Source organism: Bacillus sp. ISL-77, from assembly GCF_018613105.1.
The window spans coordinates 1-57,269 of the sequence record NZ_JAGGQY010000094.1 but is presented as its reverse complement, the minus strand read 5'-3'; the positions used below and the strand labels follow the sequence as shown (position 1 = coordinate 57,269).

General features: G+C 38.0%; 68 protein-coding genes and 1 riboswitch. Of the genes, 15 read left to right on the top strand and 53 right to left on the bottom strand.

From position 1 onward, the window contains the following. Nucleotides 1-75 precede the first annotated feature (75 nt). Genes J7E77_RS29085 through J7E77_RS29075 form a run of 3 tightly spaced genes read left to right on the top strand, consistent with a single transcriptional unit; the run spans nt 76 to nt 1,154 of the window. On the top strand, nt 76-306 hold the full coding sequence (locus tag J7E77_RS29085; RefSeq protein WP_214718973.1) for a spore coat associated protein CotJA: 231 nt from the start codon (nt 76-78) through the stop codon (nt 304-306). Then, the gene (locus J7E77_RS29080) at nt 303-563 is read left to right on the top strand and encodes a spore coat protein CotJB (RefSeq protein ID WP_214718971.1); all 261 of its coding nucleotides are present in this window, start codon (nt 303-305) and stop codon (nt 561-563) included. The genes J7E77_RS29085 and J7E77_RS29080 overlap by 4 nt, the downstream gene beginning before the upstream one ends. Before the next feature lie 21 nt (nt 564-584). After that, the gene (locus J7E77_RS29075; protein WP_214718968.1) at nt 585-1,154 is read left to right on the top strand and encodes a manganese catalase family protein; all 570 of its coding nucleotides are present in this window, start codon (nt 585-587) and stop codon (nt 1,152-1,154) included. 27 nt (nt 1,155-1,181) lie between these two features. Here the strand turns inward: J7E77_RS29075 and J7E77_RS29070 are convergent, their stop codons facing one another. From J7E77_RS29070 to J7E77_RS29050, 5 genes are all read right to left on the bottom strand, one after another. Next, nucleotides 1,182-1,637, bottom strand: coding sequence for a YpbF family protein (locus tag J7E77_RS29070; protein ID WP_214718966.1), 456 nt, complete (start codon nt 1,635-1,637; stop codon nt 1,182-1,184). Nucleotides 1,638-1,729: 92 nt separating this feature from the next. Then, nucleotides 1,730-2,443 carry a LysM peptidoglycan-binding domain-containing protein gene (locus J7E77_RS29065; protein ID WP_214718964.1) on the bottom strand — a complete coding sequence of 238 codons (714 nt, stop codon included), beginning with the start codon at nt 2,441-2,443 and terminating at the stop codon, nt 1,730-1,732. Next, nucleotides 2,440-3,045 carry a CPBP family intramembrane glutamic endopeptidase gene (locus J7E77_RS29060; RefSeq protein WP_214718963.1) on the bottom strand — a complete coding sequence of 202 codons (606 nt, stop codon included), beginning with the start codon at nt 3,043-3,045 and terminating at the stop codon, nt 2,440-2,442. Before J7E77_RS29060 ends, J7E77_RS29065 begins: the two co-directional genes overlap by 4 nt. Continuing rightward, nucleotides 3,042-4,556: a RecQ family ATP-dependent DNA helicase gene (locus tag J7E77_RS29055; protein ID WP_214718962.1), complete on the bottom strand. Its 1,515-nt coding sequence runs from the start codon at nt 4,554-4,556 to the stop codon at nt 3,042-3,044. The genes J7E77_RS29060 and J7E77_RS29055 overlap by 4 nt, the downstream gene beginning before the upstream one ends. Then, entirely contained in the window at nt 4,556-5,593 is a 1,038-nt protein-coding gene (locus J7E77_RS29050; protein ID WP_214718960.1) for a YpbB family protein, read from the bottom strand. The genes J7E77_RS29055 and J7E77_RS29050 overlap by 1 nt, the downstream gene beginning before the upstream one ends. A gap of 261 nt (nt 5,594-5,854) precedes the next feature. On the opposite strand from J7E77_RS29050, the gene J7E77_RS29045 reads away from it, so the two are divergent. Further along, a complete protein-coding gene (locus J7E77_RS29045) occupies nt 5,855-6,103 on the top strand; it encodes a ferredoxin (protein ID WP_024030326.1) in 249 nt (82 codons plus the stop codon). A gap of 113 nt (nt 6,104-6,216) precedes the next feature. On the opposite strand, the gene J7E77_RS29040 is transcribed toward J7E77_RS29045, so the two are convergent. The 18 genes from J7E77_RS29040 to J7E77_RS28955 form a co-directional block, all read right to left on the bottom strand. Next, entirely contained in the window at nt 6,217-6,801 is a 585-nt protein-coding gene (locus J7E77_RS29040) for an ECF transporter S component (RefSeq protein WP_214718958.1), read from the bottom strand. Nucleotides 6,802-6,967: 166 nt separating this feature from the next. Next, a riboswitch (FMN riboswitch) is annotated at nt 6,968-7,099 on the bottom strand. A 144-nt stretch (nt 7,100-7,243) separates the two neighbouring features. Beyond that, nucleotides 7,244-7,999, bottom strand: a complete 756-nt coding sequence (locus J7E77_RS29035) for a peptidoglycan DD-metalloendopeptidase family protein (RefSeq protein WP_251026710.1) — start codon at nt 7,997-7,999, stop codon at nt 7,244-7,246. A 167-nt stretch (nt 8,000-8,166) separates the two neighbouring features. Further along, nucleotides 8,167-9,342: a hypothetical protein gene (locus J7E77_RS29030; protein ID WP_214718956.1), complete on the bottom strand. Its 1,176-nt coding sequence runs from the start codon at nt 9,340-9,342 to the stop codon at nt 8,167-8,169. After that, nucleotides 9,317-9,868: an RNA polymerase sigma factor SigX gene (gene sigX, locus J7E77_RS29025; protein ID WP_214718954.1), complete on the bottom strand. Its 552-nt coding sequence runs from the start codon at nt 9,866-9,868 to the stop codon at nt 9,317-9,319. Before sigX ends, J7E77_RS29030 begins: the two co-directional genes overlap by 26 nt. Nucleotides 9,869-10,090: 222 nt before the next feature. Further along, nucleotides 10,091-11,869: an ATP-binding protein gene (locus J7E77_RS29020; protein ID WP_214718952.1), complete on the bottom strand. Its 1,779-nt coding sequence runs from the start codon at nt 11,867-11,869 to the stop codon at nt 10,091-10,093. Further along, a complete protein-coding gene (locus J7E77_RS29015) occupies nt 11,866-12,582 on the bottom strand; it encodes a response regulator transcription factor (protein WP_214718951.1) in 717 nt (238 codons plus the stop codon). Before J7E77_RS29015 ends, J7E77_RS29020 begins: the two co-directional genes overlap by 4 nt. Before the next feature lie 187 nt (nt 12,583-12,769). Beyond that, nucleotides 12,770-13,954 carry a c-type cytochrome biogenesis protein CcsB gene (gene ccsB / locus J7E77_RS29010; protein ID WP_214718949.1) on the bottom strand — a complete coding sequence of 395 codons (1,185 nt, stop codon included), beginning with the start codon at nt 13,952-13,954 and terminating at the stop codon, nt 12,770-12,772. Further along, nucleotides 13,955-15,589 (bottom strand): cytochrome c biogenesis protein ResB, encoded by a 1,635-nt coding sequence (resB, locus tag J7E77_RS29005; RefSeq protein ID WP_214718948.1) that lies wholly within the window; start codon nt 15,587-15,589, stop codon nt 13,955-13,957. Between the two features lie 19 nt (nt 15,590-15,608). Next, complete coding sequence (resA, locus tag J7E77_RS29000; protein ID WP_214718946.1) at nt 15,609-16,133, bottom strand: thiol-disulfide oxidoreductase ResA; 525 nt, start codon at nt 16,131-16,133, stop codon at nt 15,609-15,611. A 98-nt stretch (nt 16,134-16,231) separates the two neighbouring features. Next, the gene (gene rluB, locus J7E77_RS28995) at nt 16,232-16,969 is read right to left on the bottom strand and encodes a 23S rRNA pseudouridine(2605) synthase RluB (RefSeq protein ID WP_088088839.1); all 738 of its coding nucleotides are present in this window, start codon (nt 16,967-16,969) and stop codon (nt 16,232-16,234) included. Nucleotides 16,970-17,190: 221 nt separating this feature from the next. Next, a complete protein-coding gene (locus J7E77_RS28990; protein WP_088088841.1) occupies nt 17,191-17,727 on the bottom strand; it encodes a spore maturation protein in 537 nt (178 codons plus the stop codon). A gap of 6 nt (nt 17,728-17,733) precedes the next feature. After that, nucleotides 17,734-18,321, bottom strand: coding sequence for a nucleoside recognition domain-containing protein (locus J7E77_RS28985; protein ID WP_214718944.1), 588 nt, complete (start codon nt 18,319-18,321; stop codon nt 17,734-17,736). Next, nucleotides 18,314-19,459 carry a D-alanyl-D-alanine carboxypeptidase family protein gene (locus J7E77_RS28980; RefSeq protein ID WP_214718942.1) on the bottom strand — a complete coding sequence of 382 codons (1,146 nt, stop codon included), beginning with the start codon at nt 19,457-19,459 and terminating at the stop codon, nt 18,314-18,316. Before J7E77_RS28980 ends, J7E77_RS28985 begins: the two co-directional genes overlap by 8 nt. A gap of 173 nt (nt 19,460-19,632) precedes the next feature. Further along, the gene (locus J7E77_RS28975; RefSeq protein ID WP_214718941.1) at nt 19,633-20,523 is read right to left on the bottom strand and encodes a superoxide dismutase; all 891 of its coding nucleotides are present in this window, start codon (nt 20,521-20,523) and stop codon (nt 19,633-19,635) included. Nucleotides 20,524-20,650: 127 nt separating this feature from the next. Beyond that, complete coding sequence (locus J7E77_RS28970; protein ID WP_214718940.1) at nt 20,651-21,139, bottom strand: YpuI family protein; 489 nt, start codon at nt 21,137-21,139, stop codon at nt 20,651-20,653. A gap of 37 nt (nt 21,140-21,176) precedes the next feature. Continuing rightward, nucleotides 21,177-21,596 carry a hypothetical protein gene (locus J7E77_RS28965; protein WP_214718938.1) on the bottom strand — a complete coding sequence of 140 codons (420 nt, stop codon included), beginning with the start codon at nt 21,594-21,596 and terminating at the stop codon, nt 21,177-21,179. Between the two features lie 119 nt (nt 21,597-21,715). After that, a complete protein-coding gene (gene scpB, locus J7E77_RS28960) occupies nt 21,716-22,303 on the bottom strand; it encodes an SMC-Scp complex subunit ScpB (RefSeq protein WP_214718937.1) in 588 nt (195 codons plus the stop codon). Beyond that, complete coding sequence (locus tag J7E77_RS28955; RefSeq protein WP_214718936.1) at nt 22,290-23,060, bottom strand: segregation/condensation protein A; 771 nt, start codon at nt 23,058-23,060, stop codon at nt 22,290-22,292. Before J7E77_RS28955 ends, scpB begins: the two co-directional genes overlap by 14 nt. Nucleotides 23,061-23,262: 202 nt before the next feature. On the opposite strand from J7E77_RS28955, the gene J7E77_RS28950 reads away from it, so the two are divergent. Both J7E77_RS28950 and J7E77_RS28945 read left to right on the top strand, forming a co-directional pair. After that, nucleotides 23,263-23,358 (top strand): YjcZ family sporulation protein, encoded by a 96-nt coding sequence (locus J7E77_RS28950; protein WP_251026711.1) that lies wholly within the window; start codon nt 23,263-23,265, stop codon nt 23,356-23,358. 188 nt (nt 23,359-23,546) lie between these two features. After that, nucleotides 23,547-24,068, top strand: coding sequence for a DUF309 domain-containing protein (locus J7E77_RS28945; RefSeq protein WP_214718932.1), 522 nt, complete (start codon nt 23,547-23,549; stop codon nt 24,066-24,068). Nucleotides 24,069-24,099: 31 nt separating this feature from the next. Here the strand turns inward: J7E77_RS28945 and J7E77_RS28940 are convergent, their stop codons facing one another. After that, nucleotides 24,100-24,450 carry a GNAT family N-acetyltransferase gene (locus J7E77_RS28940; RefSeq protein ID WP_214718931.1) on the bottom strand — a complete coding sequence of 117 codons (351 nt, stop codon included), beginning with the start codon at nt 24,448-24,450 and terminating at the stop codon, nt 24,100-24,102. Nucleotides 24,451-24,959: 509 nt separating this feature from the next. Between J7E77_RS28940 and J7E77_RS28935 the strand changes: the two genes are divergently transcribed. Next, on the top strand, nt 24,960-25,823 hold the full coding sequence (locus J7E77_RS28935; RefSeq protein ID WP_214718930.1) for a DUF1002 domain-containing protein: 864 nt from the start codon (nt 24,960-24,962) through the stop codon (nt 25,821-25,823). 50 nt (nt 25,824-25,873) lie between these two features. Here the strand turns inward: J7E77_RS28935 and lysA are convergent, their stop codons facing one another. The 18 genes from lysA to J7E77_RS28845 all read right to left on the bottom strand — a co-directional run bounded on the left by lysA (nt 25,874) and on the right by J7E77_RS28845 (nt 41,608). Next, nucleotides 25,874-27,178: a diaminopimelate decarboxylase gene (gene lysA / locus J7E77_RS28930; RefSeq protein ID WP_214718929.1), complete on the bottom strand. Its 1,305-nt coding sequence runs from the start codon at nt 27,176-27,178 to the stop codon at nt 25,874-25,876. 157 nt (nt 27,179-27,335) lie between these two features. After that, nucleotides 27,336-28,826 carry a spore germination protein gene (locus tag J7E77_RS28925; protein WP_214718921.1) on the bottom strand — a complete coding sequence of 497 codons (1,491 nt, stop codon included), beginning with the start codon at nt 28,824-28,826 and terminating at the stop codon, nt 27,336-27,338. After that, nucleotides 28,813-29,382, bottom strand: coding sequence for a stage V sporulation protein SpoVABEA (gene spoVAEA, locus J7E77_RS28920; RefSeq protein ID WP_308160837.1), 570 nt, complete (start codon nt 29,380-29,382; stop codon nt 28,813-28,815). The genes J7E77_RS28925 and spoVAEA overlap by 14 nt, the downstream gene beginning before the upstream one ends. A gap of 77 nt (nt 29,383-29,459) precedes the next feature. Next, on the bottom strand, nt 29,460-29,882 hold the full coding sequence (locus tag J7E77_RS28915) for a stage V sporulation protein AB (RefSeq protein ID WP_214718918.1): 423 nt from the start codon (nt 29,880-29,882) through the stop codon (nt 29,460-29,462). Next, nucleotides 29,872-30,492 carry a stage V sporulation protein AA gene (locus tag J7E77_RS28910; protein WP_214718916.1) on the bottom strand — a complete coding sequence of 207 codons (621 nt, stop codon included), beginning with the start codon at nt 30,490-30,492 and terminating at the stop codon, nt 29,872-29,874. Before J7E77_RS28910 ends, J7E77_RS28915 begins: the two co-directional genes overlap by 11 nt. A gap of 114 nt (nt 30,493-30,606) precedes the next feature. Further along, entirely contained in the window at nt 30,607-31,365 is a 759-nt protein-coding gene (gene sigF, locus J7E77_RS28905; protein WP_088088857.1) for an RNA polymerase sporulation sigma factor SigF, read from the bottom strand. Between the two features lie 12 nt (nt 31,366-31,377). After that, complete coding sequence (gene spoIIAB / locus J7E77_RS28900) at nt 31,378-31,818, bottom strand: anti-sigma F factor (RefSeq protein ID WP_088088858.1); 441 nt, start codon at nt 31,816-31,818, stop codon at nt 31,378-31,380. Then, nucleotides 31,819-32,169 carry an anti-sigma F factor antagonist gene (spoIIAA, locus tag J7E77_RS28895; protein ID WP_168244969.1) on the bottom strand — a complete coding sequence of 117 codons (351 nt, stop codon included), beginning with the start codon at nt 32,167-32,169 and terminating at the stop codon, nt 31,819-31,821. Between the two features lie 142 nt (nt 32,170-32,311). Then, nucleotides 32,312-33,502, bottom strand: a complete 1,191-nt coding sequence (locus J7E77_RS28890; protein WP_214718914.1) for a D-alanyl-D-alanine carboxypeptidase family protein — start codon at nt 33,500-33,502, stop codon at nt 32,312-32,314. 143 nt (nt 33,503-33,645) lie between these two features. Then, entirely contained in the window at nt 33,646-34,950 is a 1,305-nt protein-coding gene (locus tag J7E77_RS28885) for a pyrimidine-nucleoside phosphorylase (RefSeq protein WP_214718907.1), read from the bottom strand. Nucleotides 34,951-35,026: 76 nt separating this feature from the next. Further along, nucleotides 35,027-35,845: a purine-nucleoside phosphorylase gene (locus J7E77_RS28880; RefSeq protein ID WP_214718905.1), complete on the bottom strand. Its 819-nt coding sequence runs from the start codon at nt 35,843-35,845 to the stop codon at nt 35,027-35,029. A 2-nt stretch (nt 35,846-35,847) separates the two neighbouring features. Next, on the bottom strand, nt 35,848-37,044 hold the full coding sequence (gene deoB / locus J7E77_RS28875) for a phosphopentomutase (protein WP_214718903.1): 1,197 nt from the start codon (nt 37,042-37,044) through the stop codon (nt 35,848-35,850). A gap of 222 nt (nt 37,045-37,266) precedes the next feature. Beyond that, the gene (xerD, locus tag J7E77_RS28870) at nt 37,267-38,154 is read right to left on the bottom strand and encodes a site-specific tyrosine recombinase XerD (RefSeq protein ID WP_214718901.1); all 888 of its coding nucleotides are present in this window, start codon (nt 38,152-38,154) and stop codon (nt 37,267-37,269) included. 5 nt (nt 38,155-38,159) lie between these two features. Then, nucleotides 38,160-38,387, bottom strand: a complete 228-nt coding sequence (locus J7E77_RS28865) for a YqzK family protein (protein ID WP_088088865.1) — start codon at nt 38,385-38,387, stop codon at nt 38,160-38,162. Between the two features lie 135 nt (nt 38,388-38,522). Then, a complete protein-coding gene (fur, locus tag J7E77_RS28860) occupies nt 38,523-38,999 on the bottom strand; it encodes a ferric iron uptake transcriptional regulator (RefSeq protein ID WP_214718899.1) in 477 nt (158 codons plus the stop codon). 118 nt (nt 39,000-39,117) lie between these two features. Next, nucleotides 39,118-39,765, bottom strand: coding sequence for a stage II sporulation protein M (spoIIM, locus tag J7E77_RS28855; protein ID WP_214718897.1), 648 nt, complete (start codon nt 39,763-39,765; stop codon nt 39,118-39,120). 128 nt (nt 39,766-39,893) lie between these two features. Then, entirely contained in the window at nt 39,894-41,057 is a 1,164-nt protein-coding gene (locus J7E77_RS28850; protein WP_214718895.1) for an endonuclease Q family protein, read from the bottom strand. Beyond that, a complete protein-coding gene (locus J7E77_RS28845) occupies nt 41,054-41,608 on the bottom strand; it encodes an NUDIX hydrolase (RefSeq protein WP_214718893.1) in 555 nt (184 codons plus the stop codon). The genes J7E77_RS28850 and J7E77_RS28845 overlap by 4 nt, the downstream gene beginning before the upstream one ends. 71 nt (nt 41,609-41,679) lie before the next feature. On the opposite strand from J7E77_RS28845, the gene mciZ reads away from it, so the two are divergent. Together mciZ and J7E77_RS28835 are read left to right on the top strand one after the other, a co-directional pair. Beyond that, entirely contained in the window at nt 41,680-41,811 is a 132-nt protein-coding gene (gene mciZ, locus J7E77_RS28840) for a Z-ring formation inhibitor MciZ (protein ID WP_088088870.1), read from the top strand. A gap of 64 nt (nt 41,812-41,875) precedes the next feature. Continuing rightward, nucleotides 41,876-42,787, top strand: coding sequence for an aldo/keto reductase (locus tag J7E77_RS28835; RefSeq protein WP_214718891.1), 912 nt, complete (start codon nt 41,876-41,878; stop codon nt 42,785-42,787). 38 nt (nt 42,788-42,825) lie between these two features. On the opposite strand, the gene J7E77_RS28830 is transcribed toward J7E77_RS28835, so the two are convergent. The 3 genes from J7E77_RS28830 to J7E77_RS28820 all read right to left on the bottom strand — a co-directional run bounded on the left by J7E77_RS28830 (nt 42,826) and on the right by J7E77_RS28820 (nt 44,578). Then, the gene (locus J7E77_RS28830) at nt 42,826-43,080 is read right to left on the bottom strand and encodes a YqkE family protein (RefSeq protein ID WP_168244981.1); all 255 of its coding nucleotides are present in this window, start codon (nt 43,078-43,080) and stop codon (nt 42,826-42,828) included. A 115-nt stretch (nt 43,081-43,195) separates the two neighbouring features. Beyond that, the gene (locus J7E77_RS28825; protein ID WP_214718890.1) at nt 43,196-43,864 is read right to left on the bottom strand and encodes a 3-oxoacid CoA-transferase subunit B; all 669 of its coding nucleotides are present in this window, start codon (nt 43,862-43,864) and stop codon (nt 43,196-43,198) included. A gap of 24 nt (nt 43,865-43,888) precedes the next feature. Beyond that, a complete protein-coding gene (locus J7E77_RS28820) occupies nt 43,889-44,578 on the bottom strand; it encodes a CoA transferase subunit A (protein WP_214718889.1) in 690 nt (229 codons plus the stop codon). A 244-nt stretch (nt 44,579-44,822) separates the two neighbouring features. Between J7E77_RS28820 and J7E77_RS28815 the strand changes: the two genes are divergently transcribed. After that, on the top strand, nt 44,823-44,963 hold the full coding sequence (locus tag J7E77_RS28815) for a hypothetical protein (RefSeq protein ID WP_168244984.1): 141 nt from the start codon (nt 44,823-44,825) through the stop codon (nt 44,961-44,963). Nucleotides 44,964-45,097: 134 nt separating this feature from the next. Next, entirely contained in the window at nt 45,098-46,018 is a 921-nt protein-coding gene (locus J7E77_RS28810) for an alpha/beta hydrolase (protein ID WP_214718993.1), read from the top strand. 14 nt (nt 46,019-46,032) lie between these two features. Here the strand turns inward: J7E77_RS28810 and J7E77_RS28805 are convergent, their stop codons facing one another. The 3 genes from J7E77_RS28805 to J7E77_RS28795 form a co-directional block, all read right to left on the bottom strand. Next, entirely contained in the window at nt 46,033-46,371 is a 339-nt protein-coding gene (locus tag J7E77_RS28805) for an iron-sulfur cluster biosynthesis family protein (protein WP_214718888.1), read from the bottom strand. 77 nt (nt 46,372-46,448) lie between these two features. Next, nucleotides 46,449-46,784: a YolD-like family protein gene (locus J7E77_RS28800; RefSeq protein WP_214718887.1), complete on the bottom strand. Its 336-nt coding sequence runs from the start codon at nt 46,782-46,784 to the stop codon at nt 46,449-46,451. 84 nt (nt 46,785-46,868) lie between these two features. Continuing rightward, a complete protein-coding gene (locus tag J7E77_RS28795) occupies nt 46,869-48,128 on the bottom strand; it encodes a Y-family DNA polymerase (protein ID WP_214718886.1) in 1,260 nt (419 codons plus the stop codon). Between the two features lie 158 nt (nt 48,129-48,286). On the opposite strand from J7E77_RS28795, the gene J7E77_RS28790 reads away from it, so the two are divergent. Further along, complete coding sequence (locus J7E77_RS28790) at nt 48,287-48,478, top strand: YqzH family protein (protein WP_088088878.1); 192 nt, start codon at nt 48,287-48,289, stop codon at nt 48,476-48,478. 92 nt (nt 48,479-48,570) lie between these two features. Here the strand turns inward: J7E77_RS28790 and J7E77_RS28785 are convergent, their stop codons facing one another. The 5 genes from J7E77_RS28785 to J7E77_RS28765 form a co-directional block, all read right to left on the bottom strand. Next, nucleotides 48,571-50,229 carry an ATP-binding protein gene (locus J7E77_RS28785; protein ID WP_214718884.1) on the bottom strand — a complete coding sequence of 553 codons (1,659 nt, stop codon included), beginning with the start codon at nt 50,227-50,229 and terminating at the stop codon, nt 48,571-48,573. Nucleotides 50,230-50,320: 91 nt separating this feature from the next. After that, nucleotides 50,321-51,337: a beta-ketoacyl synthase N-terminal-like domain-containing protein gene (locus tag J7E77_RS28780; protein WP_214718879.1), complete on the bottom strand. Its 1,017-nt coding sequence runs from the start codon at nt 51,335-51,337 to the stop codon at nt 50,321-50,323. 7 nt (nt 51,338-51,344) lie between these two features. Beyond that, nucleotides 51,345-51,488, bottom strand: coding sequence for a hypothetical protein (locus J7E77_RS28775; protein ID WP_214718877.1), 144 nt, complete (start codon nt 51,486-51,488; stop codon nt 51,345-51,347). Between the two features lie 316 nt (nt 51,489-51,804). After that, complete coding sequence (locus J7E77_RS28770) at nt 51,805-52,602, bottom strand: SDR family NAD(P)-dependent oxidoreductase (RefSeq protein ID WP_214718875.1); 798 nt, start codon at nt 52,600-52,602, stop codon at nt 51,805-51,807. A 33-nt stretch (nt 52,603-52,635) separates the two neighbouring features. Then, nucleotides 52,636-53,595 (bottom strand): MBL fold metallo-hydrolase, encoded by a 960-nt coding sequence (locus J7E77_RS28765; RefSeq protein ID WP_214718873.1) that lies wholly within the window; start codon nt 53,593-53,595, stop codon nt 52,636-52,638. A 483-nt stretch (nt 53,596-54,078) separates the two neighbouring features. Between J7E77_RS28765 and proC the strand changes: the two genes are divergently transcribed. The 3 genes from proC (at nt 54,079) to namA (ending at nt 57,220) form a co-directional block, all read left to right on the top strand. Next, nucleotides 54,079-54,924: a pyrroline-5-carboxylate reductase gene (gene proC / locus J7E77_RS28760; RefSeq protein WP_214718871.1), complete on the top strand. Its 846-nt coding sequence runs from the start codon at nt 54,079-54,081 to the stop codon at nt 54,922-54,924. A gap of 59 nt (nt 54,925-54,983) precedes the next feature. After that, complete coding sequence (locus J7E77_RS28755) at nt 54,984-56,123, top strand: glycosyltransferase family 2 protein (RefSeq protein ID WP_214718869.1); 1,140 nt, start codon at nt 54,984-54,986, stop codon at nt 56,121-56,123. Nucleotides 56,124-56,203: 80 nt separating this feature from the next. Continuing rightward, nucleotides 56,204-57,220: an NADPH dehydrogenase NamA gene (gene namA, locus J7E77_RS28750; protein WP_214718867.1), complete on the top strand. Its 1,017-nt coding sequence runs from the start codon at nt 56,204-56,206 to the stop codon at nt 57,218-57,220. Nucleotides 57,221-57,269 lie beyond the last annotated feature (49 nt).

Genomic DNA, 57,269 nt, shown 5'->3' with positions numbered 1-57,269 from the left:
TTATATTTTAAGATTATGACATAGAAAAAGGAGAATTTCATATTATTTAATGATGTTGATAAAGGGAGGGCTAAAATGAATACACACTTTAAAACCTATCATCCTTATGCGAGTCCGTTTGACCCTTGCAAGCCAATTCCTGAAAAAACTTACTCTACCCCGCCACATTTATATATGGGCTTTCAACCACCTAATCTTCCACAATTTTCACCGCAAGAAGCATTGAGAGCTGGCACGCTCTGGAAGGACTTCTATGATCCTTGGTACAATTCCTTGGAGAAAGCAAAAGGGGGCCTGCCAACATGAAACAGGTCCCTGCCGAATATTATCAAATAATGGAGCAGCTTCAAACGGTTGACTTTGTTTTAGTAGAACTCACATTATATTTAGATACCCATCCTGATGACCTAGAGGCAATCAATCAATTCAATCATTACGCAAAAGAACGAAAACGTATCAAAAAGGCATTTGAAAGCCAATTTGGTCCATTGCTTCAATTTGGAAATAGCTACTCCGGATATCCATGGAACTGGAAAGATACCCCATGGCCGTGGCAAGTTTAATTAAAGGGAGGGAAGAGCTTAATGTGGGTTTATGAGAAAAAATTACAATACCCTGTTCGAGTCAGTACTTGTAATCCAACCTTAGCAAAATATTTAATTGAGCAATATGGGGGTGCCGACGGCGAACTTGCTGCTGCACTCCGATACTTAAACCAACGATACACGATTCCAGATAAGGTAATTGGCCTTCTAACAGATATCGGTACAGAAGAGTTCGCCCACCTCGAAATGATTGCTACAATGGTCTACAAATTAACGAAAGACGCCACGCCTGAGCAAATGAAAGCAGCTGGATTGGGAGCACATTATGCTGACCATGATAGTGCATTATACTACCATAATGCCGCAGGAGTTCCATTTACAGCAACTTATATAACCGCTAAGGGTGACCCAATTGCAGATTTATATGAAGATATTGCAGCAGAAGAAAAGGCAAGGGCTACCTACCAGTGGTTGATTAACATAAGTGATGATCCTGATATCAATGATAGTCTGCGCTTCTTACGTGAACGGGAAATCATTCATTCGCAACGTTTCCGGGAAGCAGTGGAAATTTTAAAAGACCAACAGGGTAAAAAGACGATTTTCTAATCAAATAAGAAGCAGTTAGTCTGCTTCTTATTTTTTTTCATGATATAAGTTTATGTCATATTTTGTTTTCATCATTTCAAAAACAATGTGACGTGATTTCCATTCTTCTTCTTTTTTCCAATAATCCTTACTGCGGTCGACGATTTCACATCTTAATTCATGATATTCCTTTTCTGCTTTGTCTTTTTTTTCTTTCAGTAAATTCATTGTACCGTACATTCCGACACAAAAAACCAACAATGTTAAATTATTGGAGTCATTTACAAACGCAGAAAACATTGCAGCAAAGGAATAGGAATAAATACTGGCAACTGTGATATACAAATAGGTTAAGAAACTAGCTGCTAAAATAATTGTGGCCCAAATTGAAAGAATATGCCGCTTTTTAAAACGGTCAAATTTTTCTTTTCGTTTTCTTACATTTTCAAGAGCCTGCTTCGTTGCCTGATCAGTATTTTCAAGTAATTGGATTGGAGAATCCATTTTTATCACCCTCCATTTCTCTGTATATACATATGAACTTGTCCCTTCTATTATGTTTTTCTATAAAAAAAAACCGATCACTTTTGGATCGGTTAATTGTTTATTGGTATTTTCAAAACCTGCCCTGCATTTAGTTGGTTACTCGTTAGATGGTTTGCCTCCACAATAATTTCCATTCCCTTTGGGGACTGATAATACGTCATTGCTATCCTATAAAGGTTTTCATTTGGTTTAACCGTATGAGAAATGATTTTACTATCTTCTGGTTCTGTCGATACTACGCTAGTTTCTGATTCTTTTTCTTTTTCACTATTAATATCTGATACCTGAGAATCCGTTTTGTTTTCATTTGTACTCTCGGGTTGAACAGATGTATCCACAGCCGTTTCAGTTTGTTCTACTCCGGCGTTAGATTCTTGGCTAGTTTCTTCTGAATCATTAGCTTCAGAAATTGCTTCCTTCGATTCATCAGGATTTTCTAGGGTTTCCTCGTCATCTTTAGAATTTTCCAAATTAATCGTTTCATACCCTACTGATTCAACTGATAGTTTTTCAACACCATTTATTTTTTTAGCACCGTCACGGTAAGAGATTACACTAAATATGATTATAGGCAGGAGGATAAAGAACAAAACTAATAGACGAATAAGTGGATATTTTAGCTTCCATTTTGTTTTTTTCCTCTTTGGGCGATGTATCTGCTCCCGTGGCGGCAAAACTTCCATGTCTTCGACTTTTTCATTAATTTTTTCTATTCGCTGTTTTAATCTTTCCGCTTGGTCCCTGAATGGTTCTTCATTATTCATGGAGCTACTCCTCCCTGTTCATCTTCTCTGATTGGTCGTTTAAATTTTATATATACTCCTAATAAAAAATCAATGACAAAATGCATAACAATTGTGACTGCTAAATTGTCTGTCCACTGAAATATTAAACCAATAAAAAAGCTTAATATAACAATATTTACAAACAAAAACCAATTAAAAAGGTATCGATAGTGGATGATTGCAAAAATAATACTTGCTAAAATGAGGCCTACTTTTGTTTGAATGATCCCTCTAAACAATAATTCTTCACTAAAAGCTACTAAAAGGGCAATGATAAAGATGTGAAACAAATTTCTATTTTTAAATATTCTTTCATTCAAACCGCCATCATCATAAAAGGACGAAGGCAGCGATTTCATTAAAAGTATATCGACCATTACCACTGTAATACCGGCAGGGAGTCCGATTGAAATAATATGAAAGTCATTCAAAGAAATATTATTTAAATAGGAGAAATGGTCAAAAAATATAAAACCTAATATCAATGAGATCACACAGAGAATTCCCTGTGTCATGTACAGGTGAAAAAGCAAATCTTTATCCGTTAATTCATTAATTAATTCAAAATACTTTTTTTTCATTCCCTCAACTCACAATTGATTAGAATTTTAGCAAGATAGTCGTTCCAGTTTTTTTCATTTGTTTTTACTGAAGGAAAATGATTAGAATTAATATTTTGATAATCATTTATTTGAAGCCCGCAAATGTCGCAGCATGGATTTAGCTTGTTAGACAATATTTCATCAAAATAATGTAAAATATATTCACGTCTGCAAGAATTGGTTTCAATCCATTTTTTCATGCAATAAATATTATTTTTCTTAATGGATAATCTTTCCTTAACAAAATCATTAATAGTGCATTGTAATTTTTCAAGGCTAGCCATTTCTAGAAATGAATTATTTACAAAGTCCTCAACAATCCTCCATTGAATCTCGGTAAAACCGCCAAGCTCCATTAGTTTCGTATTTAGATTGATCTTTCCATCCTTCAGAAGATGGTCATGTTCTACCTTTTTAAACAACCAGTCTATTTGCTGTTCAGATGGCAATTCATTCTCTGCAAGCTGGATTGGAAGCTGTTCATCCCCTGGCGAATATAAAAGGATGGCAATACTCGGTTCGCCATCACGACCTGCCCTTCCGATTTCCTGTAGAAAAGATTCTATTTGCATTGGCATGTGATAGTGAATAATAAAACGGATATTTTCTTTATTAATACCCATGCCAAAAGCACTCGTAGCACATATTACATCTAATTGCCCATAGATAAACTGTTGTTGAATCAGTATTCTTGTATTTTGATCCAATCCGCCATGATAGGCCATTGACTGACAGATTCCTTTTTCTGTTAGTAATGTCGCCATCTGTTCGGCAGCTTTTTTACTTGAAAAATAAATAATTCCCGGTTTTTTCAATTTGGCAACAAACTCGAGGACACTGGCTTGTTTATCGCGGTAATCAAATAGTTCTTTTACATAAAAGCCGATATTGGGTCGGTCTATGGTCGATTCTATTTTTACTATTTCCTCTAAATCAAGTGAAGCAATAATGTCCTGTCGTACCTTTATTGTAGCTGTCGCTGTCAGTGCAAGCGTTAGTGGATTACCGAATTTCTTTCGAATCTCACCTAGTTTTGAATAATCCGGGCGAAAATCAAAGCCCCATTGGGAAATACAATGGGCTTCATCTACAACAAACAATGCAATCGTAAGCTCTTGAAGTTTACGAAGGATATAGGGAACTCTCAACATTTCAGGTGATATGAAGATAAATTTATATTGACTTAAATGATGAAGGGCCCTATTTCTTTCCTCTCCCGAAAGAAAAGAGTTTAAAGCAATGACTCTTTTTTCACCAAATCTTTTAAATTGTTCCACTTGATCCTGCATTAATGATAGAAGAGGAGAAATAATTAAAATGTGCCCATCTAAAATAATCCCAGGTAGTTGGTAACACAGGGATTTTCCAGTTCCAGTTGGGAGCATTGCCAGTGTATGCTGCCCAGCAAGAATGGAGGTGATTACCTCTTTTTGTCCAGTCTTAAACGTTTGATAACCAAAATGTTTTTTTAAAACCTTTTCTAATTCCATTATCTATCACCATATTTCGCTAAAACTAACCTTATTTGAAAATAAGTAGCAGTACCTACTTTTTCTCTTATCACTTTTAGCTGTTTGGTTACTTTTTGCCGCGAAACTTCCAAAATCTTATTTTGTAACTCACTATCGACGTATGTATCAATGGAAAAATCCTTTACATTTAAGGCTAATTCAACAAGATGATCTTCTATTGTACTTAATTTTAAGTGTCTAAGATTTGCAATCATATCAAGGCTATATCCTTGTAATAATAATGCCTGTGTTTTCCTTGAGGAAAGGGTTAATTCATCATCTTGCATTAGATCATGGATAAGATAAGGTAAGATTTTAAACTGATTACCGTCTTCCATTATTCTTTGAATCAAGTAATGAAGGGCATTAGTAAAACCAATCTGATAATCATGAAAATCTAACTTCAGCTTTTTTGCTACTTGATGAGGGGTTAATCCAATCTGCTGAAAACCAGTTAACCGAAACACTAAAAGTGATGGGTCCATGTCTTTCACTGTATTAAAACATTCATTTAACTCTGAATAGACAGTAGTCCCCATCTCCATCCTAGGTACGGTGATGTCCTTTAGAGTAGCTTTTAACCAGATATGGACGTCTTTGTTTTTTTGAATGGGTATATATCTTGATTCCCTAAAAGCAAGATTGGATACCACCTGAATTAGTAGGGACAATCTTTCCCAAAATAGAGAGGATATTTGATGAAAGGTCCAGCCATTTATATATTTGGGCAATGGTTTGTTTTCTAGAAGTGTCATTCCAGAGGTCGTTACATCGTATCGTTGTTCCCCTATATTTATTAACCAATTTTTTTCTACCATTGATTGATGTATTTCATCAAAGGAGTCCCTTGTTAATTGCTCATAAATCCCAAAAAATTTTTTTAATGAAAATAGGTGGGCGTCTTGGATAGTTTGTGATGATTTTTTTCCATTCAACAGGTGATAGACGGAGTAAATCGTCCGTTCCCTGTTTAATTGTTTGACACTATAAAGAATAATGGATTCAAGTTGCATCATACTAAGTCCCCCGCCGTTTTTCGTACATTATCGACAAAATATCCATTTTTCTTCTTTATTCTATCATGAAATAAAGTAGATTGTTGCCCAAAAATGTGGAAGAATTAGAAATTCAACTATATAATCTACAGGTATATGGGTATTTTTCTATTGAAAAGTTATCGATACAGTTTTACAATAGATATGAGTTATCCGTTTTCAATTTGATAATGGAAAATGTGTAAGAATAATTTTGTTTATATTACTGGGAGGTTTTTTTTCATGGCAAAGTACACAATTGTGGATAAGGAAACTTGCATTGCATGTGGGGCTTGCGGCGCAGCAGCACCAGATATTTATGATTATGATGATGAAGGCATTGCATTTGTAACTCTTGATGATAATGAAGGAATTGTTGAAATTCCAGATGTATTAATCGATGATATGATGGATGCTTTTGAAGGCTGTCCTACTGATTCCATTAAGGTAGCTGACGAAGCTTTTGATGGCAATCCAACTAAATTTGAATAATATTTAGGTAAAACAAATGTTAAGCTACTACCTCTCTCCTTTTTAAGGGAGAGGTTTTAATTTTTTACAAAAAAACAACAGGAGGAATGGGTCCATCCTGTTGTTTTTATTTATTAGACGCTTTTAATTGTTGTGTTCTTATTAATCCATGCCTGCATCCGAATGAACAGAAGCATAAAGATGGATGACATCATAACACCTTTTATTAAGTTAAAAGGTAAGATAGCAGGGACTACCAAATTACGCATATCAGGGAATCCCATAAGAGCAGTATAAGCCGGTAAAATGAAGAAGTAATTTAACAAACTCATCATTACCGCCATTATGGCTGTCCCGGCGATTAACGCTAATGTCATACCTTTTCTAGTTTTGAGTCTATTATATACGAAATATGTTGGCAGGATAAACACAATGCCAGCAGCAAAATTGGCTATATGGCCAACAGGAATTCCTGTAAAACTTCCTGTCTGAATATAATTAAGGACATTTTTAAAAAACTCAACTAATATTCCTGCAATTGGTCCAAAAATCAATGTGGCAATTAATGCTGGGATGTCGCTGAAATCGACAAACAAGAAATTTGGGAATAAAGGCAATGGAAATTGTATTAGCATTAACAGAAATGCAATACTGCTCAACATTCCAATTGACACATAAGCCCTTACATTCATTTTCCTCTGTTTCTTCATCTTCTTCATCTTCCTCTCTCCTTTTTTGATCCATCGCGTTTAGGAAGAGAGGTTCAGCAAACAGTCGAGACCTAAGTAAATAAAAACTCCCTCAAGAAAATCTACTTGAGGGAGTTTACAAAGGCACGCTTAATAAACGTTCATTAAACATTAATTTTTTGAACGTCTGCAGAACCTCCATCTTCTCCCATCCAGACTATACTGTCGGCTTTGGAATCACACCAAATCCTGCCATAAAGGCTCGCGGGCTTATGAGTTTCACTCAAATACCGCCGATCGGGAATTTCACCCTGCCCCGAAGATAGATCGATATATAATTACAAATATAATTATACTGCTTCCTGCATTTTTTGTTAAGTAAAAGGTTTACGTTTTAACGCATTTGTAACTTTTTTAAACAGTTTCCAAAAAAAAAACCGCAGACACTTGAGTCCACGGGTTGTTTATTATCTCAATTTACATTTAATACTTGCTTAGGTTTAATAAGATCCGAGGACAGATGGTTAAGTTGTTTAATACGTGTTACCGTCATATTTCTTTTCCTCGAAATGGAGTACAATGTGTCGCCTTGTTTGACGATATATTGTTTTTTTCCTTTCTCTGTTTTGTCTTCCTTTTGAAGTTTTACATGGGAGCTTGCTTCTAATACATCGTCATTGATTCCAGCTATTCCACCCTGTACATTCTCGCCTGTGTCCGCTTTTCCTAAGAACTTTTCTGGATCCAATGCATATTTCTTATCATATCTCCACTCATGCTGGTGGGTTTCAAAATGAAGATGGGTCCCAGTAGCTTGTCCTGTTCTCCCCATTTTCCCTATTACGGTTCCCTGCTTAATACTTTGACCTTCTAATACAGTTCGCTTGTTTAAATGGGCATAGACAGTAACAAAATGACTTGGATGTTTTATAAATACTACATTTCCGTATGTATTCGAATAATAGGATTTAACTACTTGACCATCATCGACGGCAAGAACAGGGGTGTTCAATTTTCCAGCAATATCAATTCCCTTATGTTTACCCATTCTCGTTCCATATGTATCAGAAATAATACCGTCTGCAGGCCATATCCACCCATCCTTTATCTCTTTCTCATCCTTCATACTTGCTTCGGAATGTATTCCACCTAAAAATAACAAACTGATACATAGCGCCATAATTAGGGCAATAAGAACCCTTTTTATGTAGTCTCGCATTTTCTTCATTCAACCTCCTTAGTTCTTTTCCTCCTCCACACCATATGTTAGTTGTTTCACCTTTAGAACATATACCTTGGTGGAGGAGCGATTAGACATACTTGTTATAATTTGGAGATTATAGTTATTTTATTCATGATAAAAAAAATCAACCACTAGGGGTTGATTGAGAATAATTATTGAAGCGTCTGTAGGTTTGGCGCACGCGGGACTTTGTTTTCCTTTGATAGGTCAAATGTTCCGATTTTTTTTATAGGCGAATTTTTTATAATGACTTTTTCTAAACCAAATTCTTTAGCTGTTAATAACAAGGACTCATAAGCGTTAATCGTAACTTGGTCTTCTCGTAGACTCGAATTTTCATCTATTGTAACTAGTAAAGTTTTTTCTTTAATGGATACATCCTTAATCGGCAGAGCAGGAAAAAGTGAACTTTTTAACCCTAATAAGGGCTGATCATTCTTCATTGCCTCCAAAGCCCTATTAATATCAGTATACGTCTCTATTGATGGAACTAAGTAGGGGATTTCACTATCTTTGGAAAAATAAAAGAAGAAGGCATGATTCTTCTTTTGGACGACTTCAATTTCCTCTTTCCTGCCAAGATTCCCTAGTTCAATTCCAGGCTCACCATTTGTTGAAAATCGGATTTTTTTTATATTACTGTTCGAAGAAATATCTTTTTGTAATACATTCATAAAATTTGTTTCTGTTGTTGATCCTTGGCCGTACTGATGGGTTGACGACACATCAACCAAAACAGCTTTATTTTTATTATCAAGCTTCAGCGTAGCATTAAGTGGATAAAATTCGCTTAAACCCCATTCTTCTTCCTTTAAACTCACCATGTTTTCATTAAATATAGTTAGCCATGATTTATCATTTGAATCATTTACTATAGTGGAAACTGGAACAAGTATTTGCGCTTGCGGATCTGGAATCCAATAAGTTAAGACCCTTCCATTGTCTACTTCATCATCATAGACTGCTGTTTTTAAAAGTTCATTATTCTCAGCTGCTGAAAAGGTCTTTGCTTTTAAATTGTCATCTTCTTTTTTCAAAGCACTGGAGGAATCCTCATCCGCTGTTTGCATTTCCTGCCCAGATGAAGCATTTTTTTGACTTGCTTTATCCTCTGAGTATTGGGTTCCGACCATTAATTTAGGAACTAAGATGAAGAAAATGAGCAATGCACATGCAGTAGCAAGGCCAGGCAGGAGCCATTGTTTTATTTTTGTCTTTTTTATAGAAAGATTCTGATAAATGTCACGAGGATTGCGATCATCTTGTATTTTGGGCATTTGCCTTAATAGTTCTTCGAGCTGCTTATCGCTCCACTCTGACTTTTTCACTTGCCGCTCCCTCCTTCTGATAAGACATTTCCATATGTTTCTTCAATACCTTTAACGAACGGTGCTGTGTCGTTTTCACCTTGCTTTCTGTCCATCCTAATGCTTGGGCTGTTTCAGCAATCGATAAATCTTGAATATATCGCAGAATAATAACTGCTCTTTGATCCATTGTGCAATATTCTAGACAGTTGTAAACCCACCTGATTTCTTCCTTTTGTACCGTGATTTCTTCTGGTATAGGATATCCATCTTTCAGCTGATCGGTGGACCAATCAAATTTTTCGAGTAAACGTTCTTTCCATCCCTTTTGTTTTCGGAAGAAGTCAATGGCTACATTTCTTGCAATCGAAAACAACCAGGTTTTCTCACTGCTTTTCCCTTCAAAACGGCGATAAGATTTAAAGACTCTTATATAGACTTCTTGGACAAGATCCTCGGCATGTTCTTTGTTCCTGACCATATAAAGTAGAAATTGAAAAACGTCATGATGATATTTTTGGTAAAGTTCATCGAAAACGGAGTCCATCAATTCCCCTCCCCGTTCATAATATTAGTCGATTTATATGTATAAAAGGTTTCACCTTATAAATATAGACTTTTTTGTGACAAAAAGGAAGGTATAAATTGGAATTCATTTCCTAAAAATTTGATACAAAAAACTCATCCTGTTAATGGATGAGCTCTTAGCTTTCTATTTTTATTGTTCCTCGTGAATCAAGAACAATCGGCAAAATACTTGTTCATTTTACTATTTTCGAGGCACTAAAAAGGAAAATGTCGTTCCTTGACCTAGTTTACTCTGAACAGAAATATGACCACGATGTGCATCCATAATATTTTTAGCTATGGCTAGTCCAAGTCCTGTTCCTGCTCTTCCTCTCGTTCGAGCTTTATCAGCCTTATAAAACCGTTCAAACACAAAAGGTAAATCTTCGTCAGGAATACCCGACCCAGAATCTTTAACTCTAATCATTACGCCCTTATCTTCTGAAGTCACACTTAATTTAACAGAACCGCCTTTAGGTGTATGTCTTATGGCATTATCAATTAAATTTGTGAGAACCTGTTCGATTCGATCAGGATCAAAGGAAATGGAGGTGATTTCATTATCTATCTCTGCAAATAATTGAATTTCATTTTCTTTAGCTAATCCCTGGAACTTGTGGATAATTCGATTGATAAATGAAGAGATATTAGTTTCCTCCATTGTTAATTGAAGATGTCCGGCTTCCATTCGGGCTAAATCTAGCAATTCATTAACAAGCCGGCCCATACGCAAGGATTCATCATAAATGACCTTTGCCATTTCCTTTTTCTCTTCTTGGGATTCAGCAATATCATCAACGATTGCCTCACTATAGCCCTGCAACATCGATATTGGCGTTCTAAGCTCATGAGAAACGTTTGCAATAAAGTCTTGTCTCATTTTATCTAACTGTCTTTCCTCAGTCATATCCCTCAGAACGGCTACTGCACCGCGAATAAAACGGTTACTATATAATGGACTAACTAGGATGACCCAATGTCTGCCTTGGAATGAAATTTCACCCATTTGTTCTGCTTCAGTATCGACTGCTCGCTGAAATAGATCCATTACCTCTGGTGGTATGGCCTCGGAATCCGTACTAATTCCACCCATTTCATAATACCAATATTGAAGAAAGCGGTCTGCTGGAGGATTGGTGATTAGAATCGCCCCATCCCGATTAAAGGTAATAACACCATCTGCCATACTGCTAAGGATACTCGATAATTGCTCTTTTTCTTGGCTAAGTGCACTCATATTGAATTTTAATTGTCTTCCCATTTGATTAAAAGCAGTTGCTAGTTCACCAATTTCGTCATGTGTAAGGATGGGTACTTTTGTATCAAATTTTCCTCTGGCTACTTCAAAGGCTGCTTCTCTCATCTTTCTTAAGGGAGCTGCAATTCTTGTAGACAAAAAGAAGGCAAAAATAGTTGTTAGGATAATGGCAACACCCGCAACAAGTAAAATAAATTTAGTCGTTTCATGGGTTGTTTCTTGCATTACTTCCAATGATTGATAAATAAAAACTGCACTTTTTTCATCCCCGGGCAAATGCAAAGGTACACCAATAATTGAATACTTAGCTTCCTTTTCATCTTCATTAAACGAAAGGGTGGAAATTTTTTCAACGGACTTATCTTTTTTAAATACTTGTGATAATTTCGGGTCATTTTTAATATCAGTTAAGGATAACCTATTGGAAAGATCCGTGTTTGGAGAGTAATAGATTTCACTGTCCTTTTTAACAATTACTACATTGTTGACATTATCAATAATCTCCCAGGATATCTCTAATCCAAGTGGAAATTTTTCATTAGGATGTTTTTCTAAAACGTTCGCAATTTTCTCAGCTGTATTGGTCAAATCCTTTTTCATCTCAAGAGTATTGTAGTTTTGGAAAAATTCGAGAAGCATGATTGTTAAGATGAATAGCACAAAAGATACTAATAAAAGGATCGTTAACCATAGCTTTCCTACAACACTTCTTAATAATGTCATTCATTAATAACCTCAAATTTATAGCCTACACCCCAAACTGTAACAATCATTCTTGCAGCTTGTTCAGAAACTTTGTTTAATTTTTCACGGAGACGCTTTACATGCGTATCAACTGTACGTAGATCCCCGAAAAATTCATAATGCCAAACTTCTTTAAGTAACTGTTCACGGTCAAAAACTTTATCTGGCGCCTTCGCTAAGAAATAGAGCAATTCATATTCTTTTGGCGTTAAACTTACTTCTTTACCGTCTGCTGCTACCCTGTGTGCATCATTATCAATGGTTAAGTGTGGGAATACAATGACGTCTTTCGTTGTCGTTTCCGTTTGCAGGTAACTTGTTTGTGAAGACCTTCTTAACAAGGCCTTGACACGCAAGACAACCTCTCTCGGACTAAATGGTTTGACTATATAGTCATCAGTGCCCACTTCAAAACCTTGGACGCGATTAATTTCTTCCCCTTTAGCAGTAAGCATGATTACCGGTGTTGCCTTCTTTTCTCTTAATTCACGACAAACTTCAATTCCGTCTTTCCCTGGCATCATCAGGTCAAGAAGAACAACATCATAGTCATTGGCAAACGCTTTTGCTAAAGCCTCGGTCCCATCTTCAGCTTCATCAATTGTATAATCTTCACGCTCTAAATACATTTTTAATAAGCGGCGAATTCTTTCCTCATCATCTACAACTAAAATTTTCACGTCTTTTTCCATTATTAATCCCCCCATGGAGTTAATTTTACAAAACGGTATTGTTTTATGCTATATTTTCATGCTAATTACTCCTATAAAAAGTGTCAATAATTTGACAACAATAGCTATACTTGAAAATTTAATAAAAAGCCTTCACTTTTTGTAAGTGAAGGCTATAAAATTTTACCCATGTCCCAATTGCGAATGATCAACCGGCATAGGAATGTAAGCCAGCAATAACGAGATTGACTGCAACAAGGTTAAACATAATTATTACAAAGCCGATTACTGCTAACCATGCAGATTTTTCGCCGTGCCACCCTTTTGAAAGACGAAGATGTAAAAATGCTGCATAGAATAGAAATGTTATTAATGCCCAAACTTCTTTTGGGTCCCATCCCCAAAATCGTGACCAAGCCATTTGTGCCCATATCATTGCAAAAATGAGTGCACCCAGAGTAAATACTGGGAAACCGATTAATACAGAGCGATAGCTAATTTCGTCAACAAAGTCTAATTTAATGTTTTTAACAAGCGGTTTTAGTGCTGCAGCAATTCGTTTTCGTAATATTAATCTAATTAAGCCATAAATAACGAGTCCCGCCATTAATGACCAAATTACTGTATTTAATTTTTTGGCATTAATAAATGCTGGTACCTCGAACAAAGGCTTAAATCCATCTTTTGTTAGTAAGTCTCCTTCATGCGGACCGGAAATGGCAGGCATCGTATATTCAACCACTGCCTCGTTATCGTGTTTATCAACCCAATTAAATTTCTCATGGTAACCCAACCCTGAAAATATCGAAGATACGGCAACGAAACCAAGTACGGCGACTAATGAAAACATGACCATTTCAAGCCAAAAGGTTCGTTTGTTGGATTTTGTTTGATCAATTGCCTTTACGAGATAAATAAGCCCTGCCGCAAAGCTAATCGATAGAATAGCTTCCCCCATCGCCGCAGTAGTTACGTGAATATGCAGCCAATAACTTTGTAATGCGGGTATTAATGGCGTAATATCCCTTGGAAACATACTTGCATAAGCGATAACCAATAGGGCGACAGGCATTGTAAATAATCCTAGTAAGGTTGTACGATAAATAAAATAAATGACAATAAATGCACCTACAAGCGCCATTCCGAAGAATGTCGTGAACTCAAACATGTTACTAACTGGGGCGTGCCCCGCAGCAATCCATCTAGTGATAAAGTAACCCAGTTGTGAAACAAAACCAACAATTGTTAACAGTACAGCAATCTTCCCCCATTTGTTGGTTGCTTCCTTTTCATTCGATGGCTTCTTTGATTTAATAGACCCTCCGAAAAACAGGGTTGCAATTAAATATAGTATAAAAGAAATAAATAATAAATTACTACTTATTGTTGCCAACTAGACACTCTCCTTATCCTTAGGTTTATCAGTATCTTCCCTTTGAACTTGATCGTCTGGCATTTCAAGTTTCGTATCTGTCAAAACTGTTTCAATTTCTTTTTTTAGTCCATACCAATTTTTGTTTGTATGAGCTGCAACCCAAATTTGTCCATTTTTATTTTGAATCCAAATTCGACGGTGGTTCCAATAGGCTCCTTGTATGACGCCAATCATAAATATGATTCCACCTAATATAATCGCCCATAATGTTGAATCCTTCCGAACAATAAATCCTGAAACATTCTTTGTTTCGATTCCTTTAAATGCCATTTTATATTGATTAGCCCCAAATGGCTCGATGGTTTGCTTGATGGCAACGAAACTTGTTTCCCCTTTTGGCTTTTCAGGGGATACCATCCGGAAGACAAAGGCAGGGTTGTTTGGAACTCGTGATTTTGTTGTTGGCTCCCCATTTTCCGCAAATTCGAAATCTGGAAAGTAGTTTAGAATTTCAACAGAATACCCATTACCAAGATCATACTTCATCTTCGGATCTGTAAGATCAATTTTAAGATCGTTAATGGCTTTTTTTGTATTTTTATTTGTTAATGAAAATGACATCGTATTGAGTTCATTTCGGAATGAAGCTTGGAAGACAGAATAACCTTCAAAGGTGAGAGGGAGATTTACTCTTACCTTATATTCTGTTACTTTCTTGAGCTTTGGTTTCTCGCCAGGTAGATTATTTCCAACACGCTTATAAAGAACAACATTCGATTGATAATTTTTCACAACATCTCCAGCCATATTAATAGCCTTTTCAAATGTTTTGTCTTTATTTTTATCATAGTGTTCTAAAATGAATTTGTTATTTTGGAGATAGAACTGTCCTTCTGTCTCAGGAACAAGAGCTGTTTCTCCCTCCCTGACCCAAAGGTTCTCATTTACATACATTCCAGGAATAAAGCGCAGCATCCCGCCGAGTAAGAAAATTATTAATCCAACATGGTTTACATACGGACCCCAGCGAGAAAAACGCCCTTTTTCAGCTAAGATATCTCCATTTTCTTCGCGGACATGGTAACGTCTTGCCTTTAAATGCTTCTTAATTATCGTAAGATCATTTTCATCTGCACTTTCGTTCACACCAAAAATGCGCTGACGTTTTAAAAAACCTTCGTGTCTTGTAACCCTTTGGGCCTTAAGGGCCTTATATAATGGCACCACCCGATCGAGACTACAAATGACCAAGGATATACCGATCATCGCAATTAATAATAAATACCACCAGGAACCATATAAATTATTAAAACCTAATTGGTAATATAATTTACCAACCCAACCATATTCTTGCTCGTAATAAACATCTGCAGGCAAGTCTATATACATTTCCTGCGGCAAAATCGTACCAAGTGATGAAGCAATTAAGGTAATAATAATCAGCCAAACGCCAACCTTTACTGATGAAAAAAAGTTCCATATTTTATCAATAAATGTTTTATTATATGTTTGTGAACGTCTTGCACTTCCTTCATAGCGCATATCGAGAAGTTCTGCAGGGTTAATTTTCTCATCCAGCACTTTTCCGCATGCCTCACATAAAACAGTTCCATGTGGATTTACATGCCCGCATTCACATTTAACATCTTTCATTGAAAAAACTCCCAACAACCTAAGGTTTTATTTTCTCCATAAATTCCCTAATTTTCTCTTCTGTTAACTCACCCGTATAATATTTAACGACCTTGCCATTCTTATCAATCAAAAATGTAGCTGGCAGCGGATCAATTCCATAAGTATTCATTACTTCCTTATCTGTATCAATCATAATCGGAAAATCCAGCTTAAGACGGTCAGCAAATTGATTAACTGCAAGTTTAGATTCTTGAATATCTACTGTTAAAACTTGTACCCCTTTGTCCTTATACTGATGATACTGATTATTAATATACGGCATTTCCTTTTTACAAGGCGGGCACCATGTTCCCCAGAAATTTAAGAAAACCCCTTGGCCGCGATAATCTGAAAGCCGATGTTTATTTCCTTGCATATCAACTAATGCAAAATCAGGAGCTAAGCTATCAACCGCCACTTTTTGTTTATTATCTTGTGTAAAATTAGCATATAGCGTATAAACAACGGCAGCCCCTAGTAAAAGTAGTATGATAGTTCTTACAACTAATCGCCGCTTTTTCAATTAATTCCCCTCCAGTAAATCACATGACACAGTTTGTCTAATTATAGCATTTTGCAACACAAAAACCGTGTAAATGAAGAATAGCATTTGTGACGGTTTTATGAATTTTTTTTGGTTGAGCCTAACCCCAGTGCCCTTAGCTGCTTTACTTCATGTGGGGTTAGCTCTCTTGCATCGCCCGTTTTTAAACCATTTAGTGTTAAGAAGGCATATCGTTCACGCTTTAATTTCAATACATCATGACCAATTGCTTCAAACATCCTTCTAACTTGACGATTTCTACCTTCATGGATGGTTATTTCAACAATGGCCGATTGTTTTTTATTATCTGCTGAAAGCAATTTCACTCTAGCTGGAGCTGTTTTTCCATCTTCTAGACGGATTCCTTTTTCAAGCTTCCTTAGGTTTTCCTTTGAGGGAATGCCTTTTATTTTTGCAACATAAACTTTGTCTATTTCACTTTTCGGATGCATGAGTAAATTAGCAAATTCTCCATCATTCGTTAACACTAATAATCCTGATGTATCATAATCAAGGCGGCCAACGGGATAAATCCTTTCTTTTAAATGCGGAAAGAAATCCGTCACTACCTTTCTACCCTTCTCGTCGTTCACACTTGAAATAACTCCTCTTGGTTTATATAAAAGGAAATAAACAGGTTCTTCTTTCTCAATCTGTATTTCATTTACCTCTACCTTATCAGATGAAGATACCTTGAGACCAAGCTCTGTAACAACCTTTCCGTTAACCTTTACACGCCCTTCTTTAATTAAATCCTCAGATTTCCTTCTTGAAGCAATGCCCGCTCGAGCAATTACTTTTTGCAATCTTTCCATTCATTCCACCTCGAATTTATCTGTATAAAAAATAAGATGGCTCCATAGAGCCATTGGTTTCCTTTTCAGAAATAGTAATTTCCTTATTACTAGGGTAACGAACACAGAAACCTATCCTAATGAATTATGACATAATTTCTTCACTTTTCAAAGTCACGGGTATTATTACAGAAAAATATTAAAATAGCATGTTCAAATTGAACATGCTCATTCATTTTATATTATTTTGTTCCAAAAAACATCGAAACTACTACAATTGCAGCGATAATTCCGACTACGTCGGCAAGTAGACCTACTTTTAGGGCATCCCCCATTTTTTTTATACCAACTGCGCCGAAATAGACGGTTAAAACATAAAAGGTTGTGTCTGTACTCCCTTGCAAAACAGAAGCCAGGCGGCCAATAAATGAGTCTGGCCCATAAACGCCAATTAAATCACTTGTCATTCCCAGTGCAGCATTTCCAGAAATAGGCCTGATAATCAATAATGGCACTATTTCCGCGGGTACTCCAATTGATTTCATCATCGGTCGAATCCAATTCATTAAAGCGTCTAATGCACCGGACGCTCGAAAAATTGAAATGGCCACAAGCATACCAACAAGGAAGGGGATAATTGAAAAGGCAATCTTAATGCCTTCTTTTCCACCTTCAACAAAACTTTCATAGGTTGGGACGCGTTTGAAGGTACCATATAATAGAATAAACCCAATTAGTAAGGGGATAAATGTTAACGAAATAACCGATATCATCTCCATGTTTTTTCATCCTTTTCTGCTTCTGCGATAATAGAAATAACGGTCAATTAAGATTGCACCTAACGCAGAGATAATGGTTGCTATAATCGTTGGAACGACTATCTCAGTAGGAGATGCAGAATGATAATTCATTCTAATCGCAATGACAGTTGTTGGAATAATGGTAATACTTGCAGTATTAATTGCTAAAAAGGTAACCATGGATCTGCTCGCTGAATCCTTTCCCCCATTTAACTTTTTTAGTTCTTCCATCGCTTTAATACCAAGAGGAGTGGCTGCATTTCCCAAACCGAACATATTAGAAATCATATTTGATAAAATATAGCCCATTGCTGGATGGCTTACAGGTACTTCAGGAAATAATCGTTTGACAAGCGGTCGAAAAAGTTTAGATAGACGTTCTAAAAGCCCGGACTCCTCCGCAATCCGCATCATTCCAAGCCAAAAGACGAGAACGCTGATAAGTCCAATACAAAGGGTCACCGCTTCTTTCGCCCCATCAAATATTGCTTTATTCACTTCAGCCATTGTCCCATTGAATAGCGCGAAAATAAACCCAACAACAGTCATAAACACCCAGATATAATTAACCATTGGACTTTACACCAATAAAGATAAGAAAAATTTCCTTTACAAAATCCAACAACCCTTTTTTCTGCTCGGGCACATTCTGATAGTAAATCGGAGTTTCTTGAACAACTCTTCCATCTAAGTAAACTGCTGCCTTTCCAACAATTTTTTCATTCTTCTTGTCATTATCAAATTTTTTGACAGGCTTATTCAACTTATATTTAATAGAAAATAAGTCCATTTCCTCGCTCGTTACAGGATAAACAATTGCTTTCTTTACGTATAAATGATTCTTATAATACTTATTTTTTACATCCTCAATTTTACCCTCAGGTAATACTTCAGCCATATCAAACCCTTTAAATCCACTCTCATACATGGAAATATGATCATTCCAATCGTCTGGTCCGTTCAAGGTTACTGCAATTAGGCTCATATCTCCTTTTGTTGCAGATGTTACCAATGTCCTTTTGGCTCGTTTGGTATAACCTGTTTTCCCACCGGTTGTATATTTATACTTTGTTAGCAAGCGGTTTTTATTTTTCCAGATACGGTCCCAATCTTCTGTGGGGTTTGGTGCTCTATATACCTTTGTACCAGAGATTTTCTTAAAGGTTTTATCCTGCATGGCATAGCGCATTAACACGGCCATGTCATAGGCTGTTGAGTAATGGTCTTCACGGTCATCAAGTCCATGTGGATTGGCAAAATGGGTATTTAACATCCCGATTTCCTTTGCCTTTAGATTCATTAAATAGGAAAATCCCTCTACACTTCCCCCAACATACTCGGCGATTGCTACAGCCGTGTCATTTCCGGACCTTAGCATCAACCCATATACTAGGTCCTTAAGCTTAATTTTTTCGCCTGGCTTTAAATAGACTGACGATCCTTCTGCACGAGTCGCTTGTTCGCTAACTTTTACATATTGATTCATTTTCCCCGATTCGATTGCTAGTTTCGCAGTCATTATCTTCGTTATACTTGCGATTCTCCTTTTTGTGTAGGCATCTTTCTCATAAAGGATACGACCTGATTTCTGCTCTATCAAAACCGCACTTGCTGCACTTACGGAAACTGAAGCATCCACCTTTTGAGGAATGTTAGCAATGAATATTGAGACTATGAGGGAAAACATAACTAGCTTCCAAATCATTCTCATTAGATTAACCTCGTCCCCTTGTAAAGTTATCTAGCTTCAGTGCCAAGGAAGGCACTGAAGCATTTCATTTTTCTTGTACAAGTTTATGCAGGACGAGGCTTGTTATGACAATTTGCTGAAGAAAAACAAAAGCAGACGACAATTTGCCGTCTGCTTATTGATTTTTTGATACCCTAAAATGCTGGCCATTTGATGTCCGCTGCTTTTTCAAACCGCATTTCTACATCATGCCAATTGACTAAGTTCCACCAATTGTCGACATAATCCGGCCTTTTGTTTTTATACTGAAGATAATAAGCATGCTCCCAAACATCTAATACTAAGAGTGGAATGGTATCCCACTGGGTCAATAGCATATGTCGTTCAGATTGCAGTATCTCTAAATGCCTTGCTCGTGGGGACCAAACTAATATGGCCCAGCCTACTCCTTCTACTTGCTTAGCCGCTTCAGAAAATTGCTTTTTAAACGCCGCAAAACTTCCAAAGTATTTCTCAATTTCACCTTTTAACAGTCCTTTTGGATGATCCCCGCCATTGGGGCTCATGTTTTTCCAAAAAATCGTATGAAGATAATGTCCAGACCCATGAAAGGCAAGCTCTCGTGACCAATGTTTAATTAATGAAAAATCGTTAGTTTCCCTTGCTTTTTTAAGATTAATTTCTGCTTTATTTAATCCATCAACATATGCTCGGTGATGCTTATCGTGATGAAGCTTCATGATTTCCTCTGAAATATATGGTTCCAGTGCATTATAGGGGTAGGGAAGGTCAGGGAGTGTATGGCCCCCAGCGGGTACAACTTTTTCTGCCACCCAAATGACTCCGCCTTCTTGTTTTCTTTTAAAATAATTTTCCATTTGCTCATGGATATGCTCAGCCTTCGCTTGAAGGGTTAGTAGCTCTTCATTTGATAATTGTCTGCCTGTGTTTTCAATTAATTCAGTGAAATTATCAAGATGTTCCCATAAATCAGAATTTCCTCCCTCCTTTTCTGATTGAAGAAACTGTTTCATTTGCTCATTCCACTCAAACAGTTCGTTTACATAACGACTAAAACGATCCATTCTATCCCTTCTTCCTGACAATAGGATGCTTTATAAGTAGCCTACCTAGATGGTATGAGGGTGAGAGCAAAAAAAGAACATGATAAAAGGCCGCCCTAATAATAGGACCGCCCTTTCAATGATAATCTTATTTTGATTGGATCATTTTTGTTCGATAATCTGTTTCATAATACTCAAGTTCTTCCCTAATCCTTTGAAACTCACCTTCTAAACTTTTGACCAACTGTACAATACTGTCAGAAATGTTTCGATAAAACTTGATAGAGTTTCTTCCCGTGTAAGCTGACCTGCTGTCTTCGTACCAGGCATCATTCTTCGGTGAGAAAAACTCTTCTATACATTGATGATAAATTTTATAAAGAGTTTTTTCTGCCGCTGCTTTTTGAAAAGGACTGCCTTGCAAAATTACGGAGCACACATCTAAACCTTCTTCACTATAAACAATTAATTTCCGCAAATTTGCAAAGATCAATTTATTATAATTACGATCTTCTTCATTTTCCAAGTCTAATTGCGAAATCGTTGCTTCATTTAAAAAATCCTCTAATGTTAAAATTGTCTTCCCTAAAAAATTCTTTACATCATTTAATTGTGTTTTTACCAATGTATTGCCCATTGTTAACCCCCTAAATTTTTTACTTCGTAAACATTACTTATTTTGGCTGCATAATGAACTCTAGCGGAGAACGAAGCTCATATTCTTTCTTTTGGTTAAGAGAAAGAAAAATTTCAGGTAATTTATTATAATTGATATCTTGAAAATAAGAAGCAAATTCCTGCTTTGAATTAATATAAAGTCGTTTTCGGCTGCGCAGGCCTGGATTTTTCAAGAGACATACAAGCGCTACGATGTCTTTAAACAAAACCTCATTGTTTTCCTGAACCATAATCGGGTCTTGCTTGTACGGAGTGAATTCATGGAAGAATTCATCGAAATACCTAACATATAAAACGTGCAGCGTTTTTTCCTCACCATCTTCAGAAAAAGTAACGATGCTTCTGTTAAAAAAGTCCTCAGAAGTATTTGATTGTTCCTTTTCTAATTCAAAGCCATTACACTTTTTAATTAACAAATTAATCCCACTCCTTGGCCAATGACAATATCACTTGTAAATCTTTTTAACATGTCGTGAAAGAATTGAATAATTAACCTACATTTATTTTATCATAAATTTAAGTAAGTATTGGAAAATTAAGAATTAATCGTCTCCTGAAATTTTTCAAAAAATAGATCTGCCTCTTCCTGAATAAATTCATCTTCCGCCTTTTCGGGAAGCTGGGGTAGTTCTTCAATACTTTTCAGACCAAAATAGTCCAGAAATTCTTTCGTTGTTCCATATAGGTAGGCTCTTCCTGTACCTTCTGCACGGCCAACTTCTTTTATTAACGCTTTTGCCATTAGTGTATGCAACGGTCTTTCTGTTTTCACACCGCGAATTTCCTCAATTTCAGCTCGAGTGATTGGCTGTTTATAGGCAATGATGGCCAATGTTTCTAGCGCTGCCTGTGACAATGTGGAAGTATGGGGGGAATCAACAAGTTTCTTTATATAAGTTGCATTTTCTTTCTTTGTTGCAAGTTGATAGGTACCAGCAAGCTGGACCATCATAATTCCCCTTTTGTTGTCCCGCTCATATTCTTTTTTCAGATCCTCAATGATTTCACTTGCCTTAAGTTCATTCACTTCTAGAACCTCTGCTAGCTGTTTCAGTGAAAGCCCTTCATCCCCTGCAGCAAACAAAAGGCTTTCTAGGATACTGTTCCAGTTAATGATTTCCAATCATTTCTGCCCCTTCCTTTACGGCTTTAACATAAATATCTCCAAAGTTCTCTTGTTGCTGGGCGTCAATCTCTTTTCGTTTAATAAGTTCCAAGACGGCCAAAAAGGTTACGACGATATGGTCCTTAGCCGGATAGGGAAATAATTCATTAAAGTTTTTTTGTCCTTTAAGCTGCTTAAGTTCCACCATAATTTCTGTCATTCTGGTTTCAATAGATATTTCCTGACGAGTAATCTTCGTTGCCATTGGGCGCTGAAGTTTCTTTCGTCGCATTAATTTTTGTAAAGCAGCCAGCATATCATACAGAGAAACATTTAACTCTTCTTTTTCCGGCTGTTTCTCTTTCGCAAACTCAGAAAGATCACTTGGCGGCTTTGTATACATGAGCCCTCGTTCCACTTCCATGAATTTTAAGTCATGGGCTGCTTCTTTATATTTTCGATACTCTATTAGACGCTCAACAAGTTCGTCTCTTGGATCTTCTTCGAATAACAAGTCAGGATCCTCTACATCGAGAACTTCTTCATGCTTTGGTAAAAGCATTTTACTCTTAATTACGAGCAACGTCGCAGCCATAACTAAAAACTCGCTTGCAACATCGAGCTTGAGCTCATTCATTGTCTTTATATACATTAAGTATTGCTCGGTTATTTCGGCAACCGGAATATCATATATATCAATTTCTAAACCATTAATTAAATGGAGCAGCAAATCTAATGGTCCTTCAAATGCATCAATTTTCACCTGGTATGGCATTATAACTCACCAAAATTCTTTAAAATAAGTTCGTTGATCATTCACTTCGACTATTAATAGTATAGAGGATTAAATAAGGTTATCCAATAGAAAAATCAACTTGGCGAGGGAATATTATCAAAACATGATGATTGCCCATAACAATGGACAAATATCCTACATATGATGACAAGGAAAAGAACAAAACATTTTTTAGGAGGTAATGAATATGTCTGACCACGGATTCGGATCCGGATTTGCGTTAATTGTAGTTCTATTTATCTTGTTAATTATCGTTGGTGCTTCCTGGGTCTATTAATTAAAAATTAGGAAGTGTACAGAATTAAACATATTACTGTGCACTCCGGCTGGCTACCAATATTAGTTAGAACTACTTGCCCGTCAATATTGACGGGCTTTTTTTATTGAAAAGTAAAATTCTAATATTTTAGAGGAACCATTAACTGTGATAAACTATACTAAACATTTTGTAAGGGGGAGAATTGCTTGTACCCGAGCGAGTATATACATTTTTTAGCCCATTTTCATGGCGATCGTGATTATTTCGAGTGCCATGAACTACTTGAAGATTACTGGAAAAAGACCGATCCGAGAAACAAGGATTCCGTCTGGGTCGGTTTTATTTTATTGTCAGTATCTGCTTATCATCATCGTCGAAGTAATTTTAGCGGTGCTGAACGAACATTAAGAAAAGCAATAATGATACTTAAATTACAATCGGATTCGTTGACAAAACTCGGATTAAATAAAGTGGATTTTTACCACTTGTTAAATAGACAGATTTCTGCATTGCAAAAAGGAGACTCATATAGAAGCATTTCCTTACCCATTTGTGACCCCGACTTATTAGAATATGCGAAAAAAGCATGTGAACAAAGGGGGTTTATTTGGGGAAATGAAAGTGATCTTACAAATAGCTCCCTTGTCCACCGTCATAAATTACGTGACAGATCCAGTATAATAGAAGAAAGAAATCGGTCATTAAAGACGCGGAAAAGCAGCGAATAAATTTATTATTCGCTGCTTTTTTGAATGTAATCTAGCAAAAATCACATTTTTCGATAAAAGCTGCTGTATTTTCATTTGCAGTAATTTCTTTTTCTGCATACATTTCTTTCAGTGCTTTAACCATTTTTTTACCGATTCCCTGAAAACGATGCGAAGGATTCACGGAGATATGAAGGATTTCTATAGAATTGGTATCATCGTGGTTCAAGACACCCAAAAGCCCTATTATATCTTCTTCTTTCCAAAGAAAAAGCTGCAAATGCTCTTCTGTTTCATATTCCTTCATGGTTTGTTGGAGCTTTTTTAAGTCTTTTTCGCTGGGCATAAAGGATAATAAACCCATTGCAATTTTTTCGAATGTTTTTTTATAACGAATTAACATTTAGATCCCTCATTATATTAAATAAACCGATAAAATATTTGGTTTAACAATAGTATATTTTTACCAAGAAAATCAATATTAAACATTATTCATTATATGTAGTCGCAGATATTATGTTTCATTAATCACCATGATACATAATAAATGGTCAATCATCAATAAAATTATTCTTAGTGTCTGGGTCCAATAAAAATCCAATAAATAATTCCCCATAGAACGGACAAGCCAATAAGAATACTAAATAAAACCCAGTTAGTTCTCTTCATGAAAAAGCTTCCTCCAAAATAAGTTTTGAAGATGTTGTGCATGACTTCCATTCTACACTAAATTACAAAAATAATCTATTCTCCTTACATCTGCTTACAAATTTTGCTTTTTTTTATTAAGATTAACTATCTATGAAACTTCCGCGTGGATATTTACGTTATTATTATTGGATTCGGTTATATTAATTAATAAAAGAGTCTCAACAATTCTTTACTACCTTTTAGAGTTACGAGGAGGAAACTATGAAGAAAATTCTTATTTACTTATTGTTAAGTTTGCTACTTATCAATCCAGTTCGCACTTTTGCTGATATAGCTGAAGGGGACATGATTGTTACATTAGGTGAAAATTTAACAAATGAGCAAAAGAATACACTTTTAACGGAAATGGGTGCTCCAAATGATGTACAAATAGTAACTGTATCGAATCAGGAGGAACATCAATATTTAGGGAAATACGTATCAAAATCATTCATCGGCACAAAGGCCATATCATCATCAGCTATAACCATTCAACCTAAGGGGTCTGGGATTACCGTTGAAACAAAAAATATTAACTGGGTTACGGACGAGATGTATGTCAATGCCCTTATCACTGCGGGTGTTAAGGATGCAAAAATTTATATAACATCCCCGGTTACGGTTTCTGGAACAGCCGCGCTTACTGGTATCATAAAAGCCTATGAAATATCAGCTGATAAAACGATTCCTGAAGAAGTAAAACAAGCGGCAAACCAGGAAATGGTCGAAACCGCTAAACTAGGAGAATCCATTGGTGATAAGAACGCTGCTGCATTAATTGCGAAAGTGAAAGAAGAAATTGCTAAGAATAAACCAAAAAATGATGAAGAATTACAAAATATTATTAAACAAGCTGCAAATGAATTAAATGTTAAACTTACCGATGAAGAAATGAAACGATTAATGGACTTTTTTAATAAGCTCAAAGATTTAAACATTGATTGGAACCAAGTTAGCGACCAACTTAATAAAGCTAAAGATCGTATTTCTAAATTTCTTCAATCAGAAGAAGGACAAGGTTTCTTAGAAAAAATTAAACAATTTTTCAACTGGTTCTTTGATGCTATAAAATCCATATTTTCCTAATTAAACCAGAAAAAGCTGCCACTTCAAACGAAGTGACAGCTTTATATTTTTTATTTCAGCGGCAAATCATGGCGTAGTAAGTCTTCGTAGGTCTCTCTTTTTACTACAAGTGTTGCTGTTCCATTTTCTACAAAAACGACAGCCGGACGCGGGATTCGATTATAGTTATTTGACATTGAATAGCCGTAGGCACCCGTGCAAAAAACTGCGAGTATATCCTCTTCTCCAGTTTCTGGAAGCGGCAAATCCCAAATCAACATATCTCCAGATTCACAGCATTTCCCAGCGATTGAAACAGTTTTATTCGCTTTCGTTAATGGCTTATTTGCAAGAACAGCTTCATATTTCGCCTGATAGAGTGCAGGTCGAATATTGTCACTCATTCCGCCATCAACTGCTAAATACTTTCTAACACCAGGTACTTCTTTAGACGAACCCACTTTATAAAGGGTAATTCCAGCATCGCCAACAAGTGAACGACCTGGCTCTATCCAAATTTCCGGCATTTTTAAAGAGTAGCTCTCCGTTAACTTTTTTACTTCCCGTATAATTTCACTCACATATTGGAATGGTTGTAATGGTTCATCTTCTTTTGTATAGCGGATCCCGAAGCCCCCGCCCAAATTTAAAACCTTTGCTTCAAAGGAAAGTTCCTTTTTCCATGCTTCCATTTTTTCGACAATCTTTTTTGCAGCTAATAGAAAGCCGGTTGTTTCAAAAATTTGTGATCCAATATGGCAATGGAGTCCAAGTACCTCAAAGTTTTCAATTTCAAGCGCCATTTTTAATGCGTCTTCCGCTTGTCCATTTTGAAGATCAAATCCAAACTTCGAATCTTCCTGCCCAGTTAAAATGTAATCATGCGTATGGGCTTCGATTCCCGGAGTTACCCTTAGCAGGATAATTACATGGGCATTTTTTTCGATCGAAATTGCTTTCAATAGAGCAAGTTCCGAAAAATTATCCACAACAATACAGCCGATTTCCTGATCCAGTGCCATTTCTAACTCTTCTCTGCTTTTATTATTTCCATGAAAATGAATTCTCTCGACTGGGAATCCTGCAACCAAAGCAGTATACAATTCACCACCAGACACTACATCAAGTGATAAACCTTCTTCCTCGGCGAGCTGAATCATGGCAATGGTTGAAAAAGCTTTACTAGCATAGGCCACTTGCGCCTTAATATTTTGTTCTTCAAATGCCCGCTTAAAGGACCGTGCCCTCTCGCGCATTAATGCGACGTCATATACATAAAGGGGAGTTCCAAATTCTTTAGTCAACTCAACAGAATCAACTCCGCCAATTTCTAAATTTCCATTTTTATTTACCCCTGTTGTCCCGTAAAAATACATTCCCTTCCCTCTCTCTCAATCACTCACTATAGTTTATGCGGACAATCATAAAAGATAATAATAAATAGACAGAATCTGCAAAAGATACTGCCTATTTTCACACTTTATCCCTTTATTTAATTAAAATTACTTTAGCATAACTGCTAGAAAAGTGCAATTATTTCTCGTTCGCTTTAGGCGGCTGCCTGTATCGGTTTCTAGGATGTACAATACTAGGTCTGAGAATGGAGCCTGGTATTGCTCTGCGGACAATTATCTGCAAAAATCCTTTCGGTTCAAAAGGTAGGAATGGCCATAAATAAGGTGTATTAAGGGCACGTATATTAACAAGGCAAAGAAAGAATACCGTCGCCCCAATGATAAATCCAGGCAAATGGAAGAGTGACACAAGAATCAACAGTGTTAATCGACCGATTTTGTTTGCTACGCTCAACTCATAACTAGGTGTTGTAAAAGAGCCAATCCCCGAAACGGCGACGTACAAGATTACCTCTGGAACAAATAGACCTACACTAATAGCAATTTGCCCAATCAATATTGATGCGATTAAGCCCATTGCTGTAGAAAGCGGTGTTGGTGTATGAATAGCCGCTAATCGTAAAAATTCAATCCCAAAATCCGCCAAAAATATTTGAACGATAATTGGAATATTGGTCTGTTCATTCGGTCCTATAAATGAGAGTTTTTCAGGTAATAATGAAGGTTCTAATACGAATAACAACCAAAACGGGAGTAGAAAAATAGATGTCCAAACACCTAAAAAACGCATCCAGCGCATAAAGGTTCCCATTGCCGGTGATTCCCGGAACTCCTCAGCATGCTGTAAATGATGAAAAAATGTAGTAGGGGCGATAATAACACTTGGTGAGGTGTCGACATAAATAACAACATGCCCTTCAAGAATATGTGTAGCTGCAATATCAGCACGCTCCGTATATCTTACCAGTGGAAATGGATTCCAACCCTGTTTCAAGATAAATTCTTCGATTGTTTTATCAGCCATTGGAATTCCGTCTGTTTCAATTGCTTTTATTTCTTTACGAATAATATTTATCATATCTGGATCTGCAACATCTTCTAAGTAACCTAATGCCACATCTGACTTTGACCGTTCGCCTACCTTTAGCATTTCGAAGCGCAGTCGTTCATCTCGAATTCTTCGTCTTGTTAAAGCTGTATTCAAAATAATGTTTTCAACAAATCCATCACGTGATCCTCTAACTACCTTTTCTGTATCGGGCTCTTGAGGTTGCCTGCCTGGATAGCTTCTAACATCAATGGCAAAAGCAGTATTTTCCCCTTCCATTACAACAACAATCAATCCAGATAAAACCTTGTCGACAATGATATCCAGCTGGTTAATCTGTTCAACAGATTGATTAACTAGTCTATTTTCAACAATCTTAAAGAGGTCTGTCGATAATTTTTCATGATAATTGATTTCTACTAATTCTTTAATCAATTGAATAATGTAAATGGTATCACATAACCCATTAACATAGTAAATATGGACGTCTTTTTTGAGGACTTTTAATTTCCTTACTCCAAAATCAAAGCTTACCCCAAGGCCCACCCGCTGTTTCATATAATTTTCTATTTCATTTACCGATTCCGGGATTGGCCATTTTTGTTCGTTACTTCTTGACATGAAAGCCACTCCTTTCAAGTATAAGCTCCACTGCTTTTTTCGTTATCGGGGAACCCTGCTTGTAGGAGTCACGTCTTGCCATTTTTCCAACATCCCCAACGCCTATGATGATAGGTACCTTCAATTCATCGAGGCAGTAAACAGTGTCACCATTTATTCTCCCGATTTCAAGCTCTGGTATACCAAATTTATCTACCCCATATGGTGTTAAATTCCCATCACGATCGATGCTTACGTCCACCCTGGCCCATTCTTCATGTCTTGATTTTGCTGCGACAGCAATGATGCCCAGAACTTCAATTTCTTTATGTTGAGCAACAAATTTCAATGCATTTTCACCTGCGCCTTCTCCAACTATGCCACTATCATCAAACATCACTAATACAGGATCGTGAGGAGTCTTTTTTATTAACTCGACTAATTCAAGTCCAGTTAATGTTGACGGATTTCCTTGGGAACTGGAAATACACCTGCCGCCAATTTCTCTAGCAACATGCTCTACAGCCCTTTTTGCATATTCGTCACCATCAGTTATTAAAATAACACGCCTCCGAATGCTCATTCTGTGATGTCCTTTCATCAGAAAAGCGTAAGCGCCTGATAAGCACTAGTGCTAGACTGTTTTCAAAAGTTTTAATGATGAACAAAATAAACCCATTGGAAGATAGATCCAAAAATCTTCCCTAATACGATGGCCATAATTAATATGGCAATTTCTCCATCTAATCGGATTCTTTTGGCGAGAATGGGGAAGACATTTAATACCTCTGTAAGAGCGGCAGCCAACATTCCATAAAAAGTCCCACCGGTCATTCCTAGAAAAATTAATGGGAAGGAAGGGATGTTTAAAATAGGGTCCCTTAGGCTCGCTCCTACCCCCGTGAGTGCTCCTAAGACTACTGCCCATTCATAGTGTTGAATCATTTTCATTGTTTTACTAAGTTGTGTTAGTCTCGGGATAACTCCGAGCACCGTAAGAAAAGCTACAAAACCAGAACCTACTGCCAGTCCGCTTGCTACACCTAAAAAGATAATCGCTAAAATACTAATCATCATTGATTTTTTTTATACTTTCTTTATTTTCATGGATAATTACGTAATTATCTAAATCCATTTGGTAATTAAACATTTCTACTTCTAGAGGACTGGGTTCTTCATTAATACGTTTCTTAAAAACATGATTAAAAAATAGTATCATTCCTAAGCCTAAACCAATAGAATAGGGGATTTGAAACAGTAATGGTTTTGTTTCTTTTTTTCCAGTAATGATGGTATATATTTTTTCTTGGACACTCTTCATACTTACATCATCATGAAAATTCATGATCGCCATGGCTGAACCAAAAAATAAGAGAAACCATATTAAAAGAAAATAGGGAATGGAAACTCCCTTTTTCTTATACGTGACTTCAATGATGGTTTGCGCAGGACCAATGGTTTGAACTTCCATTTCTCCAAATTCTCTTTTTAATATGTGGATTACTTTCATGACATCTATGATGACTATATTCTGGTCCGCATCTGTTAATTGATGGATCATCATAGTTTGTAAATGTGAAAGAACTTCATCCGGGGCAATGACTTGGGCAATATCCTTTAACAATACTTTTTCTTCAGGCGGTGTTTGGACACGATTCCGCATGCGGATGTATATTGTTTCTTCCAAAACATTCACTTCCCACACAATGATTTCCTCGTATAAATAGTATGGGTAATAAGCATTTTTTTCATGAAATCCAAAAACTTCCAAAGTAATTCGACAAATGAAAAACCGTATGAATCAGAGATCCATACGGCCTTTCATTTGCTGCAATATTTTTTTTTCAAGTCGCGATACTTGTACCTGAGAAATCCCGAGCCGAAGGGCGACTTCAGATTGTGTTTGGTCTTTATAATATCGTAAATAAACAATAAGTCTTTCCCGTTCATCCAGTTCACGGATAGCTTCCTTTAAGGCAATTTTATCAAACCATTTCCCATCATTACCGTCATCAATTTGGTCAAGTAATGTAATCGGGTCCCCGTCATTTTCATAAACGGTTTCATGAATGGAAGAAGGCGTCCTGCTTGCTTCTTGAGCAAGGATTACATCCTCCGGTGTCAACTCAAGATGGGCTGATATCTCGTTAACGGTCGGAATTCTTCCAAGCGTTTTCGATAAATCGTCCTTCGCTTTTCTGATTTTGTTTCCCATTTCTTTCAGTGAGCGGCTAACCTTAACGGTTCCATCGTCACGGATAAATCGCTGGATTTCACCGATAATCATTGGAACTGCATATGTCGAAAACTTTACATCATATGAAAGGTCAAATTTATCAACTGATTTTAATAATCCGATACAACCAATCTGGAATAGGTCATCAGGGTCATAGCCCCGATTAAGAAACCGTTGGACAACAGACCAGACCAGACGCATATTCTTTTCAACGATTAAATCCCTTGATACTTGGTCTCCGTCTTGGCTCTTTTTGATGAGCTCTTTTACTTCATGGTCCTTTAAATATGTTTGACCTTTATTGTTCTTAACCTCCACATCCATTGGCAAGTCTCCTTAATTGCAAAGCATTTTGCGGTTTTGTAAATGCTTTCGTAATCTAACCTCGGTTCCTCGACCTGGCTGTGAATGAACCTCTACCTCATCCATGAAATTCTCCATGATAGTAAAACCCATACCGGAACGTTCTAAGTCCGGCTTTGTTGTAAATAATGGCTGACGAGCTTCTTCCACATCTACAATTCCCATTCCAACATCTTTTATTGTCAGATCAATTAAACTATCTTCAATGATTACTTGAATATAGACAATTCCATTTGGATCATTTTCATAACCATGTATAATTGCATTGGTCACGGCTTCTGACACGACTGTTTTGATTTCTGTCAACTCATCCATATTAGGATCTAGTTGTGCTATAAAAGCTGCAACAGTTACACGGGCAAAGGACTCATTTTGACTTAATGCACTGAATTGAAGATTCATTTCATTCTTCACTCAGGCCACCCCCAATCTTTGCAATGCAAATTCCTCTGTCGGTTCCATTTTTATGATTTTGAATAAACCAGACATATCGAATAATCTTTGTATTGCAGGGGAAATTGCACAAACCACCATTTCACCGTGCACCTGTTTAATTTGTTTGTATCTGCCTAATATAACGCCTAAGCCTGAACTGTCCATAAATGCAAGATGTTCCAGATTTAAGACAATATGACGAATATCATTTTTTTCAATAACTGCTATAGCTTTTTCGCGAAGTTCATCCGCGGTGTGGTGATCTAATTCACCGCTTAAACGAATACATAGAACGTCATGTTTTGTTTCCATATTAATATTAAGACTCACTATCCACGTCCTCCTTAATCTGGTATAGTGAGTCAATTCTCTTTACGGGTGTAAATATCCTTCTCCAAATACAAAACAAGTTGTTTTTCGCTAAAAGAAGTGACATATCTAGTTATTTCGACACCGAAAACCGGAAGTGTCTTTATTTACCCGCCTTTGTAAACATACCGAAGGAACGTTTATATAAGGTCCACCATCCAGCTTCCTTTACATTTTTATTTGCTAATAAAGGACTTTCTAGAAACACTTCTCCGTCCTTAATCAACTTTATGGTCCCTACTTTATCACCTTTATGAATTGGGGCATTAAGATTTTTATTGATAATCACCTTACGTTTTACATCCGCTGTTTTTTCGCCCTTTTTAGTCAGCAAGGAAATTGGCTCACTTGTTACAGCCTCCACAGACTTTTCCTGTCCTTTGCTTATTCTCACTTGGGCAATGGTCTGGTTACGTTTAAACATTGGATGTGTTTGATATTGGTTGAAGGCATAGTTAAGCATTTTAGTTACTTGGGCATTTCTTTCCTTGGATGTGGGTGCACCAAACACCACTGCAATTACGCGCATGCCGTTCTTTTGAGCTGTTGCTGTTAAGCAGTACTTCGCTTCTGCAGTAAAGCCGGTTTTGAGTCCGTCCACACCAGGATAAAAGCGCACCAATTTATTGGTATTAACAAGCCAGAATTTTTTGTCTGTATTTTCACGAAGATATGCTTCATACATACCGGTGAATTTCGTAATGTCTTCATATTTTAATAGTTCCTTCGCCATAATAGCCATATCACTTGCAGTGCTGAAATGACCACTGACCGGGAGTCCCGTCGTATTTTTAAAGTAAGTATGTTTTAAGCCAAGTTCTTTGGCCTTATCATTCATCATGTCAACAAATGCTTCTTCTGACCCTGCAATTCTCTCAGCCATAGCAACAGAAGCATCATTTCCAGAACCAATTGCAATTCCTCTTAACATTTCCTTGGTGGTCATTTCTTCGCCAGCTTCAAGAAAAATTTGTGAACCACCCATCGAGGCAGCATACTCACTTGCTCTGACTTTTTCATTCCAAGTAAGTTTTCCTTGATCGATTGACTCCATAATTAAAAGCATCGTCATAATTTTGGTCATACTTGCAGGTGGAAGCTCTTCATTACTGTTTTTCTCATAAAGCACTTTTCCGGTATCACGTTCAATTAAAATAGCGGATTTTACATTGTTGACGATATCAGCATTCTTCTTTTCTTCAGCATTCTTTTTTTCTTCAGCTGCAAAAGCAGATGTACTCATTAAACTTGTAAGTAAAAAAAATGTCACTATCGCAGAGACAAATCGTTTCATTCGCATAACCCTCCATTCTTTATAGCATCCATTTTTTCCAAAATTAATAACTTTATACAATTATTCCCTGTCAAAAAAATAAAAATAGGGTGTCAGGCACCATGTGAATTTTTCACATGGTACCTGACACCCTTTAACCTGTTTTATTCTGTTATTTCTTCATGGACAAGGATTGGTGCGTTTATTTTTGTTGCTGAAATTTTAATATTATGATAAAGCTTTGTTTTTACTTCTTCTACATTTTCGATGTTGCTGTAAATCGTTACTAATGATTCGCCTTTTTTGACTTGGTCACCGATTTTCTTTCTTAAGACAAGGCCCACTGCTAAATCAATAACAGATTCCTTCGTTGCTCGACCAGCTCCAAGAATCATCGCCGCTGTACCAACTTCATCTGCAACAATTTCGGATACATAGCCATCTTCTTTGGCTTCAAGTTCAAAGGTATACTTTGCTTGAGGCATTTTTGAAGGGTCATCAACAATTGATGCATCCCCACCTTGTGAGCTTAAAAATACTTTTAATTTTTCAAGTGCTGATCCGTCCTTTATGACACCTTCAAGCAGGGTGCGTGCTTCTGCTAATGAGCCAGCCTTTTCTGCTAAGTAAACCATGTGGCTGCCTAGGGTTAAACAAAGCTCTGTTAAGTCTTCAGGACCTTCACCCTTTAAAGTATCAATTGCTTCTTTTACTTCAAGGGCGTTACCAATCGCAAAACCAAGTGGTTGACTCATGTCAGAAATAACAGCCATTGTTCTTCTGCCAACATTGTTCCCGATTCGCACCATTGCTTTTGCCAATTCCCGAGAATCATCAAGTGTCTTCATAAATGCACCCGCGCCGGTTTTGACATCAAGAACTATGGCATCTGCACCCGCTGCTATCTTTTTACTCATGATAGAACTTGCGATTAGTGGAATACTATCAACAGTTGCTGTAACATCACGTAAAGAATAAAGTTTCTTATCGGCAGGAGTTAAATTTCCACTTTGACCAATGACAGCAATCTTATTTTTATTAACAAGGTCGATAAATTCTTCATTTTCAATTTCAACATGGAAGCCTTTTACTGCTTCTAATTTATCAATTGTTCCTCCGGTATGGCCTAAGCCGCGCCCCGACATTTTTGCCACAGGTACCCCAAGTGCAGCAACCAGAGGTCCAAGAACTAGGGTAGTTGTGTCGCCTACACCGCCAGTAGAATGTTTATCAACTTTAATTCCCTCAATTTGTGATAAATCAATTTGATCTCCTGATTCAACCATGGCCATGGTCAAATCGGCTCTTTCCTGTTCCGTCATCCCTTTGAAAAAGATAGCCATCGTTAAGGCGCTAACTTGGTAATCTGGAATCGAACCATCGGTATATCCTTTAATAATAAAATTTATTTCTTCTGTTGATAGTTCCTGTCCATCTCTTTTCTTCTCTATTAAGTCAACCATTCTCATTATAATCACCACTTTACGAAATTTTCCTATAACAGAATTTATATCACACCGCTAACCGGGCGCTTCCGCTTTGTTATTAAGCGATCGTTTTTACAATTTCTTTTATATATTGAAGAAAGTCAGCTTTCACTCTTTCTGTTGTTTCAATAACTTCATCATGGGTAAGTGGTTGATCAAGAATTCCTGCTGCCATGTTCGAAATACAAGAAATTCCAAGAACCTTCATACCACTGTGACGGGCAACGATTACTTCTGGTACAGTCGACATTCCGACTGCATCTCCGCCCAAAGTGCGCACCATTCGTATTTCAGCAGGCGTTTCATAAACAGGACCAGGGTTTCCGAAATAGACGCCCTCTTTCACCTTGATATTTAAGCGGTCGGCAATTTCCCTTGCTACAGCACGTAATTCTTTCGTATATGCCTCAGACATATCAGGGAAGCGGACACCAAACTTGGAATCATTCGGTCCAATTAATGGATTTGTTCCCATATTATTAATGTGATCGGATATTATCATTAAATCCCCTGCAGAGAAGGTTTCATTCACTCCGCCCGCTGCATTGGTTACGATTAACATTTCAACTCCAAGTTCTTTCATGACGCGAACGGGAAAGGTTACTTTTTCCATAAGATATCCTTCATAGAAATGGAATCTTCCTTGCATGGCAACAACCTCTACTCCACTTAATAAACCAAACACTAATTGTCCAGCGTGACCTTCAACTGTAGAAATTGGGAAGTCAGGTATCTGATTATATGGAATTTTTACAGGGTTCTCTATTTCATCCGCTAGGACACCGAGGCCAGATCCTAAAATAAGACCAATTCTGGGCGTCCTCTCATATTTTTGTTTTAAAAATCCTGCAGCATTTTGAATTTTTTCAGCATTCATTTCTATACCCCTTTTGAATTTAATTCGTTTAAAAAACTTTTTCCGAAGTTAGGTAGTTTCACATTGAAGTTTTCAGCAACAGTTGCGCCGAGGTCCGCAAAGGTCTCTCTGATTGGGAGCTCTTTCCCTTCGTTCATACGCTTTGAATAAACAAGTAAAGGTACGTATTCACGAGTATGGTCAGTTCCTGGTGCAACAGGGTCATTTCCATGGTCTGCAGTAATCATTAATAGGTCGTCTTCTTTCATTTTTGCAAACACTTCTGGCAGGCGTGCATCATACTCTTCCAGTGCTTTTCCATAGCCTTCTGGGTCACGACGGTGTCCGTATAATGCATCAAAGTCAACTAAATTTAAGAAACTAATACCTGTAAAATCCATATCCAATGTTTCTACTAGCTTATCCATTCCATCCATATTAGAAACTGTTCTAAGTGATTGAGTTACGCCTTCTCCATCATATATATCGGAAATTTTTCCGATCGCAATAACATCAAGACCAGCATCTTTTAATTCACTCATTACTGTACGGTCAAAAGGTTTTAATGCATAGTCATGACGGTTAGAAGTACGTTTAAAATTTCCAGGTTCCCCCAAGAAAGGTCTAGCAATGACACGGCCAACCATATACTTCTCATCAAGAGTCAATTCACGAGCGATTTTGCAGATCTTATATTGCTCTTCAATTGGGATAATTTCTTCATGTGCAGCAATCTGAAGGACAGAATCTGCAGAAGTATAGACGATCAATGCTCCTGTTTTCATATGCTCTTCGCCCAACTCCACGAGGATTTCAGTTCCGCTAGCGGGCTTATTGCCAATAATTTTTCTGCCTGTGCGTTTTTCTAACTCTAAAAGAAGCTCATCCGGAAAACCCTCTGGGAATACACGAAAAGGGGTTTGAATATTAAGGCCCATAATTTCCCAGTGACCTGTCATGGTATCTTTTCCGTTAGAGGCCTCCATCATTTTTGTATAATATGCTAATGGTTTTTCTGCTTTTTCAATTCCTTTAATTTCACGGATATTGCTTAAACCCAACTTGCCCATATTTGGCATGTTAAGACCATTCATTCTTTCCGCTATATGACCAAAAGTATCTGCACCCTTGTCACCAAACTTTTCCGCATCTGGGGCTTCGCCAATACCAACCGAGTCCATTACGATAATAAAAATACGTTTATATGTATTTGCAGCCATTCAATTCTTCCTCCTTTTTCCGTAGAAAACGTTTGCAAATATTAACATTACACAAGAATAGGTTTCCCTCTTTAGTTTAGTATTATAAAACTAATCTAAATCTATTCGTCAGAAGTCTGACATCTATATTGTACTAAATGTTTTAAAAATTACAAGGAAAAAGCCACCGAATTTCAGGCAGCTTTTTGACAATTATATGATTTTTATAGAACTCTCATTCTATTAAGCTCGAGGATGAAATTTACTATAGACGTCTTTTAACTTTGTTTTTGAAACATGTGTATATATTTGTGTGGTTGAGATATCTGCATGACCTAACATTTCTTGGACTGCTCGTAAATCAGCACCATTTTCTAACAAATGAGTTGCAAAAGAATGGCGAAGGGTATGTGGTGTTAGTTCTTTATCTATTCCGGCTTCTCTAGCAAGCTTTTTCAATATTTTCCAAAACCCTTGGCGTGTTAGCTGCTTCCCTTGATGGTTTAAAAACAAAGCATGATTTTGTTGCTTTGCGGATGTAAACCGAGGTCTCCCATATTCCAGGTAATGTTTTATGGCATCAGCTGCAGCACGTCCAATGGGAATAATTCGTTCTTTATTCCCGTTACAACGAACAAACCCCATCGTTAACTGAATATTATCAATCTCAAGACCTATTAGTTCACTAACACGGATACCTGTAGCATATAGCAGTTCAAGCATAGCCTTGTCCCTTATTCCAAAATGATCTTGTGTATTAGGTGCGTCCAGCAGGATTTCTACTTCTTGTAAACTCAATACATTGGGCAGTGATCTTTCAAGTCTGGGTGTTTCTATTTGAACAGATGGGTCTTGATCTGTTGCCTTGGCCCTTAATAAAAATTGATGAAATGCACGGACAGAGGCGATGTGCCGTGCCAATGTTTTCGAGGATTTCCCCTGTTCTTTTAGAAATCTTAAAAAGTGGACAATATGTACACGTTGTACATCATTTAAAGAATGGACGGATTCGACATTTATCAAATAATGAAGATAGTTTTTTAAATCTCGCTCATACGCCATAATTGTGTTTTTGGCTGAACCTTTTTCAACGGTTAAATAATCCATAAAATCCTTTAATTGCTCGTCCATCGCATTTACTCCCCATTTAAATAAAACAACATCAGCCGATCTAACAAGGAAGAATCCTCCTCATACACTGCGTTCGAAACTTTTAGCGCAGCTCCTTCCGGTTCATCATAGCGATGATAATTTTGATATTCTTCATTCACCAACATAATACCATAATAGAAAAGAATCGTGCATCCTGTGAATATGATAAAGACCTTTAAGGTTTTTAATGCTGCTTTTAAAAATAAGATCATCCCGCTTCCCCCAATTTCCAATCATCTAGTAAAATGTATGCCAAAATAGATAAATTTTATACCTAGTCATTGGTAATATAGGGGAAGTTCTTTTTACTAAAAAGAAAAAAGCCCTTTTCAAGGAGCTTTCATTGGTTAATCCGCTTTTTCTTCCTCTTTATCTTTATCTTTATCTTTATCCTGGCATCGGTAACAGATCCCATGAAAAGTGAGGCGATGATCTTTTATTTTAAAATTCCATTTGCGTTCCACAACTGCTTCTACATCTTCAAGTAAATCCTCTTGAATTTCATCAACGGCACCACATTCAATACAAACAAGATGATGATGAAAATGGGCTGCACCTTCCTGGCGAAGGTCATAGCGAGAAACCCCATCCCCAAAATTTATTTTATCAACAATTTTTAATTCCGTTAATAATTCCAACGTCCGATAAACAGTTGCTAAACCAATTTCAGGCGATTTTTCTTTCACGAGGAGGTATACATCTTCCGCACTTAAATGATCCTCTTCATTTTCCAATAAAACTCGAACGGTTGCCTCACGCTGAGGTGTTAGTTTATAGCTTGCTGAATGCAACTGTTTCTTAATTCTTTCAATTCTAGTTTCCATCCTGTAGTCCCTCCCTCGCCACTGTTAATTCTCATTATAACAGATGACAATTGAGAATCAAAATAAAATTATTATAAACTACAATAAACAATTTTCTATATTAAGTATTATATAATAATTACTTTAAAATGGTTGAACTAATGATGGTTTTCATTAACCAAGGCGATAGATAGGCCTCTATCCCAGATGCTGCAGCTATAAATATTACCGCTACAATCAAGGTTAAAATATAACTTTTAAAAAAAGGAAGGATTGGCTGGGCATATTTTTTCATAAACTGCTTTTTGATCATTCGAAGTGAGAAAATCACTGATAATGCTGCCATCATTATGAATACGGGAATAATAATCAGATTCTGAGGCAAAATCGAAACAAAGGCGAGCATAAAGCCCTGCCAGCCCATTTGACTGACTAGAAAACCCACGGTAAACCCAACTACCATTCCTTTAATAAATAATAGAATAAGTATCACTGGAAGACCGATGATTGAAATTCCTAGTATCCACATGAGCCCAATAAACTTACTATTATGGAAAAGGCTTTGCAGGAATAAATCATTGTCTTCTGCTTCTTTTCCGCTCGAGACTTGGCCAAAAAATTGTGATAAATAGTAGAATAAATCTTCCTTCTGAGTAATGCTCATACTGTTTACAACAATTGCCCCAAAGATTACTCCCATTAAAAATAAGACAACAATAAACAAAAAAATTGAGGAATGCTCACGGAAATAACTAGCGGCATCGGACTGGTACAATCGTTTTTTCATTTGCGTATCCTCCTACTATTCTCAGTTCAGTTAATACATTGTATGCCAGTCTAGTATATCTATTCCCACATTTTAATAGATTACATAATAAAACCCGATAGCTTTATGCTACCGGGGTTCATCTTTTTTTAGTCTGAAATTTTTCCGTATTTTCCACCGCCGCCGGCTGCTAGATTTACTTTACCCGCTCTTGCTTTTAGGATAAGGTCGGCGATCCTTTCCGGGACAACCTCTTTCAATCCTTCATAGGGTACATCATGCAAAATCGCCATTTCACTCCCAAAATGATCAACCAGCTTTTCAAGTAAGCGAGGTCCTAAGCCGGGGATAAATTCCAGCGGGACTTGATGGATATAGGGCGGACGGTCTTCTGGACCTTGTTCAGCCGTTTTCAGTTCAAGGATTCTGTCAGCTACACCTTTAATAATTTTCTTATTTCCACATTGCGTACATATTTGATCCTCATCAGCAGCAGGATGATGGCATTCTGCACAAACTGTTTTATGGTATTTACCGAGCAATGGATCAAGACCATAATTTGCGATAATTTTACGTCCATCTTCCTTCTTTAATGCTTTCTGCAACTCTAAAAATGTTGGTTCCTTCATGGCAATGACTTGGTATTCACGGGCTATTTTTGCAAGCGAATGGGCATCAGAATTCGTAACAAATGTATAGTCATGTAATTCCTTTATTTGATCCGCCATAGTCGTATCAGAACTTAATCCAAGCTCAATTGCGTCAATCAATTCCGGGTCCAATACCTCATTAAGTGACTGATTGACTCCTTTTCCATACAAACTTTTAAAAGGCGTGAAAACATGAGCAGGAATGAAGATTCCACCTAACTCTTTTACCTTCTTTTGTAAAACAAGACCCGTGGCATAGATCCGTTGTGAGCTCAGTTGAATATTTTTCAAGTGACCTGACAGCCACGAGGAGAACTCTCTCATGATGGCAAGACTTGGAAAATAACAAAGCAGGTGGATTGGGCCGTTAGATTGTTCGTCATAAATCTCCAATTCAGAACCGGGAATAACCGTTAAATCACCAAACACTAACCCACCGTCCGGATGTTCCACTACATCTCCACTTTGGATAAGACTTTCCATTTCAAGGATGACTTCAGGCGAATGGCTATCGATGATCGCAACCATATTAAGTCCCTTTTCGTGTCGTGCATGCTCAATGATATTCGTAAACGTTAGAGACTTGGCACCGGTGATTTTTACCGGCTTCCCTGTCCAAGTACGTCCAATGTGTATATGTAAATCTACATAGTAGCGATTCATTTATTTTTCAACGCCTCTTGCAATTGTAAGTATTGAACAGCAAAAATCGTTTTAGCATCATATATTTTTTGTTCTTTTACATATTGAGCTGCTTCTTCCAGAGTTAATTCCTCTAGATTAACAAACTCGTCCTCATCAAGTGCTGCTGCATTTTCTTTTTTGCTTAGTCCTGTCGCAACATAGACATGAACGATTTCATCGGCAAATCCTGGCGAGGTGTAAAAAGAAGTAAGCCATTCAAGGCTCTCGCACTCATAGCCTGTCTCTTCCTCCAGTTCACGGCGAGCACAAAGCTCAGGCTCTTCCCCTTTTTCCAGCTTTCCGGCGGGAATTTCAACAATGGTTCGTTCCAGTGCTTTCCGATATTGTTCAACCATTACTACTTTCTTGTTGTCGGTAATGGCTAAAATAGCGACAGCCCCGGGATGTTTAATGATCTCCCGTTTCGATTGTTTCCCGTTCGGAAGCTCTACATCCTGTAAATGAAGACTGATTACTTTTCCTGAGAAAATTTCTTTACTATGAAGTGTTTTTTCTTCGAGATTGCTCATATGGGTCACTCCTGTTCTATTCCTTTAATCTGCTCATACATTTTACCATACTTTATTTGGAGGGGGATGGAATGAAGGTGTACGTTCATGATAAAGGAATCATTCTTGTTGGAAAGGGATGGGAAATACTTCAGAAACTAAAAGAATACAACAAAGATTATTTCACCGTTTCCGAATGGATTGAAAAGGTGAATCAAAAATAAAGTCTTTCGATTGTAGTCTGTCCTTTTCTTTTATAAAATTGTAGAAAAAGGACGGGGTGAGTTTTTGAAAAAGAGAAGACTAGGAAATTCGGATTTGTATGTATCGGAACTAGGACTTGGTTGTATGTCGATTGGAACCGAGGAGAAAACCGCTAGAAAGATTATTGAAGCCTCACTTGAGGAAGGGATCAATTATTTTGATACGGCTGATTTATATGATTTTGGTGAAAATGAAAAAATAGTTGGGACAGCATTGAAGGAAGTCCGTGAAAATGTCATTATTGCAACAAAGGTTGGGAATCGCTGGAGTCAAGATCAGAAGGGATGGTCATGGGATCCCTCGAAGTCCTATATAAAGGAAGAAGTCAAACAAAGTCTTAACCGACTGGGTACCGACTATATCGATCTTTATCAGCTGCACGGCGGGACAATCATTGATCCAATTGAGGAAACAATAGAAGCGTTCGAAGAATTAAAAGCAGAAGGCTATATTCGCTACTATGGCATTTCCTCTATTCGCCCAAATGTAATACGGGAATATGTTAACAAGTCTAGTATCGTATCTGTGATGATGCAATACAGTATCTTAGACCGCCGCCCTGAAGAAGAAGCACTGCCACTTCTTCAGGAACATGGGCTTAGCGTTGTGACCCGCGGACCGCTCGCAAAAGGTCTTTTAAGTGATAAAATGCTTGAGAAGGTAACTGAGAAGGGGTATCAAGACTACAGCTTAACCGAGTTGAATGACGTCTTGCCGTTGTTAAAGGAAAAGGTAGCAGCCACACGCTCTTTTACAGAGATAGCCCTTCAGTATAATCTCGCCCATCCTGTTGTAGCCTCTGTTGTTGCCGGGGCCAGTAGTCCCGAACAAATTAGGAGTAATGCGAAAGCAGTCAGAAGTCAGCCGCTTTCTGAGGAAGAAGTTTCAGTAATTAGAGAGTTAACGAAGGCTGGCATTTATAAAGAACATCGTTAAAAGGAGAGCGTACGTACGCCCTCCTTTTTATATTGTTTTTATTTAAACTCCTTCCAGTTCATGCCGCTCTCATTTAATAGTTCTGCAAATGATTTGTTTTTTTCTTTTAATCGTCTTTCTTCTCTCTTTCTTAGCTCTTCGTCTTCTTTTCTTTTTTCTTCTGCTGCTTTAAGCTGTTCTTGTTGTTCTTTTAGTTGCTTGAATAAATTTGGGTTGATCATATCACCAAGCGTTACCGCTGAATCATCTTTTTTGGGTTTCGATTGATTTTTTTGTTTAGATTGCTTTTTCATTCAAAACGCCTCCATCATCAAAATTTCATTTATATTATACCATGTCACCAAGCATCGCCCATATAAAAAAGCAGGCTATGCTTAATCATAGTCAGCCTGCTCTTACTTGTTATTTTTAATAAGCTTCAAGTACCACGTTTTCGTCCACATACAATGTGGCTTCAGTAGAATTGACAACATCCTCAATCGTATACCCTTTAGCAACTTCTACGAGCCTTAGCCCTGAATCCGTTACATCCATGACTGCACGCTCGGTAATAATTCGATTAACTACCCCTTTACCTGTTAAAGGAAGCGTGCACTGTTTCAATATTTTGGATTCACCCTTTTTATTCACATGCTCCATAATGACAATTATTTTTTGGGCACCGTGGACAAGATCCATCGCACCACCCATTCCTTTTATCATCTTTCCAGGGATCATCCAGTTAGCTAAGTCACCGGTTTCAGATACTTCCATTCCACCGAGTATCGCTAAGTTGACATGCCCGCCGCGAATCATCGCAAACGATTCGGCGCTATCAAAATAGGCTGCACCACTAATTGCCGTAACGGTCTCTTTACCGGCATTGATTAAATCGGGGTCCACCTCATCCGCACCTGGATAGGGTCCGATGCCAAGAAGACCATTTTCAGACTGCAAGACAACCTGTTTATTTGCTGACATAAAATTAGCAACAAGGGTTGGCATACCTATGCCTAGATTTACATAAAATCCGTTTTCTATTTCCTTCTCAGCCCTTATCGCAATTCTCTCTCGAACGGAGACAATTTCATTCACCATTACGCTCTCTCCCTTCTCCCAACACTATTTTCTCACTGTCAATCTCTCAATTCGTTTTTCCTGTGTTCCTTCGATAATTGTTTGTACGTAGATACTAGGGGTATGAATAAAATTAGCATCTAATTCGCCAATTTCACAAAGTGTTTCCACTTCAGCAATCGTTACTTTTCCAGCAGCTGCAATCATCGGATTGAAGTTTCGCGCTGTTTTGTGGTAAACGAGATTTCCCATTTTGTCGCCCTTCCATGCCCTAACAAGACTAAAGTCGGCAGTTAGTGCCTCCTCCAAAAGGTATTCTCTCCCGTTAAAAATCTTTGTTTCTTTCCCCTCTGCAATCGGTGTTCCTACCCCAGCAGGTGTATAAAATGCTGGGATCCCAGCCCCGCCTGCCCTGATTTTTTCAGCCAATGTGCCTTGTGGCGTTAATTCTACTTCGAGTTCTCCAGTTAAAACCTGTCTTTCAAACTCTTTATTTTCACCAACATAGGATCCAATCATTTTTTTGATTTGTTTATTATTTAATAGAAGTCCTAAACCCCACTCATCAATCCCGCAGTTATTTGAAATAACTGTTAAATCCTTTACGCCTTTTTCTGCCAATGCAAGTATCAGGTTTTCCGGTATGCCGCACAAACCAAACCCACCAACCATTAATGTAGCCCCATCATGAATTCCGGCAACTGCATCCTGGAAGGATGTACATATTTTTTTCATCCTGATTTCTCCCCCTAATCCCCATTTTCCCTTTACTATTTCTAGTAAAACCACAGAAATCCTCTTATTTTGTCAAAATCTCTATATTCTTGCCTTTTTGAAATTAACACCACTACAATGAAAGTATGATTATCAAAGAGGGAAAATGATTGCCAAACTGTCTAATTTAAATTTTTCATGAATAATCAATCTTCCATTAATGCATCTTATTAATTGAGACTAGCTTGAAGGGAGACTGATTATTTTGAGCCAAAAACGTGATAAAGGGTCCAGCCAAAAGGGAAAAAACTATGCAGACACAGCAGGTGGAGGCAAGCGGGTGATTGCCGCTGAAGAAATCGAAAAAGCCATCCATCCTACCAAAAGACAGAACGCAGAGCAGTAAATCATTCTGTAAACTCGGAAACCGCTCATTGGTGTACAGCGGTTTTCTTTGTGTTAAAATTAAAACGGGTAATTTATGGGCGCTTGGTACTTATTTTACATATGTTATATTAATTCCTACAGGAGGTGCCAATGGTGAGGAAGGCATTTCGAACTTTGTTTGTTTTGTTGTTTTTCTGGTTATCTCTTGGTTTGTATTTTACAAACCGTCTCATGTATATGAAAAAGAAGGATGAGGAATTAATTTTAAGGCGTGAAAAAGAAGCTGGCCGGTATAATCCCGATGAATTTGATTCTCTTCCAAAACGGGAGGTTGATATTTCTTCGCCTTTTGGATACACAATTAAAGCCCAGCTCGTGGAACCGCACCACACCAATCGTTATATCATTATTTCTCATGGTGTGACCGAAACGAAAATTAATTCCATTAAATATGCAAATATGTTCTTAGAGCGTGGGTTTAATACGTTAATTTATGACCATCGTCGTCACGGGGAATCTGGCGGCAAAACAACTAGTTTTGGTCATTATGAAAAATTTGATTTGAAGACAGTCGTCGATTGGCTCAAAAAAGAAAAAGGACCTCAACTTGAACTTGGAATTCACGGCGAATCGATGGGAGCCGCTACCATGCTGTTATATGCTGGACTCCTTGAGGATGGGGCAGATTTTTATATTGCCGATTGCCCATTTTCTGATTTTAAGGAGCAGTTGGCTTATTTGATTAAAAAGGATTTCAAGCTCATCCCTGGTCTTTTGCTACCGCTTGGGGATGCCCTTTTACGCCTTCGGGACAAATATTCGATCCGAAATGTTTCCCCGATTTCGGTTATTGAAAATATCAAACATCCGATTTTGTTCATTCACAGCCAAAAGGATGATTTTATCCTTCCTACCATGACAAAGGATTTATTTGAGCATAAAAAGGGTCCTAAAATGCTCTTTTTAGCGGCTAACGGCCGCCATGCCCAGTCCTTTAATGAAAACCGGGCTGATTACGAACGGGTGATTGATGAATTTTTACAAAAATATGTTGATCATCCATTGCCAAGCTAAAAACAGACTATCCATCATGGACAGTCTGTTTTTTCTTTAATTATAAGGCTCATACGGCCATTTAGGATTTGCTGCGGACTCTTTAGTTGAAAGCAATTGCACGCTTTAGAAAAGTCAATTTTCATTTGCTCATCGAAAAAGACCATTTTTGATTTTTCTGCATAAACCGTCCGGTCATTTGTTTCAATAGCAATATCATCTGAATCTAATTCTGGGATAAACCACAAAGCTACTACCCCATTTACGGCGCAGCCACAGCCGTCTGTATCGTATTTTAGCTTTAAGTAGCCTTCTCGACTTTTAATTCGCTCATTTATTTTGTTAGCTGCCTCTGCAGTAATAGTTATCTCCAAGTTTTTTGCCCCTCTCATTTAGCATATGGTGATTGTACCACATGTTACGTGAGGTTGATTCATCTTTGCTCATAGATTTAGATCTCCGTCATCCGGATGTCAGCCATGGCATCCATCGGAATCCGGTGCACCTCATCAAAGCGATCTATCACATGAAGCCTTTGCGTCAGTTCATCCCAGTAATGGATTTTGCCAATCACGATTTCATAGTTCCGATTCCGGTAATGGGTGATCGTCACGTACTGATCATATTCAATCGCTTCGGACAAGATCCCGTTCATGAGCTCCAGTTGCTGTTCATCCATTTCTCGTTTCTGTTCGTACCGATCTTCTTTCACCCAATCCCTGAGCAATTTCACATGCTCAGGAAGCATCATCGACGTCCATTTGATCCTTCCACGGTCGCGAATCATCCGCCTCTCCTTCTTTCTCAGTATTCAGTCTTAATTATTTGACTACTGTCTAGCTTTAACGCCGCTAAACGGGCGCTTCCGCATTTATCTTTTATGTCCACCAACAAGTGTAGCCCGATGCTTAGCCGTTCCAGCAACTGTATAGGAAACCGCGCGCAACAAGGAACCTGAACCAAAGCGTCTGCGAACCGTATCAACCACATAGCCGAGCTCTCGCCTCTTATAGGCACCCATGTCGAAAAGATCAAGCTGCAGCTCTCGGTCATCAACAATATTGCTGATCGCAATCGAGATCTGCCGTACCGTCTTTCCAGTGTAATGCTCATGAAATAATTCCAGACACACACGGTACAGTTCCATCGTCACATTCGTTGGCTGGCCGATGCTTCTAGAGCGATGAAAACCGCCGCCAAATTCATCCTGGCTGTAGCCGACTCCGAGACTTATCGTTCTCCCTGCTTTTCGATGCGTCCTTGCCCGCCTTGCTACTTCCTCACACATTTCTAAAATGACCGTCTTAATTTCCGCTTCCTCTTTATAGTCCCTTAACAAAATTTGACTTTTTCCAAAGCTGATTTGTCCTTGGATAAGCGGTGCACCCAAATCAGAAAGGTCAACTCCCCAGGCATGATGATAAAGCTGGTTTCCCATGATACCAAATTTCTTTTCCAGCTTTTCTAAATCATAACGGGCTAGCTGACCGACAGTGAAAATCCCCATCCCATTTAATGTTTTTTCGACACGTCTGCCGATCCCCCACATTTCCCTAAGCGGTGACACATTCCAAAGCTTTGTCTGAACATCTTCATATGTCCACTCAGCCACTCCGCTTTTCTTGGCATCAAGATCAAGACATAGCTTTGCCAGTAACATGTTAGGGCCAATTCCAACGGCACACGGCAGTTGAAACTCCCGCTCAATATCATCCTTTATTTTTTTGGCAATCGTGTAAGCATCCCCCCACAAATGAATGGCACCATCCACTTTAATAAAGCTTTCATCGACGCTATAGACATGAATCGCTTCTTTTGGAACATAGCGGTTAAAGACACGAGAAATTTCCGTGGCAATCCGCAAATACGTTGCCATTTTTGGCTCAACAATTTCAATCCTGGGGTCTTGTGGAATCTCAAACATCCGGGAACCCGTTTTGATGCCAAATTCTTTTTTCATACGCGGCGAAGCAGCAAGGACAATACTTCCCTGCCGCTCTTTTTGACCGACAACCGCTAAATAACACTCCATAGGGTCAAGGCCCCGCATGACAGCCGAACAACTGGCATAAAAGCTCTTCATGTCCACACATAAAATTTTATTTTGCGGCAGTGCACTGTAATCCACCATGGCTTTCCCTCACAATCAGAATATCGAACATTCGTTCTTTTTTATTATATTCATTATCATAAGCGAATATGCGTTCGTATTCAATGGAAATTTTTTGACACCGTTCCTTTATGGAAGTCGAGGAAAACATGATATAATGGATAGTGAGGTGCATGTTTATGGATAAAAAATTGGTGGCTAAGATGATCAAAAATTGTTTTAAACAGTATTATGAGACGGGGACAATGCCTATTGGAGACAACGATTTGGAGAAGCTAAGCAATCAAATCCTTCAAACGAAAGCAGAGGAACCAACTGCAGATTTATACGAGATTGTGAATGATACGGTATATGAGTATTTAGCAGAGTGATACAAAAAACCGCACGAGTGAAAAATTCACAGTGCGGTCGTGATGGACCAAACTTTCTTGATTAATTGTTGGAGAAACCGATATGCTCAATACTATTCTGGAAAAATAATATCCACAATCGATCCGAATCCTTCTTTACTTCTAATAAGGATATCGCCATGATTTTCTCTGATAATTTTAAAGCAAACAGTGAGGCCTAAACCTGTCCCGCGCTCTTTTGTCGTATAAAAGGGTTCTCCTAATTTCTGTAACATCGACTTCGGAATGCCGCCACCGTTATCAATCACTCGTATTCTTATTCGGTTTCCTGGGATTTTTTCGGATTTAATTCTAATCCTTCCGTCCTTTGACACAGCTTCTAACGAATTTTTAAGAATATTAATTAATACTTGTTTTACCTGTTTTTCTTCGATAACTGAAGTTTGTAATAAACCATTCGTTTGAATATCGATAGATGCTTGGATAAGCAACGCTGTCGTATCCAGTAACATTTTCACGTCCTGTATCACTTTTTCGATATTTACTTTGTTATTTTTTTGAATAGAAGCCTGAGGCTTAGCAATAAATAGCAATTCCCCAACCACATCATTGATCCGGTCAATTTCATCAGTCATAATCGACAAATAATATTTTTCTTTGGAATCGAACACGCTTTGATCGAGTAATTTAATGAAACCTTTAATCGACGTAAGTGGATTTCTTATTTCGTGGGCAATTCCCGCAGCCATTTCACCAAGTACTCGTAAATTTTCGGACTTTACCAGCATTTCTTCCTCTTTTTTTCTTTTCGTGATATCAGTGCCAAGACAAAGAGTATGGTTATGATTACCTTTGAAATAAATCGGCAAAAATTGCCATTCAACCGTTCGCAGGTCCCCATTGCAGTTGATGACTGTTTCCTTCGATGAATTCTGATCCTCTTTTAGGAGAAATTCCTTTTTGAAATGATTTTCGTTTACACCAAACATCTCGTCCGGGCTTCTATTGTAAAGCTTGGCGATGGCTTCATTCACGATCACGAGATGATCGTTGCTGTCTTTCACATAAATATAATTCGGATTAATATTTAAAATAATTTCCAAAAAGCTTCTTTCTTCTTTTAATTCCTGATTGATTTTTTCAATCGTTGCATTTTGCAAAGTAAAATACGATGTAAATAAAACGATTGCAGCAAAGAACGAATTTAAGATTGAGAAGAATAGAGGAAACACCAAAAACCCGCTCAAAATCCCGTTCACAAAAATAAATAATGAGGCAAAAACAAGCGAGCGGAAGAACTTCTTTATTTTTCCATCCGAAATTTTTTGACAAATAAATAGCAGGAAAAAGGTATGAACAAAAACAAGAATAATATTGACATAAAATGTTATATTCAACGCGCCATAAATTGGAATATAATGGGCAGGAAAGGTAGGATACTCATGAATCTGGTGTAACCCAACAACTCCAGCCGTAGTAAGGTTCACAAAATAAACAATTGAACTAACCAACAGAACGAAATAAAATATCCATTTATTATAAAACAGTTTATGACGCTTCTTGAGCTTTGAAGTAGCCAGGCCCGTTTTGTAAATGTAAAATACAATATAGTATAACAAAGGCATGATCATAATTGGCCCGAAGCGAAAAATCCTGAAGAGAATTTCCATCGTCGGTATGGATAAAAAATCTTCCGCATATAAAAATGCGATATCTAGCTGCCAAATGGATAATAAAAATAAAAAAATAGAAATCAATCTTGCAATCGCCATTTTGTTTCCCCAGAAAATGATGAGGCCGCAGAAAAACGGGATTAATGATATTGAAAACAGGAGGATAAATTCCAATGGATAAACAGCCCTTCTAGATTTTTGAAAATAATAAACACGAATTGTTGCCGCCGTATCCATGGGAGGTGATGGCAACCTTATTCACATCATTATATTTTAATTCAGTTACAATCGGCAAGTCCAGATAATGTTCCGGGTTGGATTTAATGGCCGCTGGAATAAAATTATGTTCTAAACTGATTAAACTTGCAATTGCCTGAATTGCTCCGGTAGCCCCGAGAAAATGTCCGGTCATCCCTTTTATTGAAGTAATGGGAACCGAATTGCCAAACAGCATTTGATGCACGAAAGCCTCTATCCCGTCATTTTCTTTTATTCCGAGTGCCTGGCTATTGACATAGGTAGGAACCTGTCCATTTAAACAATGCTGCATCGCTTCAAGCATTTTGGCTCCAGACGAGTCGGAATGGTAGATAGAGAGGCCGTTCTGGTTCATAAAGGCTCCCTCAACCCACCCTTTAATGTTCACATTACGGCTTTGTGCAGATTGTTCACTTTCGAGCACAAGAACGCCTGCCCCTTCCGATAAGACAAACCCTTTGTCATCAGAAAAAGGTCCGCCAGCTACTGCTGGGTCTAAATCCTTTGCAGTGAGCCGGAGTTTAGAAAAGCCCTGTACCACTACATCTGTTAACGTACTTTCCACTCCGCCCACAATACAAATGTCAAATTGGCCAGCTTCAATTAACGTTTTACCCAGGTTAATCGCATCCGTACTGGCCGTGCAGCTATTACTCAAAGTAAGAGACATACCATTCAGCTCGAAAAAGGAACTCACAGAGGTGGACAGACTGTTTGTGTTCATATTTCCGATCCCAAAAGGAGAAATTTGATTGGTTTGACTTAGTCTTAGACTAAACTTTTCCACTTCAGCAATATTTCCTCCGGAGGTACCAATAATGACTCCAACTTTTTTATCCTTGATCGTATTTGTTAAGTCCGCCATTTTGATTGCATCAAAAGCAGCTGCAATCGCCATTTGTGCAGTTCTTGGATACCTTTTTAATACTTTAGGTGCAAGAACAGTCAAGTCTTCCTCAATTACCCCACACTAATTGCAGGCCATTCTTAAATTCGACTATTTCTGAAATGACTTTTCCACTTTCTAATACATGTTTAAAATCCGAAACGGATTGAATTTTTGGTGCCTTAATACCGTAGCCTGTAATGAATACCTTCAATCTTAGCTTGCCCCTTTTAAAATCTATTATTCTATCAGAAGTATAAACCTATTAATGGATTATGGAAATGGATTTTCTTAGAAAAGAGGGAGCCATCTGTCTAAAGTAGTTCTTCCTCAATTAACTTAAATTTTCATGTAGCCTTTTTAGGTAGAATGTTCCCAACACACTTCCTTTAGCTTACTTCGTAAGGTAGGGCTTGTATAGTTACTTCCTTGGTCAAATCGACTAAATGAATGCTCCCACCGCTAGTATCATGTATAAAATTTGACAGCAAAACAAAAAGCCCCTGAAACAGAGGCTTAACAAATTATGTCTATTTCTGATTAAAAGCACGTCTGCCAATCCGCTCAAACAGCCGTGGGAAGAGGACGTATACAACGCTTCCCATGTTCATCCAGCGCGGTAAATTAATCTCCCTCGTTTTCGTCAGCATACTATCAACGACTTTTTGGGCGACATATTCAGGATGAAGGATAAATCTTTGCACATTTTTAACATAGGTGCCTTTTTCGTCAGCAATATTGAAAAAGTTGGTAGCGATTGGCCCAGGGTTCACCGAAGTCACTTGTACATTATAATCGGAAAGCTCCATTCGCAGTGAGTTTGTGTATCCAAGTACGGCATGCTTTGAAGCAGAATAGACACTCGATTTGGGCGTGGCAATCTTACCAGCCTGTGAAGCAATATTAATAATATGACCAAAACGCCGTTCACGCATTTTCGGCAGCACCATGCTTGTGCAGACCATAAGCCCGACGACATTGACATCAAACATTCCCTTGATTTCATCGATTGTTGCCAAATGGGCTTCCCGGAAAATTCCAAAGCCGGCATTATTGACAAGGATATCAATCTCTCCGATTCTATCGAAAATCCGTTGAAAAACCTCCTGAACCTGAGCTGTATCCGAGACATCCAGCTTGAAAACATCCACTTTTACTTGATACTTTTGCTGTAGTTCTGTTTGCAGCTGCTCGAGTTTACCAATGCTTCTTGCAAGCAGAACAAGATTGGCACCGCTTGCCGCACATAGCTTGGCGATTTCCGCTCCGATTCCTCCGGAGGCACCCGTAATCACGATATTTTTACCTTTTAAATGTTCCCTAACCATTTCTACACCTCATCTGAGTTGACCCAATGCTTATTACTTAGCTTGATAAAACACGGGCTTAGTATTCTTACTAATAATCTCCCCGATAGATGATAAATAGTCAAGTTGTGCGACGGTTTCCGAAATGGTCAGCATCAGTTCGCGCTGATAAACAGACGGGAACAGGCGTTTACAGATTTCAAAAACGGTGAGCTGCTCTTCTTTTAACCAGCTATGAACCGTCATTGCCCGCTCGTGTTGGCGTGTCAATCGTTTTTCAATCAACTCAGCTAACTGGTAGACTTCCTCGCCGTGACCAGTGTAGACACATTGAATCGGATACAATAGCAGCTTCTTCATGGAGTCATTATGTTGCAACTGCGGTTTCGGTCTTTCTGTTTCACCAGGGGCTGGCGGCTCGAGCAATGGATTTGGTGAAATATGCGCTAAGATTAAATCTCCGCCAATCAAAATTCCATCCTTTTCCCGGAAAAGTGCAATTTGACTTTGGGCATGACCCGGTGTTTCAATGACCTGCCACTCACTTAGCCCAGGAGGTCTCATTCCCTCAACAAGATGTCCAGTTAGTGACCGGTTACATGAATATTTCAATGTTTTTCTTAACTTAGAAAGTAACGAAAAATATTCCTCGGGCAGCCCGAATTCTAGAAAATGCACACGGAAGAATTCCTCTTGTTCTTGAAAAAAGGCTTCTGATTGGTGAATCCATCGTTCATTCAAATAATGACCATATACTTCTAACGAATCCGGAAAAAAATCAAGCATCCCAACATGATCGGGGTGATGATGTGTTAGAATTACCTGCTCAATATCAGCAGGACTTAAGCCTAAATCCCCCATTTGCTCCTTAAGTGACATCCAGGACTGTTCCGTTTTTACACCCGCGTCTACAAGCGTTAATCGCTCGCCTTTAATCAAATAGACATTGACATCTCCGACCGCAAAAGGAGTCGGCACCGTAATTTTGGCTATTCCGTCTTTCCATTTTGTCATTACTAAATCCCCTTAACATTATTGTCGAATAAAGAACCCAACGATATAGATATGAACATTATGTGACATTTATTATATATACTAAAGTGTAGCGACTTTTTAACCAATTGTCATTATTTCTGCATAATTTTTTAGAAAAAATAAAAAATTCAATAAACTTATCTATTGACAGATGGGTTGTTTATCTTGCATAATCTAGTAAAATTTGATTCGTTAGAGCGATGAATAAGGCCAGTAAATGAGAAATGGCGAAAGAGAGTGAAGTTCGACGGCTGAAAGACTTCACCGCCCTCTTAATCATTGAACCTACCTTAGGAGCACTTAGGAAAACCTAACGCATATCCGGCGTTATCGGAGTCGAGTGAACCCTTCTTGCAATTTAAGCAAGGGAAAATGAAGGTGGTACCACGGAAGCTAGACCTTTCGTCCTTTACGGATGAGGGGTCTTTTTGTTTTCTTAATAATCGAAATGGAGGAATATTAATGAAAAAAATAGCAATTATTGGGGCAGGTTCGATGGCTGAGGCATTCATTTCAGGAATTCTTGAAAATGGGCTAATTAATAAAAAAAATATCTGGATTACAAACAATTCTAATCAAGAAAGATTAACTAATTTAGAAACTCGTTATGGAATTCGAACGACTTATAATTTGAATGAACTGTTTGATCAAGCGGACATTGTAATGTTAGCAATGAAACCAAAGGATGTCGCGACAGCCGTCCAATCCATTCGTGAACACTTAACGGAACAAATGCTCGTCGTCTCAGTATTAGCTGGTGTTTCCATGATGACAATTGAAACATTGGCAAAATTACCACTTGCGATTGTAAGGTCGATGCCAAACACTTCGGCTGCTGTTGGAAAATCTGCCACCGCTGTTGCCGTGAATCAACGTGTTACCGAGCAGCAGTTAGAAACAACCAAGAACTTGTTTGGAACAGTTGGCTTGGCTTCTTTTGTAGAAGAAGAGCAGTTAGATGCCGTTACGGGGCTATCAGGAAGTGGGCCAGCCTATATTTATTATCTTATCGAAGCCATGGAAAAAAGTGCAGTAGAAGTAGGACTAGACAAAGAAATGGCCAGTGAACTGATTGTTCAAACACTACTTGGGGCAGCAGAGATGGTGAAAAAATCAAGCAAATCATCTACTCAACTGCGTATGGAAGTAACAAGCCCTGGCGGAACAACAGAAGCTGGCATTAGAGTTCTTGAAGAACACGGCGTCCAGCAAGCATTTATTTCATGTATTAAAGCAGCAACTGCGCAATCCAAAAAAATGGGGGAAGAATTAAGTTCTAGGCTTCAGACTGCAGACCAAACTTCCTAAATTGGACTTTTGCCTAGTTTACATTACACTAGTGAAAAAAGGCTAGGGAAGTGTCGTGGATGCTAACGATCTTATTTTCTTTAGGTATGCTAGTCTGGACTATTTTTCTTTTAGACGGACTGATTGGTTTACGAAAAATAGATCCGCTGGAAAAAGAAGAAGGCATGGAGCTTGGACCGCTATTATCTGTAGTAGTTGCAGCCCGTAATGAGGAAAAACAAATCGAAGCAAGTATCCTTAGTCAGCTGGAGCAAACCTACAAAAATGTGGAATGGATACTTGTCAATGATCGGTCAACTGACATGACTGGAACCATTATGGAAGAATTAACAAAAATAGACCCGCGCCTAAAAGTCATCCATGTTGATCAATTGCCTGAGGGCTGGCTTGGGAAGAATAACGCCTTGTACACGGGCGCACTTCAAGCTTCAGGGAAATGGCTATTGTTTACCGATGCTGACGTAAAATTTAAAAAGCAAGCCTTCGCAAAAGCGCTCCACTATTTTGAAAGACACAAGCTTGACCATCTAACCGCTGCACCAAACTTAAGTGCTAACCGATTTTGGTTAAAATCATTTGTTGCCTTTTTCCTGTTTGGTTTTTCTTATTTTAAACGTCCTTGGTTGGCAAATAACCCAAAATCAAAAATCGGAACAGGGATTGGTGCGTTTATTCTTGTTTTAAAAAAATCTTATGAATCGTTTGGAACACATGAGAAGATAAAAATGCGGCCGGACGATGACCTGCAACTTGGGATGAAAATGAAAAAAGCAGGCTACCGCCAAAGAATTGTGACTGCACTTCATCTTATCGAAGTGGAATGGTATGGAAGTTTAAAAGAAGCATTAGTTGGACTAGAGAAAAATACATTTGCCGGATTGCACTATCGTATCAGCATGGTGATCTTTGCGATCCTCGGGGTTTTTATCACCAACGTTCTGCCCTTTGTGATGATTTTTTCAGGGAATACAACAGTTGCCCTATTAAGCTTTGGAAATATTGTTCTTTGCGGAATTCTTTATGTGGTTGTCATAAAAAAATTAACCTTATTCTCCCCTATGATGTTTTTGGTCTTTCCGATTACAGCCTTACTGTTTATTTATTCGATTATTCGGGCGAGCCTCTTAACCTTTAAGCGCGGCGGTATTGTTTGGAGAGGAACCACCTATCGGTTAAGTGAGCTGCGAGAAAAAGATTAGAAGCTTGATTTTTTCATTAAAAAGATCCTTTTGCTATACTAGAAAAGGATAATTCAGATTGAATTCAGGAGGCTTCTGAAATGGCAGTAAAACTATTTTCACCCTATACAATAAAGGGTGTTACACTTAAAAATCGAATAGTGATGTCACCGATGTGCATGTATTCCAGTCATGAAGATGGCCATGTTCAAAACTGGCATCGAACCCACTACACAAGCAGGGCGGTCGGTCAGGTTGGTCTAATTATTGTTGAAGCAACATCAGTAACACCTCAAGGCAGGATATCCCCTAGAGATTTAGGAATCTGGTGCGATGAGCATATAGAGGGCTTTTCTGAGCTTGTTGGTCTTATGAAGGAGCATGGTGCCAAGACTGGGATTCAACTCGCTCATGCCGGCAGAAAAGCCGTATTAGAAGGTGAAATTCTTGCCCCTTCTGCACTTGCTTTTAATGAAAACATGAAAACACCAAAGGAAATGTCCAAAACGGATATTGAAGAAACAGTAGAAGCATTTAAAAAAGGCGCGGAGCGTGCAGCAAAAGCAGGTTTCGATGTGATTGAAATCCATGGTGCTCATGGGTATCTTATCAATGAATTCCTTTCACCACTTTCCAATAAAAGAACCGATGAATACGGCGGTTCGGCTGAAAACCGCTACCGAATCCTCCGAGAAGTGCTTGATGCAGTGAAAACCGATTGGGAAGGCCCGTTATTTGTGAGAGTATCTGCTCATGATTACCACGCAGAAGGATTAACCGCTGAAGATTACATAACGTTCGCCCAATGGATGAAAGAACAAGGTGTTGATTTAATTGATGTTAGCTCAGGTGCCGTTGTACCTGCCCATATTCACGTTTATCCTGGATATCAAGTGAAATTCTCAGAGACCATAAAGACTGGCGCCAATATCTCCACAGGTGCGGTGGGATTAATCACTTCCGGGATCCAGGCCGAGGAAATTTTACAAAATGACAGAGCTGATTTAGTCTTCCTAGCTCGTGAATTACTTCGCGACCCATATTGGGCCCGGACAGCAGCAAAAGAATTAGTGGTTCCAATTGAGGGACCCAAACAATACGAGCGCGGCTGGTTATAAATCAAAAAGAGGGTGTCTTCTAAATGGTGATGTGACCCCCAAAAGTTAG

Coding starts and splice junctions, on each gene's coding strand:
- sigX (WP_214718954.1), bottom strand. CDS start 9,868: ATGGACTCCGTTTTCGATGAACTTTACCAAAAATATCATCATGACGTT.
- J7E77_RS29050 (WP_214718960.1), bottom strand. CDS start 5,593: ATGATGCAACTTGAATCCATTATTCTTTATAGTGTCAAACAATTAAAC.
- J7E77_RS29075 (WP_214718968.1), top strand. CDS start 585: ATGTGGGTTTATGAGAAAAAATTACAATACCCTGTTCGAGTCAGTACT.
- resB (WP_214718948.1), bottom strand. CDS start 15,589: ATGAAAGATGTTAAATGTGAATGCGGGCATGTAAATCCACATGGAACT.
- rluB (WP_088088839.1), bottom strand. CDS start 16,969: ATGGAAAGATTGCAAAAAGTAATTGCTCGAGCGGGCATTGCTTCAAGA.
- J7E77_RS29035 (WP_251026710.1), bottom strand. CDS start 7,999: ATGAAGAAAATGCGAGACTACATAAAAAGGGTTCTTATTGCCCTAATT.
- J7E77_RS28940 (WP_214718931.1), bottom strand. CDS start 24,450: ATGTTAATTCGTTATAAAAAAACATTCGAAAAAATTGCAATGGGTTTA.
- J7E77_RS28755 (WP_214718869.1), top strand. CDS start 54,984: ATGCTAACGATCTTATTTTCTTTAGGTATGCTAGTCTGGACTATTTTT.
- J7E77_RS28865 (WP_088088865.1), bottom strand. CDS start 38,387: ATGATCTTATTTTTAAAAGCAGCATTAAAAACCTTAAAGGTCTTTATC.
- J7E77_RS29085 (WP_214718973.1), top strand. CDS start 76: ATGAATACACACTTTAAAACCTATCATCCTTATGCGAGTCCGTTTGAC.
- namA (WP_214718867.1), top strand. CDS start 56,204: ATGGCAGTAAAACTATTTTCACCCTATACAATAAAGGGTGTTACACTT.
- J7E77_RS28795 (WP_214718886.1), bottom strand. CDS start 48,128: ATGGTGGATTACAGTGCACTGCCGCAAAATAAAATTTTATGTGTGGAC.
- proC (WP_214718871.1), top strand. CDS start 54,079: ATGAAAAAAATAGCAATTATTGGGGCAGGTTCGATGGCTGAGGCATTC.
- sigF (WP_088088857.1), bottom strand. CDS start 31,365: ATGGATGTGGAGGTTAAGAACAATAAAGGTCAAACATATTTAAAGGAC.
- J7E77_RS28785 (WP_214718884.1), bottom strand. CDS start 50,229: ATGGCGATTGCAAGATTGATTTCTATTTTTTTATTTTTATTATCCATT.
- J7E77_RS29065 (WP_214718964.1), bottom strand. CDS start 2,443: ATGAATAATGAAGAACCATTCAGGGACCAAGCGGAAAGATTAAAACAG.
- J7E77_RS28985 (WP_214718944.1), bottom strand. CDS start 18,321: ATGGTTAATTATATCTGGGTGTTTATGACTGTTGTTGGGTTTATTTTC.
- J7E77_RS29045 (WP_024030326.1), top strand. CDS start 5,855: ATGGCAAAGTACACAATTGTGGATAAGGAAACTTGCATTGCATGTGGG.
- spoIIM (WP_214718897.1), bottom strand. CDS start 39,765: ATGAAAAAACGATTGTACCAGTCCGATGCCGCTAGTTATTTCCGTGAG.
- J7E77_RS28850 (WP_214718895.1), bottom strand. CDS start 41,057: ATGAATCGCTACTATGTAGATTTACATATACACATTGGACGTACTTGG.
- mciZ (WP_088088870.1), top strand. CDS start 41,680: ATGAAGGTGTACGTTCATGATAAAGGAATCATTCTTGTTGGAAAGGGA.
- J7E77_RS28820 (WP_214718889.1), bottom strand. CDS start 44,578: ATGAAAAAAATATGTACATCCTTCCAGGATGCAGTTGCCGGAATTCAT.
- J7E77_RS28800 (WP_214718887.1), bottom strand. CDS start 46,784: ATGATTCGCGACCGTGGAAGGATCAAATGGACGTCGATGATGCTTCCT.
- J7E77_RS28830 (WP_168244981.1), bottom strand. CDS start 43,080: ATGAAAAAGCAATCTAAACAAAAAAATCAATCGAAACCCAAAAAAGAT.
- deoB (WP_214718903.1), bottom strand. CDS start 37,044: ATGGCTGCAAATACATATAAACGTATTTTTATTATCGTAATGGACTCG.
- J7E77_RS29015 (WP_214718951.1), bottom strand. CDS start 12,582: ATGGAAAAAGACGTGAAAATTTTAGTTGTAGATGATGAGGAAAGAATT.
- J7E77_RS28880 (WP_214718905.1), bottom strand. CDS start 35,845: ATGAATGCTGAAAAAATTCAAAATGCTGCAGGATTTTTAAAACAAAAA.
- J7E77_RS28770 (WP_214718875.1), bottom strand. CDS start 52,602: ATGGTTAGGGAACATTTAAAAGGTAAAAATATCGTGATTACGGGTGCC.
- J7E77_RS28915 (WP_214718918.1), bottom strand. CDS start 29,882: ATGATGATTAGTATTTTAGCGATTATCTTTTTAGGTGTAGCAAGCGGA.
- J7E77_RS28980 (WP_214718942.1), bottom strand. CDS start 19,459: ATGAGAATGATTTGGAAGCTAGTTATGTTTTCCCTCATAGTCTCAATA.
- J7E77_RS29020 (WP_214718952.1), bottom strand. CDS start 11,869: ATGACATTATTAAGAAGTGTTGTAGGAAAGCTATGGTTAACGATCCTT.
- J7E77_RS28825 (WP_214718890.1), bottom strand. CDS start 43,864: ATGGTGAATGAAATTGTCTCCGTTCGAGAGAGAATTGCGATAAGGGCT.
- J7E77_RS28975 (WP_214718941.1), bottom strand. CDS start 20,523: ATGGATCGTTTTAGTCGTTATGTAAACGAACTGTTTGAGTGGAATGAG.
- J7E77_RS28970 (WP_214718940.1), bottom strand. CDS start 21,139: ATGGGCAATACATTGGTAAAAACACAATTAAATGATGTAAAGAATTTT.
- J7E77_RS29040 (WP_214718958.1), bottom strand. CDS start 6,801: ATGAAGAAGATGAAGAAACAGAGGAAAATGAATGTAAGGGCTTATGTG.
- J7E77_RS28950 (WP_251026711.1), top strand. CDS start 23,263: ATGAATATGTCTGACCACGGATTCGGATCCGGATTTGCGTTAATTGTA.
- J7E77_RS29080 (WP_214718971.1), top strand. CDS start 303: ATGAAACAGGTCCCTGCCGAATATTATCAAATAATGGAGCAGCTTCAA.
- J7E77_RS28890 (WP_214718914.1), bottom strand. CDS start 33,502: ATGAAACGATTTGTCTCTGCGATAGTGACATTTTTTTTACTTACAAGT.
- J7E77_RS29070 (WP_214718966.1), bottom strand. CDS start 1,637: ATGGATTCTCCAATCCAATTACTTGAAAATACTGATCAGGCAACGAAG.
- xerD (WP_214718901.1), bottom strand. CDS start 38,154: ATGGACGAGCAATTAAAGGATTTTATGGATTATTTAACCGTTGAAAAA.
- J7E77_RS28845 (WP_214718893.1), bottom strand. CDS start 41,608: ATGAGCAATCTCGAAGAAAAAACACTTCATAGTAAAGAAATTTTCTCA.
- J7E77_RS28955 (WP_214718936.1), bottom strand. CDS start 23,060: ATGCCATACCAGGTGAAAATTGATGCATTTGAAGGACCATTAGATTTG.
- J7E77_RS28935 (WP_214718930.1), top strand. CDS start 24,960: ATGAAGAAAATTCTTATTTACTTATTGTTAAGTTTGCTACTTATCAAT.
- J7E77_RS28765 (WP_214718873.1), bottom strand. CDS start 53,595: ATGACAAAATGGAAAGACGGAATAGCCAAAATTACGGTGCCGACTCCT.
- fur (WP_214718899.1), bottom strand. CDS start 38,999: ATGGAAACTAGAATTGAAAGAATTAAGAAACAGTTGCATTCAGCAAGC.
- J7E77_RS28790 (WP_088088878.1), top strand. CDS start 48,287: ATGGATAAAAAATTGGTGGCTAAGATGATCAAAAATTGTTTTAAACAG.
- J7E77_RS29060 (WP_214718963.1), bottom strand. CDS start 3,045: ATGAAAAAAAAGTATTTTGAATTAATTAATGAATTAACGGATAAAGAT.
- J7E77_RS29055 (WP_214718962.1), bottom strand. CDS start 4,556: ATGGAATTAGAAAAGGTTTTAAAAAAACATTTTGGTTATCAAACGTTT.
- J7E77_RS28990 (WP_088088841.1), bottom strand. CDS start 17,727: ATGGAGATGATATCGGTTATTTCGTTAACATTTATCCCCTTACTAATT.
- J7E77_RS28925 (WP_214718921.1), bottom strand. CDS start 28,826: ATGTCAAGAAGTAACGAACAAAAATGGCCAATCCCGGAATCGGTAAAT.
- lysA (WP_214718929.1), bottom strand. CDS start 27,178: ATGTATTTTTACGGGACAACAGGGGTAAATAAAAATGGAAATTTAGAA.
- J7E77_RS28885 (WP_214718907.1), bottom strand. CDS start 34,950: ATGAGAATGGTTGACTTAATAGAGAAGAAAAGAGATGGACAGGAACTA.